The 57,671-nt window shown below is 27.7% G+C and carries 59 protein-coding genes, 1 tRNA gene and 1 pseudogene (2 of these 61 cut by a window edge); 45 read left to right on the top strand and 16 right to left on the bottom strand.

Annotation, left to right across the window (positions count from 1 at the left end; all coding sequences use genetic code 11):
- The 14 genes from cls to I2E98_RS07670 form a co-directional block, all read left to right on the top strand.
- Window positions 1–2: a 2-nt sliver of a cardiolipin synthase gene (cls, locus tag I2E98_RS07735; RefSeq protein ID WP_195468374.1), read on the top strand. Its footprint begins 1,426 nt before the window's first position; a 2-nt sliver of its 1,428-nt coding sequence is all that appears in the window; its start codon lies beyond the left edge, outside the window; its stop codon straddles the left edge of the window (only 2 of its three bases are visible, at window positions 1–2).
- Window positions 3–396: 394 nt separating this feature from the next.
- A complete protein-coding gene (gene aroF / locus I2E98_RS07730; RefSeq protein WP_195468373.1) occupies window positions 397–1,410 on the top strand; it encodes a 3-deoxy-7-phosphoheptulonate synthase in 1,014 nt (337 codons plus the stop codon).
- A 13-nt stretch (window positions 1,411–1,423) separates the two neighbouring features.
- Complete coding sequence (aroB, locus tag I2E98_RS07725; protein ID WP_195468372.1) at window positions 1,424–2,473, top strand: 3-dehydroquinate synthase; 1,050 nt, start codon at window positions 1,424–1,426, stop codon at window positions 2,471–2,473.
- A 13-nt stretch (window positions 2,474–2,486) separates the two neighbouring features.
- Window positions 2,487–3,782 (top strand): 3-phosphoshikimate 1-carboxyvinyltransferase, encoded by a 1,296-nt coding sequence (aroA, locus tag I2E98_RS07720; protein ID WP_195468371.1) that lies wholly within the window; start codon window positions 2,487–2,489, stop codon window positions 3,780–3,782.
- The gene (gene aroC / locus I2E98_RS07715) at window positions 3,760–4,833 is read left to right on the top strand and encodes a chorismate synthase (protein ID WP_195468370.1); all 1,074 of its coding nucleotides are present in this window, start codon (window positions 3,760–3,762) and stop codon (window positions 4,831–4,833) included. Before aroA ends, aroC begins: the two co-directional genes overlap by 23 nt.
- A 75-nt stretch (window positions 4,834–4,908) precedes the next feature.
- Complete coding sequence (pheA, locus tag I2E98_RS07710) at window positions 4,909–6,081, top strand: prephenate dehydratase (protein WP_195468369.1); 1,173 nt, start codon at window positions 4,909–4,911, stop codon at window positions 6,079–6,081.
- A gap of 118 nt (window positions 6,082–6,199) precedes the next feature.
- Window positions 6,200–7,015 (top strand): shikimate dehydrogenase, encoded by an 816-nt coding sequence (aroE, locus tag I2E98_RS07705; protein WP_195468368.1) that lies wholly within the window; start codon window positions 6,200–6,202, stop codon window positions 7,013–7,015.
- Between the two features lie 10 nt (window positions 7,016–7,025).
- Complete coding sequence (locus tag I2E98_RS07700; protein WP_347708021.1) at window positions 7,026–7,526, top strand: shikimate kinase; 501 nt, start codon at window positions 7,026–7,028, stop codon at window positions 7,524–7,526.
- Window positions 7,527–7,683: 157 nt separating this feature from the next.
- Entirely contained in the window at window positions 7,684–8,697 is a 1,014-nt protein-coding gene (aroF, locus tag I2E98_RS07695) for a 3-deoxy-7-phosphoheptulonate synthase (protein ID WP_195468396.1), read from the top strand.
- A 144-nt stretch (window positions 8,698–8,841) separates the two neighbouring features.
- Window positions 8,842–9,675 (top strand): prephenate dehydrogenase, encoded by an 834-nt coding sequence (locus tag I2E98_RS07690; protein WP_195468367.1) that lies wholly within the window; start codon window positions 8,842–8,844, stop codon window positions 9,673–9,675.
- A gap of 231 nt (window positions 9,676–9,906) precedes the next feature.
- Window positions 9,907–11,826: an FUSC family protein gene (locus tag I2E98_RS07685; protein ID WP_195468366.1), complete on the top strand. Its 1,920-nt coding sequence runs from the start codon at window positions 9,907–9,909 to the stop codon at window positions 11,824–11,826.
- A 198-nt stretch (window positions 11,827–12,024) separates the two neighbouring features.
- Window positions 12,025–12,522: a TM2 domain-containing protein gene (locus I2E98_RS07680; RefSeq protein WP_195468365.1), complete on the top strand. Its 498-nt coding sequence runs from the start codon at window positions 12,025–12,027 to the stop codon at window positions 12,520–12,522.
- Between the two features lie 280 nt (window positions 12,523–12,802).
- Window positions 12,803–13,801, top strand: a complete 999-nt coding sequence (locus tag I2E98_RS07675; RefSeq protein ID WP_195468364.1) for a polysaccharide deacetylase family protein — start codon at window positions 12,803–12,805, stop codon at window positions 13,799–13,801.
- 204 nt (window positions 13,802–14,005) lie between these two features.
- Complete coding sequence (locus tag I2E98_RS07670; protein WP_195468363.1) at window positions 14,006–15,010, top strand: polysaccharide deacetylase family protein; 1,005 nt, start codon at window positions 14,006–14,008, stop codon at window positions 15,008–15,010.
- A gap of 31 nt (window positions 15,011–15,041) precedes the next feature.
- On the opposite strand, the gene I2E98_RS07665 is transcribed toward I2E98_RS07670, so the two are convergent.
- Window positions 15,042–15,599, bottom strand: a complete 558-nt coding sequence (locus tag I2E98_RS07665) for a CYTH domain-containing protein (RefSeq protein ID WP_195468362.1) — start codon at window positions 15,597–15,599, stop codon at window positions 15,042–15,044.
- A 216-nt stretch (window positions 15,600–15,815) separates the two neighbouring features.
- Here I2E98_RS07665 and I2E98_RS07660 point away from each other — a divergent pair, with 216 nt between their 5' ends.
- From I2E98_RS07660 to I2E98_RS07610, 11 genes are all read left to right on the top strand, one after another.
- Window positions 15,816–16,178, top strand: coding sequence for a GntR family transcriptional regulator (locus I2E98_RS07660; protein ID WP_195468361.1), 363 nt, complete (start codon window positions 15,816–15,818; stop codon window positions 16,176–16,178).
- A gap of 4 nt (window positions 16,179–16,182) precedes the next feature.
- The gene (locus I2E98_RS07655; RefSeq protein WP_195468360.1) at window positions 16,183–17,055 is read left to right on the top strand and encodes an ABC transporter ATP-binding protein; all 873 of its coding nucleotides are present in this window, start codon (window positions 16,183–16,185) and stop codon (window positions 17,053–17,055) included.
- Between the two features lies 1 nt (window position 17,056).
- Window positions 17,057–17,803, top strand: coding sequence for a hypothetical protein (locus I2E98_RS07650; protein ID WP_195468359.1), 747 nt, complete (start codon window positions 17,057–17,059; stop codon window positions 17,801–17,803).
- Between the two features lie 53 nt (window positions 17,804–17,856).
- The gene (aroQ, locus tag I2E98_RS07645; protein ID WP_195468358.1) at window positions 17,857–18,303 is read left to right on the top strand and encodes a type II 3-dehydroquinate dehydratase; all 447 of its coding nucleotides are present in this window, start codon (window positions 17,857–17,859) and stop codon (window positions 18,301–18,303) included.
- A 148-nt stretch (window positions 18,304–18,451) separates the two neighbouring features.
- Complete coding sequence (locus I2E98_RS07640) at window positions 18,452–18,820, top strand: sulfite exporter TauE/SafE family protein (RefSeq protein WP_195468357.1); 369 nt, start codon at window positions 18,452–18,454, stop codon at window positions 18,818–18,820.
- Window positions 18,820–19,197, top strand: coding sequence for a sulfite exporter TauE/SafE family protein (locus I2E98_RS07635; RefSeq protein WP_195468356.1), 378 nt, complete (start codon window positions 18,820–18,822; stop codon window positions 19,195–19,197). The genes I2E98_RS07640 and I2E98_RS07635 overlap by 1 nt, the downstream gene beginning before the upstream one ends.
- Window positions 19,198–19,357: 160 nt before the next feature.
- Window positions 19,358–19,897, top strand: a complete 540-nt coding sequence (locus tag I2E98_RS07630) for a DUF4342 domain-containing protein (RefSeq protein WP_195468355.1) — start codon at window positions 19,358–19,360, stop codon at window positions 19,895–19,897.
- Window positions 19,898–20,043: 146 nt separating this feature from the next.
- Window positions 20,044–20,592, top strand: coding sequence for a ubiquitin (locus I2E98_RS07625; protein ID WP_195468354.1), 549 nt, complete (start codon window positions 20,044–20,046; stop codon window positions 20,590–20,592).
- Window positions 20,592–21,272, top strand: a complete 681-nt coding sequence (locus tag I2E98_RS07620; RefSeq protein WP_195468353.1) for a response regulator transcription factor — start codon at window positions 20,592–20,594, stop codon at window positions 21,270–21,272. Before I2E98_RS07625 ends, I2E98_RS07620 begins: the two co-directional genes overlap by 1 nt.
- On the top strand, window positions 21,265–22,521 hold the full coding sequence (locus I2E98_RS07615; protein ID WP_195468352.1) for a HAMP domain-containing sensor histidine kinase: 1,257 nt from the start codon (window positions 21,265–21,267) through the stop codon (window positions 22,519–22,521). The genes I2E98_RS07620 and I2E98_RS07615 overlap by 8 nt, the downstream gene beginning before the upstream one ends.
- 29 nt (window positions 22,522–22,550) lie before the next feature.
- On the top strand, window positions 22,551–23,318 hold the full coding sequence (locus I2E98_RS07610) for a TIM barrel protein (RefSeq protein WP_195468351.1): 768 nt from the start codon (window positions 22,551–22,553) through the stop codon (window positions 23,316–23,318).
- A gap of 50 nt (window positions 23,319–23,368) precedes the next feature.
- On the opposite strand, the gene I2E98_RS07605 is transcribed toward I2E98_RS07610, so the two are convergent.
- The gene (locus I2E98_RS07605; protein ID WP_195468350.1) at window positions 23,369–24,373 is read right to left on the bottom strand and encodes an AraC family transcriptional regulator; all 1,005 of its coding nucleotides are present in this window, start codon (window positions 24,371–24,373) and stop codon (window positions 23,369–23,371) included.
- Window positions 24,374–24,638: 265 nt separating this feature from the next.
- Here I2E98_RS07605 and I2E98_RS16010 point away from each other — a divergent pair, with 265 nt between their 5' ends.
- The 12 genes from I2E98_RS16010 (at window position 24,639) to I2E98_RS07545 (ending at window position 34,817) form a co-directional block, all read left to right on the top strand.
- Window positions 24,639–24,776: a hypothetical protein gene (locus I2E98_RS16010; protein ID WP_243251020.1), complete on the top strand. Its 138-nt coding sequence runs from the start codon at window positions 24,639–24,641 to the stop codon at window positions 24,774–24,776.
- A 92-nt stretch (window positions 24,777–24,868) separates the two neighbouring features.
- Entirely contained in the window at window positions 24,869–25,489 is a 621-nt protein-coding gene (locus I2E98_RS07595; protein ID WP_195468399.1) for a hypothetical protein, read from the top strand.
- Between the two features lie 15 nt (window positions 25,490–25,504).
- A complete protein-coding gene (locus tag I2E98_RS07590) occupies window positions 25,505–26,434 on the top strand; it encodes a hypothetical protein (RefSeq protein WP_195468349.1) in 930 nt (309 codons plus the stop codon).
- 614 nt (window positions 26,435–27,048) lie between these two features.
- Window positions 27,049–27,402, top strand: a complete 354-nt coding sequence (locus I2E98_RS07585) for an SMI1/KNR4 family protein (protein ID WP_195468348.1) — start codon at window positions 27,049–27,051, stop codon at window positions 27,400–27,402.
- A gap of 736 nt (window positions 27,403–28,138) precedes the next feature.
- Window positions 28,139–28,303 carry a hypothetical protein gene (locus tag I2E98_RS07580; protein WP_195468347.1) on the top strand — a complete coding sequence of 55 codons (165 nt, stop codon included), beginning with the start codon at window positions 28,139–28,141 and terminating at the stop codon, window positions 28,301–28,303.
- Window position 28,304: 1 nt separating this feature from the next.
- Window positions 28,305–28,868 carry a zeta toxin family protein gene (locus I2E98_RS07575; RefSeq protein WP_195468346.1) on the top strand — a complete coding sequence of 188 codons (564 nt, stop codon included), beginning with the start codon at window positions 28,305–28,307 and terminating at the stop codon, window positions 28,866–28,868.
- A 186-nt stretch (window positions 28,869–29,054) separates the two neighbouring features.
- Window positions 29,055–29,264 carry a hypothetical protein gene (locus tag I2E98_RS07570; RefSeq protein WP_195468345.1) on the top strand — a complete coding sequence of 70 codons (210 nt, stop codon included), beginning with the start codon at window positions 29,055–29,057 and terminating at the stop codon, window positions 29,262–29,264.
- 578 nt (window positions 29,265–29,842) lie between these two features.
- On the top strand, window positions 29,843–30,793 hold the full coding sequence (locus I2E98_RS07565; protein ID WP_195468344.1) for an iron-hydroxamate ABC transporter substrate-binding protein: 951 nt from the start codon (window positions 29,843–29,845) through the stop codon (window positions 30,791–30,793).
- A complete protein-coding gene (locus tag I2E98_RS07560; protein WP_195468343.1) occupies window positions 30,780–31,772 on the top strand; it encodes an iron ABC transporter permease in 993 nt (330 codons plus the stop codon). The genes I2E98_RS07565 and I2E98_RS07560 overlap by 14 nt, the downstream gene beginning before the upstream one ends.
- Window positions 31,772–32,779 carry an iron ABC transporter permease gene (locus I2E98_RS07555; protein WP_195468342.1) on the top strand — a complete coding sequence of 336 codons (1,008 nt, stop codon included), beginning with the start codon at window positions 31,772–31,774 and terminating at the stop codon, window positions 32,777–32,779. Before I2E98_RS07560 ends, I2E98_RS07555 begins: the two co-directional genes overlap by 1 nt.
- Before the next feature lie 3 nt (window positions 32,780–32,782).
- Complete coding sequence (locus I2E98_RS07550; protein WP_195468341.1) at window positions 32,783–33,583, top strand: ABC transporter ATP-binding protein; 801 nt, start codon at window positions 32,783–32,785, stop codon at window positions 33,581–33,583.
- Window positions 33,573–34,817 carry an MFS transporter gene (locus tag I2E98_RS07545; protein WP_195468340.1) on the top strand — a complete coding sequence of 415 codons (1,245 nt, stop codon included), beginning with the start codon at window positions 33,573–33,575 and terminating at the stop codon, window positions 34,815–34,817. Before I2E98_RS07550 ends, I2E98_RS07545 begins: the two co-directional genes overlap by 11 nt.
- Before the next feature lie 98 nt (window positions 34,818–34,915).
- Here the strand turns inward: I2E98_RS07545 and I2E98_RS07540 are convergent, their stop codons facing one another.
- A complete protein-coding gene (locus I2E98_RS07540; protein WP_195468339.1) occupies window positions 34,916–35,944 on the bottom strand; it encodes an FUSC family protein in 1,029 nt (342 codons plus the stop codon).
- Window positions 35,945–36,074: 130 nt separating this feature from the next.
- Between I2E98_RS07540 and I2E98_RS07535 the strand changes: the two genes are divergently transcribed.
- The gene (locus I2E98_RS07535; protein ID WP_195468338.1) at window positions 36,075–37,115 is read left to right on the top strand and encodes a nucleoid-associated protein; all 1,041 of its coding nucleotides are present in this window, start codon (window positions 36,075–36,077) and stop codon (window positions 37,113–37,115) included.
- Window positions 37,116–37,165: 50 nt separating this feature from the next.
- On the opposite strand, the gene I2E98_RS07530 is transcribed toward I2E98_RS07535, so the two are convergent.
- Complete coding sequence (locus I2E98_RS07530) at window positions 37,166–37,510, bottom strand: cupin domain-containing protein (protein WP_243251018.1); 345 nt, start codon at window positions 37,508–37,510, stop codon at window positions 37,166–37,168.
- Window positions 37,511–37,683: 173 nt separating this feature from the next.
- Here I2E98_RS07530 and I2E98_RS07525 point away from each other — a divergent pair, with 173 nt between their 5' ends.
- Window positions 37,684–38,190, top strand: a complete 507-nt coding sequence (locus I2E98_RS07525) for a ferritin (protein WP_195468336.1) — start codon at window positions 37,684–37,686, stop codon at window positions 38,188–38,190.
- 122 nt (window positions 38,191–38,312) lie between these two features.
- Here the strand turns inward: I2E98_RS07525 and argF are convergent, their stop codons facing one another.
- The 10 genes and pseudogenes from argF to I2E98_RS07480 form a co-directional block, all read right to left on the bottom strand.
- Complete coding sequence (gene argF / locus I2E98_RS07520; protein ID WP_195468335.1) at window positions 38,313–39,233, bottom strand: ornithine carbamoyltransferase; 921 nt, start codon at window positions 39,231–39,233, stop codon at window positions 38,313–38,315.
- 40 nt (window positions 39,234–39,273) lie between these two features.
- A complete protein-coding gene (locus I2E98_RS07515; protein ID WP_195468334.1) occupies window positions 39,274–40,449 on the bottom strand; it encodes an aspartate aminotransferase family protein in 1,176 nt (391 codons plus the stop codon).
- 22 nt (window positions 40,450–40,471) lie between these two features.
- Window positions 40,472–41,326 (bottom strand): acetylglutamate kinase, encoded by an 855-nt coding sequence (gene argB, locus I2E98_RS07510; protein ID WP_195468333.1) that lies wholly within the window; start codon window positions 41,324–41,326, stop codon window positions 40,472–40,474.
- An 82-nt stretch (window positions 41,327–41,408) separates the two neighbouring features.
- Window positions 41,409–42,638: a bifunctional ornithine acetyltransferase/N-acetylglutamate synthase gene (argJ, locus tag I2E98_RS07505; protein WP_195468332.1), complete on the bottom strand. Its 1,230-nt coding sequence runs from the start codon at window positions 42,636–42,638 to the stop codon at window positions 41,409–41,411.
- A gap of 18 nt (window positions 42,639–42,656) precedes the next feature.
- Window positions 42,657–43,691: an N-acetyl-gamma-glutamyl-phosphate reductase gene (gene argC, locus I2E98_RS07500; protein WP_195468331.1), complete on the bottom strand. Its 1,035-nt coding sequence runs from the start codon at window positions 43,689–43,691 to the stop codon at window positions 42,657–42,659.
- Complete coding sequence (argH, locus tag I2E98_RS07495; protein ID WP_195468330.1) at window positions 43,679–45,079, bottom strand: argininosuccinate lyase; 1,401 nt, start codon at window positions 45,077–45,079, stop codon at window positions 43,679–43,681. Before argH ends, argC begins: the two co-directional genes overlap by 13 nt.
- A gap of 1 nt (window position 45,080) precedes the next feature.
- Window positions 45,081–46,304 (bottom strand): argininosuccinate synthase, encoded by a 1,224-nt coding sequence (locus tag I2E98_RS07490; protein ID WP_195468329.1) that lies wholly within the window; start codon window positions 46,302–46,304, stop codon window positions 45,081–45,083.
- 373 nt (window positions 46,305–46,677) lie between these two features.
- Window positions 46,678–47,058: a DUF4363 family protein gene (locus I2E98_RS07485; RefSeq protein ID WP_195468328.1), complete on the bottom strand. Its 381-nt coding sequence runs from the start codon at window positions 47,056–47,058 to the stop codon at window positions 46,678–46,680.
- Window positions 47,055–47,252: a YetF domain-containing protein gene (locus I2E98_RS16315; protein ID WP_347708023.1), complete on the bottom strand. Its 198-nt coding sequence runs from the start codon at window positions 47,250–47,252 to the stop codon at window positions 47,055–47,057. Before I2E98_RS16315 ends, I2E98_RS07485 begins: the two co-directional genes overlap by 4 nt.
- Before the next feature lie 246 nt (window positions 47,253–47,498).
- Window positions 47,499–47,930, bottom strand: a pseudogene (locus tag I2E98_RS07480) (YetF domain-containing protein); the annotation flags it as partial.
- A 523-nt stretch (window positions 47,931–48,453) separates the two neighbouring features.
- On the opposite strand from I2E98_RS07480, the gene I2E98_RS07475 reads away from it, so the two are divergent.
- The 4 genes from I2E98_RS07475 to I2E98_RS07460 all read left to right on the top strand — a co-directional run bounded on the left by I2E98_RS07475 (window position 48,454) and on the right by I2E98_RS07460 (window position 53,295).
- Window positions 48,454–49,950, top strand: a complete 1,497-nt coding sequence (locus I2E98_RS07475) for a nucleoside kinase (protein WP_195468327.1) — start codon at window positions 48,454–48,456, stop codon at window positions 49,948–49,950.
- 306 nt (window positions 49,951–50,256) lie between these two features.
- A complete protein-coding gene (sdaAB, locus tag I2E98_RS07470) occupies window positions 50,257–50,934 on the top strand; it encodes an L-serine ammonia-lyase, iron-sulfur-dependent subunit beta (protein ID WP_195468326.1) in 678 nt (225 codons plus the stop codon).
- A gap of 1 nt (window position 50,935) precedes the next feature.
- Window positions 50,936–51,814 carry an L-serine ammonia-lyase, iron-sulfur-dependent, subunit alpha gene (gene sdaAA / locus I2E98_RS07465; RefSeq protein WP_195468325.1) on the top strand — a complete coding sequence of 293 codons (879 nt, stop codon included), beginning with the start codon at window positions 50,936–50,938 and terminating at the stop codon, window positions 51,812–51,814.
- A gap of 647 nt (window positions 51,815–52,461) precedes the next feature.
- Complete coding sequence (locus I2E98_RS07460) at window positions 52,462–53,295, top strand: hydroxyethylthiazole kinase (protein ID WP_195468324.1); 834 nt, start codon at window positions 52,462–52,464, stop codon at window positions 53,293–53,295.
- A 43-nt stretch (window positions 53,296–53,338) separates the two neighbouring features.
- Here I2E98_RS07460 and fba read toward each other — a convergent pair whose 3' ends face one another.
- Window positions 53,339–54,202, bottom strand: a complete 864-nt coding sequence (fba, locus tag I2E98_RS07455) for a class II fructose-1,6-bisphosphate aldolase (protein WP_195468323.1) — start codon at window positions 54,200–54,202, stop codon at window positions 53,339–53,341.
- A 384-nt stretch (window positions 54,203–54,586) separates the two neighbouring features.
- Between fba and I2E98_RS07450 the strand changes: the two genes are divergently transcribed.
- Together I2E98_RS07450 and I2E98_RS07445 are read left to right on the top strand one after the other, a co-directional pair.
- The gene (locus I2E98_RS07450; protein WP_195468322.1) at window positions 54,587–55,423 is read left to right on the top strand and encodes a PHP domain-containing protein; all 837 of its coding nucleotides are present in this window, start codon (window positions 54,587–54,589) and stop codon (window positions 55,421–55,423) included.
- Window positions 55,424–55,564: 141 nt separating this feature from the next.
- Window positions 55,565–57,529 carry a HAMP domain-containing sensor histidine kinase gene (locus tag I2E98_RS07445; RefSeq protein WP_195468321.1) on the top strand — a complete coding sequence of 655 codons (1,965 nt, stop codon included), beginning with the start codon at window positions 55,565–55,567 and terminating at the stop codon, window positions 57,527–57,529.
- A 62-nt stretch (window positions 57,530–57,591) separates the two neighbouring features.
- Here the strand turns inward: I2E98_RS07445 and I2E98_RS07440 are convergent.
- Window positions 57,592–57,671 (bottom strand) — tRNA-Leu (locus I2E98_RS07440) (it continues 7 nt past the right edge of the window).

Here is a 57,671-nt window from a genome sequence, read left to right as displayed (position 1 = left end):
AGGATAATATAAAATGATAAAAAAAATATGTAAAAAGATTGACAAGATGGTTAAATATGGTTAAAATTAATAAAAAGTAAATTAATGATAATTAAGAGAGGGATATATTATGAAAGGATTAGAAAAGAATTTAACAGCAAAATTTTATAGCTTTTTTTATTTTATATTCTGGGGCTTTTATTTTAGCGCTAGCTATTTCTTTTGCAAAAATAAATATAAATTTTTTCTAATGAGTGTTTAGGGAACCTTTTTATATATCTTAATATCTAAAAGTGTATTTAAAGTATGGTTATAAGAGAGAGCTCATTAAGGGTTCTCTTTTTTATATATTGAAAACTAAGAAATAAAAAAATATAAAGTTTTCAATTTTAAAAATTTTTTAAGGGGGCATTTTAAATGGTAGTAATATTAAAACCAAAAACAAGTCAGGAGACAATTAAAAAATTAACAGGAGAATTAGAATCTTTAGGTGTAACAGTAAATCCTGTTATTGGTGCAGAAATGAGTATATTAGGATTAGTTGGGGATACAACAAAAATAGATCCTTCATACATTGAAGCAAATCCTAATGTTGAAAGGGTAATGCATGTTCAAGAACCTTTTAAGAAAGCAAATAGATTATTCCATCCAGAAAATACAATAATTGATGTTAATGGTCATACTATTGGAGGAAATAAAATTGCAGTAATAGCTGGACCTTGTTCAGTTGAAAATAAAGAACAAATTGCATTAGTTGCAGATGAAGTTAAAAAACATGGAGCTAGTTTCTTAAGAGGTGGGGCATTTAAACCAAGAACTTCTCCATATAGTTTCCAAGGATTAAAATATGAAGGTTTAGAATTATTAAATGAAGCGAAAGCTAAAACAGGATTACCAATAGTGACAGAACTTATGTCACCATATGATATAGAAACATTTGTTGAAAAAGCTGATATAATTCAAGTAGGTGCAAGAAATATGCAAAACTTTGATTTATTAAAAGAGTTAGGTAAGATTAATAAACCAATACTTTTAAAGAGAGGCTTATCTGCAACAATAGAAGAGTTATTAATGAGTGCAGAATACATTATGGCTGGTGGTAATGAACAAGTTATTCTTTGTGAAAGAGGAATAAGAACTTTTGAAACATACACTAGAAATACTTTAGACTTAAGTGCTGTACCAGCAATTAAAAAATTAAGTCACTTACCAGTAATAATTGATCCAAGTCACTCAGCAGGAAAATGGTGGATGGTAGAACAACTATCAAAGGCAGCAGTAGCTGTAGGAGCTGATGGTCTTATAATTGAAGTTCATAATGATCCACAAAAAGCATTATGTGATGGACAACAATCATTAAAGCCAGATGTATTTGCAAAATTAATGGAAGATTTAAAACTTATTGCAGCAGCAGTAGGACGTGAAATATAGAAAGGATAGTAATATGGAACTAATAGTTGATTTAAAAGATAGAAGTTATCCAATTATAATTGAAAAGGGACTTATTAATAGGGTTTCAGAAGAAATTAGAAAGGTATACAAGGGAAAGAAGATATTTATTATTACAGATGATAATGTAAATAAATATTATGGGGAAAAAATTAGTGAGAAATTAAAGGATAGTAACTTTGAAGTTAAGTTGTTATCATTAAAACCAGGTGAAGAAACTAAAAACTTTAACACATTACCTATTGTATATAATGAACTTCTAGATTTTAATTTAACTAGAAGTGATTTGATAATTGCATTAGGGGGAGGAGTTATAGGAGACCTAGCAGGGTTTGTAGCTTCTACATATTTAAGAGGAGTTGACTTTGTACAAATACCAACATCACTTTTAGCACAGGTTGATAGTAGTGTTGGTGGGAAAGTAGCAGTAGATTTAGATAGAGGGAAAAACTTAGTAGGGAGTTTTTATCACCCAAAATGCGTATTAATAGATCCAGAAGTATTAAATACATTAGAAGATAGATTTTTTATAGATGGAATGGCGGAAGTTATTAAATATGGATGCATTAAGGATAAAGAATTCTTTGATTATCTTGAAAAAATGGAAAATAATAAACAATTAATCAACAATATGGAAGTGGTTATCCACAAATGTTGCGATATTAAAAGGCAAGTTGTGGAGAATGATGAAAAAGATAAAGGCGAAAGAATGCTTTTAAATTTTGGTCATACTTTAGGTCATGCCATAGAACAATATTATAATTATACTAAATATAGTCATGGTGAAGGTGTTGCCATTGGAATGTATGTAATAAGTAAAATTAGTGAAGAAAAAGGATTAACTAAAAAAGGAACTTCTCAAAAAATTAAAAATATTTTAGTTAAATATAACCTTCCATATGAAATAGATGTTAATATTGAAGAAACTTTAGAAGTAATTAATTTAGATAAGAAGAAATTAGGAAATTATTTAAATGTAATTATTTTAAAGGAAATAGGAAGTTCAGAAATATATAAAACTACAGCAGAATTTTTTAAGAAATAAAAGAGGAGATTGTATGGCAGATTTAAAGATAAATCCATCAAAGCTTAAAGGAGAAGTAAAAATACCACCTTCAAAAAGTATGGCACATAGGGCAATTATTTGTGCAGCTTTAAGTGATGGATTATGCATTATAGAAAATATAGATTATTCAGATGACATTATAGCAACTATTGATGCAATGAATTCTTTAGGAGCTAAAATAGTTAAACACAAAGATCACATTAAAGTAATAGGAGTATATGGAAGTGATGAAAAAGCACAAGAAACTAGAGTTATTGATTGTAATGAATCAGGTTCAACTTTAAGATTTTTAGTTCCTATTTCACTATTATTTAGGGGGAGTAGTAAATTTATAGGTAGAGGTAATTTAGGGAAAAGACCATTAACTACTTATTATAATATATTTGAAAAACAGGGAATTAAGTATTCTTATGAAGAAGATAATCTTAACTTAGTTATAAATGGTGAATTAAAGCCTGGAACTTTTGAAGTTGAAGGGAATGTAAGCTCTCAGTTTATAACTGGATTATTATTTACATTGCCATTATTAAAGGAAGATTCTAAAATTATAATTACAACTGAAATGGAATCAAGGGGATATATTGATTTAACATTAAGAGCAATGAGTGATTTTGGAATAGAAATAATTAATAATAATTATAGAGAGTTTATTATTAAGGGAAATCAAAAATATAATGCAAGAAATTATAGAGTTGAAGGAGATTATTCTCAAGCTGCATTTTTCCTTTGTGCAGATAGCTTAGGTAATGATGTATTATGTAAGGATTTAGATTTAAATTCTCTTCAAGGTGATAAAGAAGTAATAGATATATTAGAAAGAATGAATGTTGTATTTAATGCAAATGATATAGGGGTAAAGGGTACTACTAATGGTGAATTAGCTAGTACAGTAATTGATGGAAGTCAATGTCCAGATATTATACCGGTGCTTACATCAGTAGCTGCATTAACAAAAGGTACAACAGAAATAATAAATGCAGGAAGACTTAGAATTAAGGAATGTGATAGACTTGCAGCAGTAACATCTGAGCTAAACAAATTAGGAGCTAAGATAATAGAAAAAGAAGATGGATTAGTAGTTACAGGAGTAGAAAAGCTACAAGGTGGAGTAGATGTATGGAGTCATAAAGATCATAGAATAGCAATGACTTTAGCGATAGCTTCTACAAGATGTGAAGAACCAATAGTGATAAAAGATTATGAATGTATAGCTAAATCTTATCCAAACTTCTTTGAAGACTTTAAAACTTTAGGAGGAGACGTGCATGAGTGGAATGTGGGGAAATAATATAAGAGTATCTATTTTTGGAGAATCTCATGGAAATGCTATAGGAATAAATATTGATGGTTTACCTTCAGGGTTTTCTATTGATATGGATAAGGTAATGGTAGAAATGGCAAGAAGAGCACCAGGAAAAAGCCCATTATCAACTCCTAGAAAAGAGGGAGATGTACCGGAAATATTAAGTGGATATTTTGAAGGAAAAACTACAGGAACACCGCTTTGTGCAATAATAAGAAATTCCAATACTAAATCTAAAGATTATTCAAAGCTTAAAGATGTAATGAGGCCAGGACATGCAGATTATACTGGGGTTGTGAGATATGATGGCTTTAATGATTATAGAGGTGGAGGGCATTTCTCAGGAAGAATAACTGCACCACTTGTATTTGCAGGAGCTATTTGTAAGCAAATATTAGAAAGTAAGGGAATAGTAATTGCAGCTCATGTTAATTCTATAGGAAGTATTAAAGATAAAAGCTTTTTAGATGTAGATATAAATGAAGAATTAATATCATCATTTAATGGAAAAGAATTACCTTTAATTAATTCAGAATTAGAAGAAGCAATGAGAGAAGAAGTTATGAATGCAAGAAAAGATATGGATTCTATAGGTGGAACTATAGAATGTGCTGTTTTAGGTATAAAGCCTGGAATAGGTAATCCATTCTTTGATTCAGTAGAATCAACATTAGCTCATTTAATGTTTTCAGTTCCTGCAGTTAAAGGAATTGAATTTGGAAAAGGATTTGATATTTCTAAAATGAGAGGTTCAGAAGCTAATGATGAATATTACTTAGATGGTAAAATTATAAAAACAAAAACTAATAATAATGGTGGAATTTTAGGTGGAATAACTAATGGAATGCCAATAGTATTCAATGTTGCAATAAAGCCAACAGCATCAATATTTAAAGAGCAAAGTACTGTTAATATAGCTACAATGGAGGAAACTAAGTTAAGCATAGAAGGTAGACATGATCCATGCATTGTACAAAGAGCACTTCCAGTTATAGAAGCAGTAACTGCCATTGGAATTTTAGAGTTGATGCAGTGAAATCCAAATATTGGAACGACCTCCGGGGAGCATACAAATATTGGGATTGATTAAAAGTGAATATGGAGGGAAAACATGGATCTTTTAGAATGCAGAAATGAAATTGATAAAATAGATAAAGAGTTAGTTGAACTATTTGAAAAGAGAATGAATGTAGCGGTAAATGTAGCAAAATATAAGATTGAAAATAATATTCCAATTTTTAATGGAGCTAGAGAAGCTGAAGTTATTCAAAAGAATATTAATAGACTTAATAATAAAGAGTATTCAAAGCTTACAGAAAAGTTTTTTACTAATTTAATGGAGTTAAGTAGAAGTCTTCAAGCTGATATTATTGAGGATAATGAAAAAGAAACTAAGATAATAGATTCTATAGGAGAAAATATATCAACTAACGAAAATAAAAGAGAGTTAAGGAATATTAAAATTGGATATCAAGGTGTAAAAGGCTCTTTTAGTGAAGAGGCTATGATTAAATACTTTGGTGAAAGTCATACAACTATAGATTATGAAGAGTTTGAAGATGTATTTGTAGCTTTAAAAAATAATGAAATAGATTATGGAATATTACCTATAGAAAATTCATGTACAGGAGCAATAACTACTGTTTATGATTTATTAGTTAAGTATGGTCTTTATATAGTTGGAGAAGAATGTATAAAAATAGATCAAAACTTAATAGGAGTAAAAGGGAGTAAACTTGAAGATATAAAAGAAATATATTCACATCCTCAGGGATTTGAACAAAGTAGTGAATTTTTAAGTAAACAAAATAACTTAAAGCTTATACCATTCCATAATACAGCTATAAGTGCTAAATATATTTCAGAGCTTAATGATAAATCAAAAGCTGCTATTGCAAGTTTAAGAGCAGCAAAAATTTATGGATTAGATGTAATTGAAAAAGAAATAAATGATAAAGATAATAATCATACAAAGTTTATTATAGTAGGAAGAAAACTTGAATCATCTAAAGAGTGTAATAAGATTACAGTTGTATTTTCACTAGATGATAAAGCTGGTACGTTATATAACCTTTTAAGACACTTTGCAGAAAATAATATTAATATGATAAAAATAGAGTCTAGACCAAGTAAAGATCAACCTTGGCAATACCTTTTATATGTAGATTTTGAAGGTAATATAGAAAATGAAGATGTGAAAAAAGCAATTAAGTTAATTGAAGAAAAAAGTCAATATTTCAAATTACTTGGATGTTATGAAGAAGTTAAAGAATTAAGGAACTAAGGAATTAAGGAGTTAAGAAATTTCTTAATTTTAGCAAAGCTAAATCTTAATATTTTAAACTAGCGAAGCGTTGTTTATAATCTTAATTTCTTAATTGCTAAAAAAGAGTGGTGATTAAATGGAGTTCTATGGATTATTAGGTGAAAAGTTAAGTCATAGCTTATCCCCAAAAATCAATAAGATAATATTGGAGAAAAACAATACTGAAGGTGCTTATAAATTATTTGAGATTCCTAAAAATAAATTAGATAATTTTGTGGAAGCAGTGAAATTACTTAAGATAAAAGGGTTTAATGTTACAATTCCATATAAGGAAAGTATAATGAAATATTTAGATTGTATTTCAGATGAAGCAACTAGAATTGGTGCTGTTAATACAGTAATGTTAAAGGATAATAAGCTTTATGGATATAATACTGACTATTTTGGGATTGAAGTTATGATTAAAAGTAAAAATATAAATGTAAAAAATAAAACTGCAGTTATCTTAGGTTCTGGTGGGGCATGTAAAGCTGTAATTACTTATTTATTAGATAATGAAGTAGAAAAAATATATATAGTAAGTAGGACACCAGAAAATGTTAATTTAAATAACATAAATAAAAGGATATCAATAATTAATTATGATGAATTATCTAATATAAATGGATATCTAATAATTAATACAACTCCTGTTGGAATGTATCCTAATATTGATAAATCTGCAGTTGGTAATGATATAATGAAAAATTTTGATGTGGCTGTAGATTTAGTATACAATCCTACAAAAACTAAGTTTCTTCAAATAGCAACAGAAGAAGGAAAAGTTGCTATAGGTGGATTGCATATGCTGGTTGGTCAAGCAGTTAAAAGTCAAGCTATCTTTAATGATAGGGAAATAAGTGAAGAACTAATAAATTATATATACACTGAGGTGGCAAAAGATTTTAAGTAGGAGAGAGAGTATGAAGGATATGGAGAAGAGTATTACACTAATAGGGTTACCTGGATGTGGAAAGACTACAGTAGGAAATTTGCTTTCAGATAAATTAAATTATAAATTTATAGATATGGATTACTATATTGAAGAAAAGCAAGGAAAGACTATTATTGAATTATTTAAAATTGGTGAAGATTATTTCAGAAATATAGAAACTGAAACTTGTAGAGAACTTGGAGAAAAAGAAAAAACAATTATTTCTTCAGGTGGAGGTGTTGTTAAAAAAGCAATAAATATAGAGTATTTAAAGAAAAATTCTATAGTAGTTTTTATTGATAGACCAGTAGAAAATATCTTAGGAGATATAGAAGTTGAAAAGAGACCTTTACTAGCAAATGGTAAAGAAGTATTATATAAATTATATGATGAAAGATATGAGCTTTATAAAAACTATTGTGATTATAGAGTTGAAAACATAGGAAGCCTAGAAGAGGTCGTTAATAAAATAGCAAAACTTAGAGAGTGACAAGTGGCAAGTAGCAAGTGACAAGTTAAGGTGGAAATTCAGCTTAGGCTGAATTTTGAAAAACATAATTTAAGAAACTTACTTAGAAGTTTAAACATTAACTTGTCACTTGCCGCTCTTAACTTGAAACTAAATGAAGTATGGAGGTATGGTAGAAATGATTATTGTAATGAATCCTAAATGTAGCGAAAGAGAAGTTGCTGATGTAAAAAATGAATTAACTAAACAGGGGTTAGGAACTCACCTTTCTCAAGGTGAAACTTTCTGTATAATAGGTGTTGTAGGAGATACTAGAAGTATAGATTCAAATAGTATATTAACTTTTAATGGAGTAGATAAAATATTAAAAGTTGAGGAGCCTTTTAAAAAGGCAAATAGATTATTTAAGCCAGAAGATACAGTTATTAATGTAAATGGAACTCTAGTTGGTGGAAATCACTTAGGTATTATGGCTGGACCATGTTCTGTTGAAAGTGAAGAACAAATAATAGAAATAGCTAAGTCTGTTAAAGCATCAGGAGCCAACTTCTTAAGAGGAGGAGCTTTTAAGCCAAGAACTTCACCTTATAGTTTTCAAGGATTAGAGCTTGAGGGATTAAGATTATTAAAGCGTGCTAAGGAAGAAACAGGACTTTCAATAGTAACAGAAATAATGTCTACTAATTATATAGATGAATTTGTAAGAGATGTTGATGTAATTCAAGTTGGGGCAAGAAATATGCAAAACTTTGATTTATTAAAGCAACTTGGTAAAACTAATAAGCCAATTTTATTAAAGAGAGGATTATCTTCAACTATAGAAGAATGGCTTATGAGTGCTGAATATATAATGGCTGGTGGAAATGAAAATGTAATTCTTTGTGAGAGAGGAATAAGAACTTATGAAGGATACACTAGAAATACTTTAGATCTAAGTGCAATACCAGTAATTAAAAAGTTATCTCACTTACCAGTAATAGTCGATCCAAGTCATGCTTCAGGATATTGGTACTTAGTAGAGCCACTAGCAAAAGCAGCAATAGCAGCAGGTGCAGATGGACTTATGATAGAGGTTCATAATGACCCACAACATGCATTAAGTGATGGCCAACAATCAGTAAAACCAGAATTGTTTGATACAATAATGAAAAAGGTAAAAGTTTTAGCTGAAATGGAAGGAAAGGTTTTATAGTGACAAGTGACAAGTGATAAGTGACAAGTTGAGGAAAAAAGTCTGCTAAGTCATACTTTTAGAAAAAATATATTTCAGAAACTCCTTTGGGAGTTTCAACCTTAACTTGTCACTTGAAACTTGCCACTAAATAATGGGGGTATTATGAGAATAGTTATTGTGGGGCTTGGTGTTATTGGTGGTGGATATGCAATGGCACTTAAGGAAGCTGGATATACAGAAGTTTATGGTATAGATAAGAATACAGAAACTTTAAGAAAGGCGAAGTCTTTAGGGATTATTAAAGAGGGCTATGAAGACGAGAAGGAAATAATCCAAGATGCTGATTTAATTGTATTAGCTGTTTACCCTAATTTGGTTAAAGATTTTATAATTAATAATAAAGAGCATTTTAAAGATGGAGCGGTAATTACGGATGTTACAGGAATTAAGCAGTTATTTATTAATGAGATAACAAAAATATTACCAGAAAATATTGATTTTGTTTTTGCTCATCCAATGGCTGGAAGGGAGAAAAAAGGTATAGATTATGCGACAAATCAAGTATTTAAAGGTGCAAACTTTTTAATTACAGTAACAGATAGAAATAAGGATGAAAATTTAGATTTAATAGAAAACTTAGCATATAAAATGGGATTTAAGCATATAAAAAGAATATGTCCTAAATATCATGATGAAATGATAGCATTTACCAGTCAATTACCTCATGCTTTAGCTGTAGCTCTTATAAATAGTGATATTGAAGGCAGAAATACAGGGGAGTTTATAGGAGATAGTTATAGAGACTTAACTAGAATTGCAAATATCAATGAATCTTTATGGAGTCAATTATTTCTAGGTAATAAAGAAAATTTATTACAAGCAATTTATAATTTTGAAGAAGAACTAGATAAAATTAAAAGTTGTTTGGAAAATGAGGATAAAGAAGCTTTACAAGAGTTGTTTATTAAATCTTCTTTAAGAAGAGAAAAATTATAATATATTAATTAGAAAAGATGGTTGTTATAGTTAATAGCAATCATCTTTTTAGCATTTATAAGTAAAAATACTAATAATTTTATAGTTATAAGAGAATAATATAAGTGAAATCGCTTATTAGTAAAAAGTATAGCAACACAAGAAAATACTATAAAAGAATGAAATTAATATAAGATTAAATTTAGAGTAGAATTATTTCTTGCATATTTATTAGGAAAGGGAGAGGTTACATTGGCTGGAAAGACAAAAATAACTAAGCAATTTATTATATCACAGACTATTTTATATGTTTTTATAATGGCATTTGTAATAACATTTAAAATTATTTTTGGAGATAAAAATATACTTGTTGGAGTAATGGGCATAACAGCAATATTAATGCTTACCCAAATTAATCTTACTGTTTCTCCAGGAAAAAATTTAGTGAAGTTGCTTATAATAAACTTAGGAATAGGCATATTTACATATTTAGCAAATCTTAATATATGGGCAGCTATACCAATAAATTTCATAGGTATATTTGTAATAGCTTATACCTTTTATTATAATTTAAAATCACCGGTATATTTACCATTTACATTACAATATATGTTTTTATTAGCTACTCCTATTACTGCAGCTGAATTACCAATGAGACTGCTTTCCCTTTTAGTAGCACCAATTGGAATTATGTTAATACAATTTGTTGTTAATAAAAATAAAACTACTAAAGTTGGAAATAAGTTAATAGGTGGTATTTGCGATAATCTTATAACAAAGATAAATAACAATGGAGATAAAAACGAAATAAACAAAGCAATAAAAAGTAATGCTAATGAGTTTAGAAAAATTATTTATGATAATAGAAAAGATAACTTTTATGTAACAGAAGAAGGTAGAATAAAATTAAATATTGTTATAATTCTAGAAAAGTTATCAAATTTATTAGATGAAAATACTACTAACAAACAAGTATTAAATGACTTAATAATTTGTTTGAAAGAGTTAAAGGGTAGTTTAGGAAAAGAAGATGATTTAAAAAATATTACGGGTACTATAAGTAAAATACTAAATAACTATAGAAAAGATAATATTTATGACGTAATTAGCTTAAGAATATTAAATACTATTAATATGTTAAATATATCTTTAGAAGAATTAAAATCATTAGGTAAAGAAAATTATAATACTATAAAAGCTTGTAAAGATATACCAGAAACTTATAAAATGGTTAATATTCATAAGAAGGAGTTTTATACAAAATCAGTAAAGTTTTCTTATGCTATTAGAGTATCTTTGGGAATAACTATTGCTGTTTTTATTGCAGATTATTTTAAATTACCAGAAGGTAGATGGATATACTTCACAGCATTTGCAATAATAATTCCTATATATGAATTATCAAAGAAAAAGCTAAGAGATAGAATGTTTGCAACTTTAGTTGGTGGAGCTATAATAGTTATATCATTTACAATATTTAAAAATACGTTAATTAGAATGTTAATAATAATGGTTGCAGGTTATTTAAGATCATATACTTCAACATATAGATATGGAACTATTTGTACTACAATATGTGCAATTGGTGCAGCTGCTATGACTGGAGGAGCGGTAGTATTAACTATCGATAGGATAGTATTTGTTATATTAGGTACTATAATAGCTATTATCATTAATAGATTTGTATTACCTGTAAGAATGAAAGATGCAAATAAAGAACTTTTAGGTACCTATAGGGAAGTTCTTTATGGAATGTTAAATGAAGTATATGAGGAAGCAATTAATAAAAATGATAATACTCATGAAATGGATACATTATTACTTGTAACTACTATGATAGAAGAAAGATTAGCGGTTAATAACGGTGACTCTATTACAGAAGAGTATAGTAGTTACTTTGATAAATTGAGAATTTTAATTATTGATATTTATCAATTATATACATTAGTAAGAATAAATGAAATTAAAAATAATAATGTTGAACATATGGTTGAAGATTTAAAGTTGTTATCAAATATACAGAATATAGATATTAATAAAGCAATAAAAAATGTAGAAGAACATATAAATTCAGCAAATGGAATTGATAATAAGATAATTTTTTCAAGTATAAGAGGGGTTTTATCAGAAATAAAAGAAGTTAGTAAAGTATTAGCTAAAGAGACTATATAATAGAAAAGTTAATAATTTAATATAGAAGTAAACAAGAACCTAGGTAATAGTATCTTAGGTTTTTTGTTATTATTATATTAGGAATAATCTTTTTAAGAATAAATATTAATAATAATGGAATATATATATAAAATATATGGATATGCTTTAAATTGATACTGTATAATATTTATATATATATTTAAGGGGGAAGGTAATATGTATTGTAAGAATTGTGGAGAAAAATTAAATGAAGGTGTTAACTTTTGTTTTAATTGTGGTTTTAAATCAGGTGAAGGACAAGGATATTGTGATAGATGTGGAGTAAAGGTAAATGAAGCCACTTGTAGCAATTGTGGAAATGTTATAGAAAATTATAATGAAGATTTAAAGAAAGATACTTATAACAATCAAAATTATTCTGCAAATAACAATCAAGGTTATTCTAATAATTACAATAATCAAAATTATAATTTAAATTATGTAGCAAAAAGACCAAAATCTAGGGTTGCAGCAGGAATATTAGGAATTTTAGTAGGTGGGCTTGGAATTCATAGATTTTATTTAGGATATGTAGGAATAGGGATTCTACAAATTGTAGTTACTATTTTAACTTGTGGTGCAGGTAGTCTTTGGGGATTTATTGAAGGAATACTTATATTATGTGGTACTACAATAACTACAGATGCAGATGGTGTACCTTTATCTGATAATTAGTTAATTTTAAATGAAGAGAAACTAAAAAACTTATGATTAGGAAGAATTAAAAAGAGATGAATATAACATGAGAACATGTGAATAAATAGTTTTGAAAATTAGGTATAAAATATAGGATAGAGATGGTAAGTAAAAGCTTTCCGTCTTTATTTTTTATAAGATTATTAAAGAGAAATAGTATCTAAATTTAATAAAAGAATTTTGGAAGAATATTTTCAGATGTGTTATTATATTAGTAAAAGTAATGATGTAATGTAAAAAAATAGGGGGTAGGGTAATAATGCAAAAAAAAAGATCTAATAGAGGTAGATACAGAAAACAAAAAAAGAAAAAAAACATTATTATATTAATTACATGTGCTTTAATAATTAGTTCAGCAGTTATAGGAACTAAGCTTGTTCTAAAACAGAATAAAGGAAATGTACAAGTTACCACAAAACCTAATGAAGAAACAAACTCTCAGGATAAGGAAGTAGAGGGGAGTTCTGAGGATAAAGAGGTAACAGGTAATTCTGAAGAAGTAGAAGGTAACATAGTAGATAATAGTGGTTACTTATCATTTGAAGAAGATCCTAATGCAGATGATGCAGCTATGGTTGCTGAAAATACTAAAGGGCTTTTAAATGGAACTAAACATTATCCAGTAAGAACAGATGGTAAAAAAGTTGTTTATTTAACTTTTGATGATGGACCGTCAACAACTAATACTCCTGAAATATTAGATGTATTAGATAGATATAATGTGAAAGCAACATTTTTTACTTTAGGAAAATCAATTGAGGGAAATGAAGAAGCAAAAAACATATTAAAAGAAACAGCTAAAAGAGGACATGCTATAGCTAATCATACATATAGTCATGATTATTCATATTTATATCCTAATAGAACTATGAATGTGGATAATATTATATCAGATATTGAGAAAAATAATAGTATAATGAAGGAAGTATTAGGTGAGGATTTTTCAACAAGAGTTATTAGATTCCCAGGTGGATACTGGTCATGGGAAGGTCGTACTGCTATGAAAGAATCTATGGAGCAGAATGGATACTACAATGTAGACTGGAATGCATTAAATAAAGATGCTGAAGGCAAGCAGAAGAATGCAGATGAATTATTACAAAGTACTAAAGAAACTGTTGAGGCATTAGGACCTGATGCAGATAGTATTGTTCTTCTGATGCATGATACATATGGAAAAGAAGAAACAGTAAAAGCACTTCCACAAATAATAGAGTATTTTCAAGAAAAGGGATTTGAATTTAGAACTATTAAGTAATAATAAAATTAAGGTTAAAGGGATGAGTTTCAACTTGTCCCTATTATGTTTTGGGGATGAAATTAATTTGTAACACTTTTGTAACGAATTTGCCTATGTGTATGATGTATATTAGTATTAAAGAAAAAATAAATGTAAGGTAAAGAAATTTATATTTAGATAAGATAATTGAAAAATATAAAATGTGGAGGAAAGTATAGAATCATGGGTCAAAGAAGGAAAAGAGTTAACAGAAAGAAAAAAAGAAAAAGAAATCAAGAAATTTTACTAGCAGGTATTTTAATGGTAGTTGGAATATTTGTAGGTATAAAATTTATTCCTAAACATCAACAAGAAAATGTACAAATTACAAATCCCAATGATAATAAAGATGGGACAAGTGATAATACAGAATCTAATAATAAAAATGAATTAGAAAATAATAAAGATGAAGCAAATGACAAAGATAAAGTGGATAATAATAAGTTAGATAATAGTGGATATCTATCATTTGAGGAAGATCCTAATGCAGATGATGCAGCCATGGTTGCTGAAAATACTAAAGGACTTTTAAATGGAACTAAACATTATCCAGTAAGAACAGATGGTAAAAAAGTTGTATATTTAACTTTTGATGATGGACCATCAACAACAAATACTCCACAAGTATTAGATATATTAGATAAATATAATGTTAAGGCAACATTCTTTGTTTTAGGATCATCAATAGATAAGAATGATCAAGCCAAACAGGTATTAAAAGAAGAAGTTAAGAGAGGACATGCAATAGGTAACCATACATACGGACATGATTATTCATATCTATATCCTAATGGAGTAATGAATGTAAATAATATTGTATCAGACCTTGAAAAAAGTCAAAATTCAATGAAAGCAGTATTAGGTAAAGATTTCTCAACAAGAGTTATTAGATTACCAGGTGGATATTGGTCATGGGAAGGTCGTACAGCTATGAAAGCTGAAATGGAGAAGGATGGGTATTACAATGTTGATTGGAATGCATTAGATAAGGATGCTGAAGGCTCAAAGAAAAATGCAGATCAGTTAGTAGAGTGTACTAAAGAAACAGTTGAAGCTTTAGGACCTAATGCAGATAGTGTAGTTTTATTAATGCATGATACATATGGAAAGGAAGAAACAGTTAAAGCTCTTCCAAGGATAATAGAATATTTACAAAGCAAAGGTTTTGAATTTAGAACAATTAAATAAAAAAATGCCCACGAAAGTGGGTATTTTTTTATTATCTTCCTTTAATTTTACCTTCAATTCCTCTTTCAGCTAAAATTTCATAGATAGTTTTAGATGTAGTATCAGCTAAAGTGTATCCAATTAATTTTAGAGTTTCTTCAAGTTTTTCCTCAGAAGTAGTTTCAATTTCTAAATAAGGAAATGGGCAAAAATTTTTATCATTAATATCAATTTCAATTAAAGAATCATTAATTTTATAACTTTCTCTATATTTAGAAATAGATTCTTGGAGTACAAGCCCTAAAGATTTAAATATTCTTCTAGCCATTTCTCCATCTTCTACTATAGTTTCATTTTCTTCCATGACTTTAAATGTACCTTGACTTAACATTTTTTTAGTAGTCATAAAGACAGTTTCTTTTCCAGTAAGCCTATCGATAGTAGTTCTAACTCTAGCATATCCTTTGGCAGTTAAAAGTCTACCATCTTCAAAATCATATATTTCATTAACTTGATCTTCAGATTTAATCTTAATTGCACCTAAAGATTCCATTTTATTTCTAATATCATCAACGTCGATATCCATTACTCTAGTTTCTAATTCTTTCATTGATAATGCTCCTTTCAATTTTAAAATAGCAATGTTTATATTATACAATAAATAATATAGAAATAAGAAATAAAAAGAAATTTAATATAAAGGTTTTTATAATTTTAGAAAAAAAATACAGTAAAATATTGACAAAACACTTTAATAGTCATATAGTTAATTATATAAGTAATTAACTGATTAACTAACTAAGAGAAGGGAGGGTAAAAATATAATATGATTATAGAGTTTAATAATGATATTCCCATTTACATTCAAATAGCTCAGTCAATAGAGGATAATATTATAAAAGGAATATTCAAAGAGGATGAGATGATACCATCAACTACAGAAATATCAGTAAAGTATAAAATTAATCCTGCTACTGTAGGAAAGGGATTTAACATTTTAGTTGATGAAGGAATTATATATAAAAAAAGAGGTGTTGGGATGTTTGTTTCTAAAGGAAGTAAAGAGATATTAATGAATAAAAGAAAAGAAAGCTTTTTTAATAATTATATAGTTGCACTTTTAGATGAGGCAAAGAAACTAAATATATCAATAGAAGATATTATAAAAATGATTAGTAAAGAGAGGTAAGAATATGGCTATAATAGAGGTTAAAAAGGTCAATAAAATCTATAATAAAAAACAAGTTTTAAAAGATATAAATATAAAATTTGAAGAAAATAAAATTTATGGGCTGCTAGGAAGAAATGGAGCAGGAAAAACAACTTTATTAAATTTAATTACTGATAGAGCAATAGTAGATTCAGGTGAAATTACAATTGATGGCGAAAATGTATATGAAAATGATAATGCTTTAGAAAAGATATATTTTATGACTGAAAGAACTCTTTATCCAGAAGATTTTAAAGTAAAAGATGTATTTAAATGGACTAAAGAATTTTACAGTAATTTTGATAGCAAGTATGCCTTAGAATTATCAAAGAAATTTAGTTTAAATATTAATACTAAAATAAAGAATCTTTCAACGGGATATAATTCAATATGCAAAATAATAACTACACTTGCTTCAAATGCAGAAATTTTAATATTTGATGAGCCAGTACTAGGACTTGATGCAAATCATAGAGAATTATTTTATAAAGAATTAATGGAAAACTATATTGAAAAACCTAAAACTATAATTTTATCTACTCATATTATTGAAGAGGTTTCAAATTTAATAGAAAAGGTAATTATTTTGAATAATAACAAAATTATTAGTAGTGATGAAGCTGAAGAATTATTAGATAAGTCATATACAGTTTCTGGATTAACTGAAAATATAGATAAGTTTATAAGTGCAAAAAATATAGTTAATATTGAGGAGATAACATCATTTAAATCTGCTACTATAATAGGTAATTTAACTAATGAAGATAAAAAGTTAGCAGAAGATTTAGATTTAAAATTTTCAAAGGTTGAATTACAAAAGTTATTTATATATTTAACTGAAAAGGAGGAGGTTTAAGATGAAAAGTTTAAAGATTGCAAAGATGAATATTGAGGGGATTGTGAAAGCGAGCATAATATATTATTGTATATTTGTTTGTGTAATAATAGGACTAATAGCTGTATCAGGTGGTAGAAGTTCAATGTCTGGTGTAGAATTTTCAACTGTAATTTTCTTATTTGTTTGTGGATTAAATTCATTTAAATCAAATTTTTATTTTGCTAAGAGTAATGGTATATCAAGAAAAACATTTATTAAAGGATTATTAATATCAAGCATTCCAATATCCTTAGTTATGTCAATTATAGATGTTATAATTAATAGAATAAGTAATATTTTTATTAAGAACCCAACACTTTATGACATGGCTTATGGAAATTTAGTTGGAATCATAGGAGATATTCATAATGGATCTTGGACACAAAGTAATAGCTTAAGTACTATTTTTAATACAATTTTATTTCAATTTTCTTTATGTTTACTAGTTTATGTAATTGGAATAGTTATTAACATGATTTATTATAGATCTAATAAATATTTAAAAGTATTAGTATCAGTTATTCCAGTAGTATTCATAATATTTAATGCTAATTTTTCTATAACAAATCCTAGATTAATGATGAAAATAAATGAATTTCTTGATTATATTTTTGGATTTAATCCAGTAAATGTTTTTGCTTGTATAACTACATTTTTAGTATTAGTAGTAATATTATCTGGAGTTGCATTTTTGTTAATTAGAAAGGCTATAATTAAAGAAAGATAGAATTAAAATAAAAAAAATAGATGTTGTAAAAGTGCATATAGGAGGAATAAGTTATGAAGTTTATGATAATAAATGGTCCTAATATAAATATGATAGGTGTTAGAGAAAAAGGAATATATGGATCAAAGAGTTTTACTGAAATATGTGAATATATAAAAGAAGAAGGAGAAAAGAGAGGATACGAAGTCACTTTACTTCAAAGTAATTGTGAAGGAACTATGATAGATTTCTTACAAAGAGCATACTTTGAAAAGTTTGATGGTGTTGTTATAAATCCAGGTGCATATACTCACTACAGCATAGCTTTACATGATGCTATAAAAGGAAATACTGGAATTCCAACAGTTGAAGTTCATATTTCAAATGTGCATGCTAGAGAAGAGTTTAGAAAAGAGTCTAAGACGGCCCCAGCTTGTATAGGGCAAATATGTGGATTCGGTGAAAAAGGTTATGTTTTAGCTATGGAAGCTTTAGAAGACTATATAACTAAAAATAAGTAAGACTTTAGTAAAAAAAGGCTGTTGCAATAATATGCACAGCCTTTTTAATAAATATTTATTAAGAATAACTGTATAATATTATTTTAAATAATCTATCACTAATTAAAACAATATGAATTGGTTAAAATACAATTAGGTGGTGAGTAAGATGGAAAATAAAAAAAAGAGTTTTAATATAAAAAATTCTTTAATAGGCTTATTTACAGGGTTCATAAATGGATCTTTTGGTTCAGGTGGAGGCACTCTTTTAGTACCAATTTTAAATGATATTATTAAGTTAGAAGAGCATAAATCACATGCCACAGCACTAGCTATAATAGTATTTTTAACCGGGGCAAGTTCAGCAGTTTATATTTTTAAAGGTACTTATGATTTTCAGTTGACATGGAGAGTTGCAATAGGAAGTATAGTAGGTGGGATTATTGGAGCTAAATTATTATCTAAAGTTACAGGAAAATTTTTAAGAATAATTTTTGGAATAATAATGATAATAGCTGCATTTAGGATGGTGTTTTAATGATATATACAATAATAGGTTTTTTTGCAGGAATAATTGGTGGAATGGGAATGGGAGGAGGAACTATTCTTATACCTGCTTTAATTATGTTTGTAAAAATTGATCCTAAAATCGCTCAAAGTATTAATTTACTGTCATCTATACCAATGGCTATTTTTGCTCTTATAATCCATATTAAAAATAAAAATGTTATACTTAAGTTAGTAATACCAATAGCTTTATTTGGAGTTTTAGGTTCTATTGTAGGTGCCTTTTTAGCAAATTATTTGTCTTCTGAAATATTAAAGAAAGCTTTTGGTATTTTTTTATTTGTAGTTGGATGCTTTGAAATAAAAAAAGGACTTTCTCAAAAACAAGTTAAGAAGCGTCCTAAATAATAATTTCTATAAGATGTGTTAATAAGAAATATAGGTATTTTATATTAATAAATATAATTTTTAATCTAATTTTAATCTTTCTTATATTTTAGATTAATTTACTAAAAGTATTATATAACCATAGTAAATGAGAAAAACAAATTTCGGGAGGGTTATATAAATGGAAAGAAATGAAATGATTAAAAAATTAATGGAGAAAGCTCATGTAACTTATGAAGAAGCACAAGAGGTATTAGAAAAATGTAATTGGGATCTTTTAGATGCAATAATATATCTAGAGAGAAGTGGAAAAGTAGAAAATAATTATACTACAACTATTATTGAAATAAAAGAAGAGGACCAAAAGAAAGAAGATAGTACTAAAAAAAAGCACGAAAGCTATGGTGGAATTGGAGAAGTTATTGGAAGAATATTTAAAGGTTTAGGAAAGATTATATCTAAAGGGAATAAGAATTATTTTGAAGTTAAAAAAGATAATGAAAAACCAATAAGAATATCATTAACAATTTCAATACTTTTATTATTATTCTTTATGCCACCGACTGTAATATTATTAATAATAGGTTTATTCTGTGGATATAAGTATTCAGTGGGAGGACCTAATATGAATTGTGATGGAGTAAATGATGTTTTTGAAAAAGTATCAGAATCAGCAGATACTATAAAAAAAGATTTTAAAAAAGGATATGAAGGAAACTAGAATATTAAAAGAAATAGGCTTTGAATATAATTCAAGGTCTTTTTCTTTTTATGAAATCTTTAGAAATATCTTGCCAAATGGTATAATTTAATAAATAAGGATATAATTAAATTAGTTGTTATTAAATAAAAGATGGAGGAGCATTTGTGGATAAACTTAATCTTGTAGAAAAGTTAAGGGAAAAGACAGGAATAACATATGAAGATGCAAAAAGGGTATTAGAAATAAATAATTGGGATATACTTGATGCTATTTTAGAGTTGGAGAAGGAAGGAAAAGTAAAAGCACCTTCTGTTAGTATATTTTATACTAATGAATATAAGGAAAGTTATGAAGAAGAAAATACAGAATCTAACTTTGAGGAAGTTAAAAAAGATAGTAATTATAAATCTAATAGTACCTTTGAGGGAATTTTTGAGGCTATATGTAAGTTTATAGATAACTGTAATAATATTTTTATAGAAATAAAAGGTAAAAATAATTTCTTTTTAAAATTTCCACTTACAGTAGTTATTGTTCTTTTAATATTTGGATTTTGGCTACTAATACCTTTGATTGTTATTGGATTATTTTTAGATATAGAATTTTCTGTAGAATCTAAGAAGATTAATACAGATAAAGTTAATGATATATTAAGTAAAATATCAAAAGAAGTGCAGAAGATTAAAGCAAAAGGGAAAGGTGGAGAAAGGTAATGATTAAGATTTTAATAGTTGAAGATGAAGAAAAAATAGCAAGATTTATAGAGTTAGAGCTAGTTCATGAAGGGTATAAAGTAGTAAAAGTTAATAATGGTAGAGAAGGTCTTGAAATTGCTGAAAAGGGTGAGGTAGATTTAGTACTTTTAGATGTAATGCTACCAGAACTTAATGGTCTCGAAGTATTAAGAAGGCTTAGAAAAAGTTCTGATATACCAGTAATAATGCTAACTGCAAGGGATGCTGTTATGGACAAAGTATCAGGTCTTGATGCCGGTGCAGATGATTATATAACAAAACCTTTTGCAATTGAAGAATTACTTGCAAGAGTAAGAAATGCTCTAAAAAAGAGAATAGTTACTGTAAAAAAAGATGAAGATGTATTAAAGTGTGGTTTACTATCTTTAGATAAATTAAGGCATAAAGTACTTTATGATAATACAGAAATTGAATTAACTAATAGAGAATTTATGCTTTTAAAAATATTAATGGAAAATAAAAATATAGTTTTAACTAGAGATGTACTTATGGAAAAAGTATGTGGTTATGACTATGTTGGAGAAACGAATGTAATAGATGTATATATACGATATTTAAGAACAAAAATTGATGATAAATTTAATGTTAAAATAATTACTACAGTTCGTGGAGTAGGATACGTAATAAAAGATGAGTAGAATAAGAAAAACAAAAAATGTTACATCTATTGCAATAAAGCTTAATGCTATACAAGTAAGAGATTTGTTTTTTAAATTTCTTATAATTGATACTATTTTAATGGCAATTTTAATAGGGCTATGGTGTATTGATTCTGAGAAAAACTTTTATGGAGAATTAGTAAATAATGCTGAAAGAACAATTAATTTTTATCCCATAGAAACAGCAACTTATACAGTAATATGGGATGATGGAAAAACTATGGTTAAGGCCGCTAGTTATTTTTTATATAATCTAAGAAAAATAATAATAATAATTGGAATATTAGAAGGTATATTTTTATTAGAAGAAATAATATTGGGAACAGCAAGAGTTAGAAAAATATTAAAGCCTCTTAATGAAATAGCAGAAACAGCAGAGAGGCTTAGTAATATGGTATTTGATGAAGAAAAGTTCCATAGTTTAGAAGATGCTATATCAAAAATTAGTCCAGTTGCTTCTGATGAAAGAATTCATATTGGAGATAGTGAGTTTAAGGGGTTAGAGGATGCTATTAACAAATTGTTAGATAGAATGAGGGATTCTTATAGACAGCAAGCTAGGTTTGTATCAGATGCTTCACATGAACTTAGAACTCCTATTTCAGTAATTCAAGGTTATGCCAATATGCTTGATAGATGGGGAAAAAGTGATGAAAGTGTATTAGATGAATCTATTACAGCTATAAAGTCTGAATCAGAAAATATGAAAAATTTAGTTGAGCAATTATTATTCTTAGCAAGGGGTATTAATGGGAAAACACAGCTTACTATTAAAGAATTTTCACTTAGTAATATGATTAAGGAAGTTGTAGAAGAGTCTAAAATGATAGATGATAAACATGTATACAGTTATATTAATTTAGAAGATGTTAATGTTTATGGAGATGTGGGGCTTCTTAAGCAAACTGCTAGAATATTAGTTGAAAATGCGGCTAAATATACAGAATCAGGAGAAAATATAATACTTAAAACAGGAAGAAGTAATAATGGAGAACCTTATTTTTCTGTACAAGATAATGGAATAGGAATGGATATGAAGGATATACCTCATATATTTGAGAGATTCTTTAGAGCTGATACAGCAAGAGTTAGGAAAAATGGAGGTACAGGTCTTGGATTATCTATAGCTAAATGGATCATTGATAATCATAATGGATATTTTAGTGTTTTAAGTAGAAAAGAAATAGGGACAAGAATAACGGTGTATTTACCTGAAAAACAAATATAAAAATTAAACTAAAGAGAGAGTATATAAATATGGGAAAAATATATGTATCACAGCTTTTTTCTGATGATAGAGTTAGTGAGATATTAAATCAGTATGAAATTGGACTTGAAATAATTGAGTTTGGAATAGGATATACTTTAGATAAAGATGATAATGGAGTAGTGGAGTATTGCGAAAGAATGGGGGATTTAATAAAGGGAAGATCTTTATCTATACATGGCCCATTTTTAGATTTAAATACAGCAAGCTTTGATAGCATGATTAAGCAAGCTACATTAACTCGTTATAATCAAGCATATTCTGTAGCTAAAAAATTAGGAGCAGATAGACTAGTTTTTCATTCATGTTATTATGAAGATATATATTTCAAGGAAACATATATAAATAATTCCTTAGAATTTTGGAATGAGTTTTTAAGTGATAAAGATGCAAGTGTAAAGATATATATTGAAAATATGTATGAAAAAGATCTATCTGTTTTAAAAGAACTTGTTGATAAAGTGAATAATAATATTTTTTCTATATGTTTAGATATAGGTCATGCTAATTGTTATTCTAATCAATCATTAGAAGAGATAATTAAGTTATTAGGCAATAGAATAGGACATTTACATTTAAGCAATAATGATGGCAAAAAAGATAGTCATTGTGGATTTAATAATGGAAATATTGATGTTATAAATACTTTGAATTTAATAGATAAATATTGTGATAATCCTTCAATGACAATTGAAGTAACTAGCTTTATTGAAGCAATTGAATCAATTGGAATTATAATGGAGAGAAATAAAAAGTGAAAAGAGTTCCTTCTTAGATAGTATATTTAAGAAGGAACTTTATTATAGGATTAAATTTTAAGTTTTCTAAAGGCCAAGGGAGTTTTGCCGTGTGTCTTTTTAAACATTTTAACAAAATTGCCGCTATAATTATATCCAAGCTGTTTAGCTATCTCATCAATACTTAAGTCAGTTGTAGATAATAAATTTTCGGCTAGTGTCATTCTAATAGAATTAGTATATTGACTAATTGACATATGATATTTTGCTGAAAATCCAGCCTTTAATTTTTGCTCATTTAAAAATACCATTTTACTTAAAGCTTTAATAGTTGGTGGATTACAGGCTTCTTCCGTTAATATATCATGGGCTTTTTGTATTGCATGTGCATCTGATGCAGTTAATGTAATATATCTATCTTTTCCTATTTTTATCTCTCCATAATTTAATTGATTAGTAAAAACATTTTCTGGAGAAGAGTATATTTCGTTATAAAGTAAGGCAATACACTCTAATATCTTGCTTTCTAAATATATAGGAGTTATTTTATCAACTTCGGACATACTTCTTAATCCTTGAATAATAGAAGATATTTCAAGTGGCAAATATCTATAAGTATAGTTACTAATAAAATTATCAAAATCTATAGTTTTAGGAAAATTAGGTCTTATTATTTCATCAAAGTATTTTTTATAAATTGTTATTTCAGCACCATGAAAGTGTTGTCCTTTTCTCCAAGTTTGCTTTCCTTTTATTCCCTTCTCAGATACAAAAAAAGAAGAGGGACTAAAAGAAGAGATAGGATTATCCTCAATTTCAAATTGTGTTTCTCCAGTATAGACAGTTCCAAATCTCATTAAGTGCTCATTGTGTTCAAAAGAGATAGAAAAATCATTACATATAGTATAATCACCTATTTCAAATTCATAATAATCTTCTCGGCTATATTTAATAAAATATCCTAGTTCAGGCCTATTTTCATTTTTATAAATTGTATAGTTTTCTAATTTAAAAGGAGTAAATGTCATTTTATTTAAAACTTCATTTTGAAATTCCTTTGTTGTTTTGGAAATCATGATTCACCTCAATATTAGTAAATTGTATTACTAAATAATATAACATAAAAAATAATTTAATTTTATTATTTTATTATTATTTCTTAGATTTAAAGTTATATATTTAATGCTAATATATAAATCAAGGTTTATAGTATGAGTCAGCTAAGGTGACATAATTGGATTAATAGACAATTATGGAAATAGAGTGGTAAAATATAGTAAAAAGAAACTCGCTACTCATATGAATTCGTAGGAGTAAGTTTGAAGAGCAAAATCAAAGATTTTGATTCTCACTTATAGATGGGGAAAACTAGAGAGCATAACAGGAGAGTTAAGCGAAAGTGTAGGAAAGAAAAATCCATATAGGTATAGAGGATATAGGTATGATACTGAAACAGGATTATATTATTTAAATAGATAAAGAAACTCACTATTCACATTCGTTCATAGGAGCAACTTCTATTAACTAAATCAAAGATTTAGAATATCAGTTATAATCCAGAGTGGTGTCGTATGTTAAATGCAGACGCTATAGGTGTAGTGACTAGCTCTCTTGATGATTTAACGGATAAAAATTTATTTGCATATTGTGATAATAATCCAATTGTAAGAAGAGATTCTAGTGGGTATATTTGGGAGACGGTTTTAGATATAGCATCTTTAGCTGCGAGTCTAGGAGAAGTTGTGAAGAGTCCAACTGATTCATGGGCTTGGGCTGGTTTAGCTGGAGATACAATAGATTTACTTCCTTTTGTAACTGGTGTAGGAGAAGCAACAAGAGCAGTTAAAACTTTAAGTAAAGCAGATGAAGTTATTGATACTGCTAAGACAGCAATTAAATTTCTTAATAAAAATAGCGATATTAAAAAAGCAACAGGAGCTTATATAATAACTTTTAAAAGTGGAAAGGCTTATGTTGGAAAAGGTGGAATTAATAGAATGTTAACTTCAGCTATAAGTAAAAGTGAAAAATATGCAGATGAAGTAACCAAAATGAAGTGGATTAAAGCTAAGACAAATAGAGAAGCTTTTATTTTAGAATATAGAATTCAAAAAAAGTTAGGTTATGGTAAAAAAACAATATTGTATAATAAGATTTGGAGTCCAGGAAAAAAATATTTTAGTAAATGGTAAAAGAAGGGGAAGTATATGAGAGCTAGAAGTTATAGAGATGGATTTGCTTTTATGTCAATAGATAACTCAGATAAAGAAAACAGAGCAATTATTATTTTGAATAATAAAAAACAACAAGAATATATACATTATATTAATAAAAATAAAATTGAAAAAGCGAGAATTTTATTAGATAATTTAGAAATTCTTAATCAATGTAAAGAGTTGAAATATTTATTAATAGAACCAATAGATAGTGCAGGCGATAATTTTGACTTTTCACCACTATACAATTTAGAAAATGTAAAATTATTAAGGTTTAAAAATATTTACGGTAATAAAGATAGATATAGTACTACAATAGATTTATCGAGAGTAAAAGGATTAGAGGATTTAGTATTAGATATTAATAAAAAAACTTTAAATTACAATAATATAGATACATTAAAATCTTTGTATGTAAAAGGACTTAAAAGTAATAACTTGAATGAATTGTTTACATCTAAAATACTAGATACATTAACTATTCTACAATGTGGAATAAAATCATTAGATGGAATAGAAATAACTCAAAATTTAACCTGTTTATATCTATATTATAATAGAAATTTAAAAGATATATCATCTTTAATAAAAAACAAGAAAACTTTAAAGGCATTAAGAATTGAGAATTGTCCTAAAATCGAAGATTTTTCAGTATTGGCTGAATTAGAAAATCTAGAATTATTAGAGTTAAGTGGTAAGAATCACTTACCAAATTTAAATTTTTTAAAAAAGATGAAGAATCTAAAAACATTCGTATTTAATATGTATGTAGATGATGGTGATTTAGAACAATGTAAAAACTTAAGTTATGTTTATTCTGAAATAGATAGAAAACATTATAACGTAAAGGATAAAGATTTACCAAAAGGAAAATATTACAGGGGAAATGAAGATATAGACTTATGGAGAAGATTAGAGTAGTGTTTTAAGATATTAAATATAAATTTAATTTCAAAAGATAGTGCTTTAGATGAATGGTATAAAAAATTATGTAAATGGATAAGAAAAAATGTTCCTAGAACAGAGCTAGTTGATACTTGGGGAGTACGTAAAGAATATATTTCTAAACCACTTATTGATTTGTTTGAACAAGGATATAAGTTAATGTAAACATATTAATAAATGTCTTTGAAGTTTAGATATTAAATAAAAGAATAAAGAAAGAACTTATTGAAAATAAAAACTTTTCAATGAGTTCTTTTTTAACTTCTAATAGATAAATCAAAGATTTAGAGTGTTAGTCACTAGATGTAGTACAATTATATTAATAGACTATTATAGTAATTTTATGGTAAAATGTGTTAAAGGTAATAATAATTCTTTAAAGACAATAAAACCAGATCAATGTTATGCATTCGTAAATAATTAAAAGTACTATTAACTACTATAAAACTTGATATGCAGATTTACTACCCAAAGAGGAGTGCTACTGATATGGGGAGATGCTGTTAATTTAAGAATAGGCAAACAAAATATCACATATAGAAATTTATATCCAATAGATTAAATATTATAGGATGGGATGGTAAATAGTTATGCAAATTGAATTATTAGATAAATTAATGTTGCCAGAAGGGTTTGAATACCCAGAAGCAATCAAAAAAGTAATAAATTTAAATTTAATAGACTTTGACTTATGGTATATTATGGATAAGAAGCAGATGATATATAGGTATGAAGGAATGAAAAAAAGATATCCTAATAGAGTATTAATACCTTTTGCTAGACGAGACGACAATGACGATATTGCTTGCTTTGAATTAAATAAAGGTGATGAAGTACAAATAATACATGATTTTGCATCTTCAGGATATGAACAAAGAAAAGTATATAGTACATTTTGGGATTGGTTTAGAGAGGCAATTGAGGAAATGATTAATTTTGATTAAAATCCAAGTAAATATATTAATAAGATTAATTCCAATATGTTACAATACAGCTAAAAATTTTACTTAAACTAATTTAAAAACAATATATTAGAAATATAATGATTATACATTAAATAAAAAAATTATTATTGTATAGTAAATATAAAGCAATAATAATCATAGATTGGAGTCAATGTTTCTAAATAAAGAAGCATAGGCTCTTTTTCTATAGTTTAAATCTTAATGGAAATGAGTATTGCTTTAAAATGAAACTCACTATTCACATTTGTTCATAGGAGTAACTTCTATTAACTAAATAAAATATTTATAATACCAGTTATAGTCTAGAATGGTATTGTATGTTAAACGCAGTTAAATATTTGCAAGAAACTTACACCACAAACATAAGTATTGATAAAATTGAATTTTTATGTACTAAAAAATAATAATAAAATTATTTATTTATCTGATTATAATGATGAAATAACAACTAATTCATTTAATGTGCTAAATGAGTTTAATGATTTATTAAAATAACTAAGGATGTGATTAATATGAATTGGAGTTGTTACTGTTTAAAAGAAACTAAGGCTTGTATAAAAAACTTAAACAAATAATTTTTTAAATATACATGCTTAAAATTATTCGTGTTTGCATGGAAGAATTTTCAGTTGTATTTTGTAATAAAAGATATGTATAAAATACATATATAAATAAGGTATAATAAAGTAACTAATTCTTTAGGAGGTATTTGAAAGTGGAAAATAAAGAAGTAAATTTATATGATATATTTCAAAAATATTCATATAGCCAACTAAAACAATTATTTAAAGATGCAAAAACTAAAGAGGAACAAGATTTTTATATGGCATTGTCAAATATACTACTTCAAAAGCAACAATCAAAGGTAATAGGTAAATAGTATGCCAACATATACAATATTTGCAGGAGTCAATGGGTGTGGAAAAACATCAATATATAAATCTGTATATTATGAAGAAAATAAGGGTGAAAAAAGAATAAATACAGATGAAATGGTAGCTCGTATAGGATCGTGGAAAGATAATACGCTACAGTTAAAATGTGCAAGAGAAGCTGTGAAACTTATAAAAGAATATATTGAAAAAGGCATCTCTTTTAATCAAGAAACTACGTTATGTGGTAAAAGTATAATTAAGAATATAAAAAAAGCGAAGTCTAAAGGATTTTATATAGTAGTGAACTATATTGGAGTAGAAAGTTTTGATATAGCTAAAGAAAGAGTTAGATATAGAGTAAGTAAAGGTGGTCATGGGATACCTGATGAAGACATAGAAAGAAGATATTATGAGTCTTTAGAGAATATTAGCCAAATTATTGAAGTTTGTGATGAAGTAAATATATATGATAATACATATAGGTTTAAAGAAATACTTTATTTCAAAGATGGAAATTTAGTTTGGAATGATAAAGAAATACCTAATTGGGCTGAAAAATTAACAAAATAATATTTTTATATAATATACTTAATAAATAATGTCTATAATAAATTAGATAAACAACCATACCTTGCAATTCAAATCATTGAAAATGCTTAGGTATGGTTATTTTTATACTAATATTATCACAAAGTAGGATAACATAGTCTAATTTAAAAAGAAAAAGCGATTAATGTTATTATTAATGGCGAAAATTTGGATTATACACCCGTTAAACTTTCTAATATAGGAAAAAATTATGTTGTTGATGGCAGATATAAAATAATAATTAATAACAATAAAACTAGTAAATTAGAAAATATTATAGAGTGTGTATTAGATGCAAAGGAAACATTTAACTTAGATAGTGGAGAAGAAAGCGGAGAAGGATTAGCTTTCATTAGCTTTACATGTGAAAATATTTAGTTAAGTATAGGCGTTGAAGGAGATATATGTGGAGTTAAATATGAATATATGAAAAATGGATTGCGTATTAAAATTAGTAAAGAAGCTTTAATAAATCAACTTAATATATTTGTTGCATGGATAATAATGAACAACAAGAAAATTATACGTGGTTTGCTGCAGATCCAACACTAGAATAATGTAATAGCGATTTTTAATTGCAAGACAAGAGATTTAAGATTAGATGATTATAAACATAATTGTGATTATTTATTAATTAATAAAATGACTCAAGAAATAATAAAGATTTATCTTCCAGAACTAGAAAGAATGAATGAAAAAATTATCTATATTAAAAATAATTAAAACACATGTGAAAGTTTAAATTTCACATGTGTTTTTTATTTAAGTGTAATATTATTTGTGAATAATATGGAAATACTAATAAAAAAGAGTTATTAAGTTAAAAATTATTCTATAAGATGATAAAATTATTAAATTAGATGCAAAGATTGAAATGAGAATCACTCTCATATAAAATGAATGAAGTCGAGAGAAAAAATAAGAGTTAAGTATAAAAGTATAAGTGGAGGTACATAATGAAAAAGAGATTATTAAAAACATTAGTAGCAACTTGTATGACAGCTATGATGTTTGTTGGATGTGCAAGCAATAGTGCTACAAATGAAGAAAATGTTAATGGAAATACTGTAACAGTTACAGATGTAAGAGGAGAAGTAGAAATACCAGCAGATCCTCAAAGAATAGTAGACTTAAGTGGAAACAGTGATATTTTATCAATATTAGGATATGACGTAATAGGTACTGCAAATAGTGATGCATATGACTATACTAAGTTACCTTCATATTTAGAAGAAACATTAAGTGGAGCAGAAATTTTAGGATATAGCTACCAAGATACTATGGATGTAGAAGCAATAATGAACTTAAATCCAGATTTAATAGTTATATCAACAATTCAAGAAAAGATGTATGATCAGTTAAGTGAAATAGCACCAACTGTTATGATTCAATTAGAAGCTTTAAATTGGAAAGATGATGTTAGAGCTTTAGGAAAAGTGTTTGGTAAAGAAGAAGTTGCAAATGAATGGATAGCTAATTATGAAGCTAAAGCTAAAGAAGCTGGTGATAAGATCAAGTCTGAATTTGGTGAAGATACAACTTACCTTTCAATTTTAGCAAATCCTAACGGTTTCAATGTATTTGATGGAGCAGGTTTTGGAGATGTATTATATAGCGATATGGGACTTGCTAAGCCAGTTGGAATGCCAGAACAAACAGATGTTAGTTTACCAGTTGTTAGTTATGAAGGGTTAGCATCAATTCAAGCTGATTATATATTTGTAATGGGATCAGATGAAGAATTAGCTCAAATAAAATCAAATCCAATTTGGAACAGCTTACCTGCAGTTAAAGAAGGTCATGTAATAGAATTACCATCATCACCATACTTTAACCAAGGATATAGCTCAATAGGTAGAGAATTATTAGTAAATGAAATAGGTGACATGTTAAATGGAACAAAGTAATAAACGTACAATAATTTTTATAATTTGTAGTTTGTTACTCTTAGTAGGAGGATTGACTTTAGCCATAAGGTTAGGGTCAGTCCATATTACTTTTTCAGATATTTGGAATAGTATATTTAATTATAACGAAGATTTAAATCTTATTCTTGTCAGGGATGTACGTATTCCAAGAGCACTTTGTGTATTGTTTACTGGAGGAGTATTAGGAGTAACAGGTGCAATGATTCAAGGGGTTACTAGAAATCCAATAGCTGAGCCTTCTATATTAGGTATAAGCCAAGGAGCAACTTTAGTAATAGCTATTTTTTATGCAGCAGGAATAGGGATAACTACAAATAGTGTAATGATAGCTTCTTTTATAGGAGCATTATTAACTGGAATAATAGTTTTAGGATTTATATCAAAAAAAGCAAATAACAATTCAATTGCAAAGATACTTTTAGCAGGAACTGCCATGAGTACATTTTTTATTTCTTTAACTACTATAATTGGACTTTTATCAAATCAATCTCAAATGATAGGATTTTGGGTATCAGGAGGATTTAGAAATGTAACATGGCAAGACTTTAGGTTAATATTTATAGTAGGTGTTATAGGACTTATTATAGCAATGATTCTATCACCTAAAATAAATATATTAAACTTAGGTGATGATGTTGCTATTGGGCTTGGAGAAAACCCAGAAAAAATAAGATTTATTACTCTTATGGTTATGATACCAATGTGCGCAGCAGCTGTAGCAGTAGGTAAAAATATAGCTTTTGTAGGATTGATAATTCCACAAATAGTAAGAAAATTATTAGGTGAAGATTATAGAAGAAATATTCCATGTTCATTTTTACTTGGAGCAGTTCTTTTAATATTTTCAGATATTGCAGCAAGAATGTTATTTGACCCATATGAAACACCAATTGGGGTATTTACAGCATTAATAGGTGTACCATTCTTTATATCAATAGCTAGAAAGGAGAGAGGATAATGAATAAAAAACGATTTAAAATAGTATTAGCAGTTTTAATAGCATTATTACTAATCTCCTTTATGGTAACATTATGTTGGGGTACATATAAGATATCACCTTCTCAAGTTTTAAATACTCTTTTAGGAAACGGAAGTAAACTTCAAAATACAGCAATAATAAATATTAGACTTCCAAGAATGTTAGTAGGTATATTTGTAGCAATAGCCTTATCAACGGCTGGATGTATTCTTCAAACTATAACTAAAAATGATTTAGCAGATACAGGAATAATAGGGATAAATGCAGGAGCATCAGTTGCAGCAGTATTATTCATTACATATTCTACTGGAGCTTATTATAGTGAATTAGGTGAACTTTCTATATTTGTTTTACCTTTTATGGCTATAATTGGAGCAGGTGTTTCTGCACTTATAATTTATATGATGTCTAGTAGAAAAGGAATAAAACCTAAGAGACTTTTATTAATAGGTATTGGATTAAATGCTGGGCTTAATGCATTTATAACTTTCTTTACATTTAGAGGTGGAATTGGAGATTATAATAGAGTATTAGTTTGGACATCAGGAAGTCTTTGGGGGTCAGGATGGAGTTATGCAAAGGTGATAATTCCAATAGTAGCCTTAATGTTTATAGTAGTTTTATTAAATCATAAAAAGTTAGATGTTTTAAATCTTTCAGATGAACTTGCTATATCATTAGGGTTAAATTTAGAAAAGGAAAGAAAGAAATTTTTAACTTTTGCAGTTATATTAGCAGGAACAGCAACAGCATTTGCAGGTAATATTGGATTCTTAGGGCTTATATCTCCTCATATTGCAAGAAAGTTAGTTGGATCTTATCATAAAAACTTCATTACAATTTCAGCAATGATAAGTATTATTATAGTTATTCTTGCAGATGCAGTTTCAAGAAATTTATTCTCTCCAATTGAAATTCCAGTAGGAATAACAGTATCAATATTTGGAGTACCATATTTTATTTATTTAATGATGAAGGAGAAATAATTGATGGAAGCTATTAGTGTAAAGAATTTAACAGTTGCATATGAAAATAATACTATAATTGAAGATATGAGTTTATCTATACCTAAGGGAAAGATAAGTATAATAATTGGAGCAAATGGTTGTGGTAAATCAACTTTACTTAAGACTATAGCAAGAATTAATAAGCCTAAGACTGGTGATATCTTCATTAATAATAAAAATATAAAAAAGGTAAAAGAAAAGAATATAGCAAAAGAAGTTGCATTTTTACCACAAGGGCCGGTTTGTCCAGATGGACTTACTGTAAGAGAACTTGTTGCATTTGGTAGATTTCCACATCAAAAAATGATAGGTGGTCTTAACAGTCATGATAAGGAGCGTATTGATTGGGCAATAAAAGAGACTGGTCTTAGTGAATTTGCAGATAGAGAAGTAGCAAATTTATCTGGAGGACAAAGACAGAGGGCTTGGATTGCTATGACTTTAGCTCAAGAAACAGAAATAATAATGCTTGATGAGCCTACTACATATTTAGATATGTCTTATCAATTAGAAGTTTTAGAAGTTCTCGAAAAGCTTAATAAAGAGAAGAATATTACAGTAGTTATAGTTCTTCATGAGCTTAATAATGCTTGTAGATTTGCAGATAATATTATTGGTCTAAAAAAGGGAAAGATTATATGTGAAGGAAAGCCATTAGAGGTAATTAATAAGGAAAATCTGAAAACAATATATGGAATAGATGCCAACCTTACAATAAGTGAAGATGGTAAGTATCCAATATGTATGGAATATGATTTATTCAGGGGGACGAATGAAAAATAAAAACTTTATAATAATAGTTATAGGGCAAATTATTTCTCTTTTTGGAAATGCAATTCAAAGATTTAGTATGTCATTATACTTATTAGAATTTACAGGCAGTACAGCTGTCTTTGCTAGAATATTAGCAATATCAACCATACCTTATATTATATTTGCACCAATTGCAGGAAGACTTTCTGATAATATAAATAGAAAAAAGATAATGGTTTATTTAGATTTAATTTGTTCAGTAGTAATTGGGATTTATGCATTTATATTATTAAAGGGGTATGACCATGAGCTTATAGTTGGAACTGTAATGTTTATACTATCTATATGTGCTACATTATACGGACCAGCAGTTACTTCATCTATTCCACAAATAGTAGAAGAAGAAAAACTTACATCTGCAAATGGAGTTATAAATCAAGTAGGATCAATTGTAAATTTTGCAGGACCAATACTTGCAGGATTAGTTTATGGATTATTAGGAATTAAAGCAATAGTGATTGTAAATGCAGTGAGTTTCTTAGTATCAGCTATTATGGAAATGTTCTTAGATATTCCAGATGTAATAAAAGAGAATATAGAAAATGCTGATAATGAAAAAGTAATATCTATGAAATTTGTGAAGCAATCATGTGTAGATATGAAAGAAAGTTTTATTTATTTAAAAAATGAAAAGAAGGTTATTCTGGGAATAATAGCTTCCTATGCATTATGCAATATTTTCTTAGTTCCTATATTATCAATAGTTGCACCATACTTTATAAATGTATTTTTAGGACTTCCATCAGAAGTTTTTGGAATAGTAGAAGCAGTATGTGTTTTAGGAATGATATTAGGAGGTTTTCTTATAAGTGTAAAACCGGATATGTTCTCTATTAAAAAGGTGCATTATACATATCTACCTATGATAGCAGGAGTTATAATTATAGCTACGTTAGGATTTTTAAAACTAAATCCATATGTATTAGCTAGTACATTTGCATTTGGAGGACTTGCAATAATGTTATCTTTATCATTATCAAATGTATTAACTTTAACATTTATACAAAAACAAATTCCAGATAATATGTTAGGTAGAGTATCAGCATTTTCAACAGCAATTGCAACTATAAGTGTTGCACCAGGACAATTATTATTTGGACAAGTTATTGATATGGGAATGCCACTAGGAGTAATTCTTATAATAACAGCTATATTTAATATTGGACTTATGTTATTTATTAAGTGGAATGTAAGAAATGTTTAATATCAATATATTAATATAGTAGAAGTAAAAAGGATGATTTCTATTTATTTGAAATCATCTTTTTTATTTACATTAAAGTCTATGAGGAATAGTAAATATTATTTACTTATATCATCAGGTTGATTTTTTCTTAAAATAAATCTGTTAGCTAATAAAGCTAGAATAGTACCTACCCCAACATAAAATATTCTTTCTAAGACAGTTTTTACAGAACCATTTGTAATTGCAAGAGGTGTAATTGCTGAAATAGTTACTAATACTATAACATCTCTATAATCTACAGCAAATGAATTTAAATATCCAGCTATTAATACTATTAGTACTCTCAAGGTATTATTTTTTATAAATATAAATAAGATTAATACTATTACTGCACCTAGAATAGTTCCTTGAATTCTTTTTTTAGCTCTAATTTTACAGTTCTCTGAATATAATTCTGTTAAAGAGAAGATGGTATATGCCATCCAACGTCCTTCTGCTAACTTAAAATAAAAGGTAATAAAAGATGTTAATGCTGTAAGTATACCTACTCGAATAGCATAAGAAGCTCTTACAGTATGAATTTTTACCTCTTTACCAAATATGTTTACATATCGATATATAGAGTCACTTTCATCGGTCTTAAATCCTATTAATGAATTTTCTTTCTTAAATGTATTAGTTTTCTTTGAATTTACTATAAATTGACTAATCATAATAATTACAGCGCTGAATATTAGTCCTAAAATTCTTTTAACAAAAACTTCGCCATAAACGGGAGCATTTAAAGTAAATAGGTATTGCAATCCATAAGGTAATACTAATCCTTTAGTGAGATTATAACTAAAGTAATATCCAATTAATGACAGAGATAAAAAGTCTAAAATTATTCCCAGCCATACATTACTAGCGGATATAAAAGCAGCAAAACCTAATGCTAAGTTTATTCCAAGAAGTGTTAAAAAGTTTTTTAAAGGATATTGAGTTAAATCTCTACCTAAAAGCATTAGTAGAACTATTATTGTTGTAATTGCAACAGGAGTATTTTCATCTCCAAACAATGCTTTAAAGATACTAATAAATAGCATTATAAATATAAATAATATAGTCTTTGATATTATATTCTTTTTTAAACTATTTTTATCCATAATTAACCTCGTTAATAATTTATTCTATGGATTTAGTATGTGCAATAAATTAAAAAAATAAATTATATATAATATGAGATGATGATATAATATCTAAAGTAATTACAAAAGTAAAAATAGAGGTGATATTTTGGAATATATTAATGATATAAATATTCAAGAAGCGGTAATACATATTTTAGATACGAATACATCTGAGCCAATACTAAATGAATATACATTAGAATTAAATGAAGATATATATAAGTTTTTACATAAACATATAGATAAGTGTTTGAAAGATGATGAATTAAAAACAGCATTATTTAAATTAGAAAGAAACATTGTAAAAGAAATAGTACAAGATTATTTGAATGGAATAGATAATAACTTTTTAGAATTATCTAAAGAATTATCTAGACAGCTTTTTTCTATTATGAAGGGAAATATTAATATTCCACCTTGTGATTTAATAGTAGTTTCGTTAGTTACAGATATAGGACCTATGATAGGAATACTTAAGATGGATTATGTAAAAAACTTTACACATTCAGTTGAGTTTTTAGATAATAAAATAGGAATAGGAATAATTCCTCAAGCAGCAGGATTACCAAGTAGTAGTCAAAGAATTCAGAAGGCTGCATTTATAAAGCCAATAAGAGAAAATCAAGCATTTGATTTATATGTAATTGATAAGCAAAAAAAATCTAGTCAAGATGACGAATATGGAGCAAATTATTTTATGAATAGCTTCTTAGGGTGTAATATTGTTGCTAATAAGAGAGATATGACTAAAACATTTTTAAAAGCAACAGAAAGTTGGACTAGAAGTAATATTACAGAGGATGCTGAAAAGGCAGAGATGATAAGAACTACTGTTAAAAGCAAACTAAAAGAAGAAGAATCAATTAATATTCAAGAAATATCTAATGAATTGTTTAAGGATAGTATAACTCAAAAGCAAGATTTTGAAACCTTTATGAGTGGAAATGGATTAGAAAAAGAAATTTCAGTTGATAAGGCATGGGTTGAGAAAAAGCTTAAGAGAATAAGACTAAAAATAGATAAAGATATAGATTTATATATTAATGAAGAAGCTTACCATGATAATAGTAAATTTGAGATTCAACGTAATGGTGATGGAAGCATTAATATGATAATTAAACATGTAATTAATTATATTGAAAAATAACTAATAAAGATTATACATTTTATTATGTATAATCTTTATTAGTTTAAATACTATACTGGATGATAATCAGAAGGTGTAGGTGCAATTATTCCTATAAATATAAAATCTTCATCTCCAGTATTAAGCATTCCATGATGCTCATTTTTAGCAGATAATATTATATCGCCTTTAGAAATTTCAACTTCTTTGCCTTGTTCAGGATAGAATATTCCTTTTCCTTGCATACATATCCATACATCATCAGAAGTCGTATGCATATGAGTAGGTACTTTTTGACCAGGCTTAACAACCCAAACAACTCCAGAAGTTAGATCAGTTGAATAAAAAGGTGTTTTTGTAGCTTGATCATCATTTCCTATAGCAATTTCATTTAATTTAAATAATCTAGTTTTCATAAATGTAATCTCCATTAAAATAAAAATTATTTATAATATTATGTTATGTAAATTAAATTTTTTAATGTATTTAAAAAAAATATTAATATAGTAGTTATTAGATATTTGATAAAAAATGATATATATGAGAAAATATATATTGCTATAATGAAAAAATTAGGAGGATTAGAGTTATGTTAAATGAAACTTTATTAAAAGCACTTAATGATCAAGTAAACTTTGAGTTTTACTCTTCATATACATATCTAGCTATGGCAGGATACTGCGAGTCAGTAGATTTAGTTGGGTTTGCTAATTTCTTTAGAGTTCAAGCTAAAGAGGAGTTAGATCATGCTATGAAATTCTATGAATATGTTTATCAAAAAAATGGTTCAATAGAATTAGAGAAAATTGATAAACCACAAGTTACTTATAACGGAATAATTGATGTATTTGAAAAGGGATACCAACATGAGCAATTAGTAACTAAGAAAATCTATGAGTTAACTGATATTGCTTATGAAGTTAAAGAACATGCTACAATAAGCTTATTAAAATGGTTTATTGATGAGCAAGTAGAAGAGGAAAATAGCTTTAATGCAATTTTAAAGAAGGTTAGAAGATGTGAGGATAATCCAGCAGCTTTATATCTATTAGATGATGAATTAGCAAAAAGAGTTTATACTCCTTTAAATATGTAATTTTATAAAATTATTAAGACCTATTACAGTAATTATAAGTGTAATAGGTCTTATATATTAAAAATATATTGAAATAACAATTTTTTAAGTTATATTTTATATATAATTATATTAATAAAAAATTAAGATAATAGCTTAACTAGAACTGCCTTTTGAGCATGAAGTCTATTTTCAGCTTCTTCAAATATTTCATCAGCATGAGCCTCTAGTATCTCTTCGGTAATTTCTTCATTTCTATGAGCTGGAAGGCAATGTAATACTATAGCATCATTATTAGCTAATTTCATTATTTCAGAATTAACTTGATATCCTTGGAAAGCTAGTTGGCGTTTCTTACTTTCACACTCTTGTCCCATACTAGCCCATACATCAGTTATAACTACATCAGCATTTTTTATAGCTTCAGAGGGATATTCAGTCATTTCGAAAGAAACTCCATTTTCTTCAGCTAATGAAATACCTTTTTCAATGTAATATTTAGGTGGCTTATAGCCAATAGGATTAGCTATAGATATATTCATTCCTAAAGTTAAGCAACCAACAATTAAAGAGTTACACATATTATTACCGTCACCAATATATGCAACTTTTAAACCTTCAAGAATAAGTTTCTTTTCTCTTATAGTCATTAAGTCTGCTAAAACTTGACATGGATGCTCATCATCAGTTAGTCCATTAATTATAGGAATAGAAGAGCACTCTGCAAGAGTTTCTACCTCTTTTTGAGAAAAAGTTCTTATCATTATTCCATCTAAGTATCTAGATAAAACTCTAGCTGTATCTTGAATAGGTTCTCCACGACCTATTTGTAGATCTTTTGAACTTAAGAATAGAGGATGTCCACCAAGCTGATACATTCCTACTTCAAAGGAAACTCTAGTACGAGTTGATGCTTTTTCAAAAATCATACCTAAAGATTTTCCTTTAAGTAAATGATGCTCTATACCATGTTTTTGTTCATATTTTAATTGGTCGGCAAGATTTAATATATCTAAAATCTCATCCTTCGAAAGATTATCCATACGTAATAAATGTTTATTCATAAAATTCTCCTTAATAAAAATAAATTTTAACTAATATCTATTAATATTCTTTAAGAGTAGAGATAAGTATATTAATACCTTCTTTAATATTATCTATTGAAGTATTTAAAGGAGGTAACAAACGTATAACATTTTTACCAGCAGTTAATACTAAAAGCCCATTTTCTAATGCTTTCTTTTGGATAAAAGAAGAATCTCCTGTAATTTCTATACCTATCATTAAACCAAGACCACGAACATCTTTTACAGAAGTTAAATTACTATTTAAGATAGTATCTTTTATTAACTGCCCTTTAAGAATAATTTGATTATAAGAGTCAGTATTACAAATTTGTTTTAAAACTGAAAGTGAACCAGAACATATAACAGGATTTCCACCAAAAGTTGAACCGTGATCTCCAGGATTAAATGTATCTGAAAGCTTATCATTACATAATACTGCACCTATAGGAAGTCCACCACCTAATCCCTTAGCACAAGTAACTATATCAGGTGTTATATTAAAATGGTTATATCCAAATAGTGTTCCAGTTCTTCCTATTCCACATTGAACTTCATCAAATATAATCAAGATATCTTTTTCTTTAGCTAATTTACAAGTTTCTAAAACGAAGTTTTTATCTAATGGATGAACACCACCTTCACCTTGAATAGCTTCCATCATTATTGCACAAACATCAGAAGTAAGTTTTTCTTTTAGATCATTAATGGAATTAGCAGTTACATAATTAAACCCAGTAGGGAATGGAAAGAAGTAATTATGAAATTTATCTTGTCCTGTTGCAGTTAATGTAGCTAATGTTCTGCCATGGAAAGATTGTTTCAGTGAAAGAATAGTACCTCTACCTTCACCATATTTATTAAAGCTATATTTTCTAGCAAGTTTAATAGCGCATTCATTTGCCTCAGCTCCAGAATTGGCAAAGAAAACTTTACTCATTCCAGATAATTCACAAAGTTTTTTTGCAAGCGATACAGTAGAATTGTTAGTAAAAATATTAGATAAGTGTTGAAAATTGTTTAGTTGAGATATTATTGAGTTTTTCCATTCAGAATTGTTATATCCTAAAGAGTTAACGCCAATTCCACTAGTAAAATCTATATATTTTTTATTATTTTTATCAAATAAGTAAGAGCCTTGGCCATAGGCTATTTCAATAGGCAAGGTAGCATAAGTATTCATTAAATACTTACTTTCTTGTTGAAATAAAGTCATTTTAATCACCTCGTTTAATTATTTAATAAATCTCTGTTCCGATTCCTTTTTTAGATAATAATTCAAGTAAGATAGAGTGTTTAATTCTGCCATCAATTATATGAGCTTTTTTAACGCCCATTCTTACAGATTCAACACAGCAGTTTATTTTAGGAATCATGCCACCTTTAATTACTTTATCGACAGTTAGTTTTGGAATTTGATGTAATCTTAAAGTTGAAATTAAGGTAGAAGAGTCATCTGGATTTGTCATTACACCAGGTACATCAGTTAAAAGAATTAATTTTTCAGCTTTTAAAGCAGAAGCAATTTTTGAAGCACAAGTATCTGCATTTATGTTATAACTATTAGTATCATTTTCACCTATTGCAATAGAAGAAACTACAGGAATATAACCAGAATTCATTGATAAGTTTAGAAGTTCTGTATTTACAGAAGTTATTTCGCCTACAAAACCTAAATCAATATCATTAGTAAGCTTTTTAGCTTTTATTAATGAGCCATCAATTCCAGATAAGCCAATTGCTTTACCACCATTTTTTTCAATAAGTTTAACTAAATCTTTATTTACTTTTCCGGCTAAAACCATTTGAGCAACTGTTATCGTGATTTCATCAGTGTATCTTAAACCATTTATAAATTTACTTTCATGATTCATTTGAGCTAAAGTATTGCTAATATCAGGACCACCGCCATGAACTATTATTGGATTAATTCCAATACATTTCATAAGGATAATATCATTTATTACTGTTTTAGTTAATTCATCATTAATCATGGCATTTCCACCATATTTAATTACGATAGTTTTACCGTAATATTCCTGAATATAAGGTAATGCCTGAATTAATATATTTGCATGTTGAGTATAGTTCAATTATTACACCTCCTAAAAAATGGGTGGACCTCCGAGGTCAATCCAATATATGGATTGACCCCGAAGGTCCACCTATATATTGTTAACTGCGGTAGTCACCATTTATTTTTACGTAATCATAAGTTAAATCGCAGCCCCATGTTGTTGCCTCATATGAAGCTAATTTCATATCTATTAAAATTTTAATTTCATCTTGTAATAAAATTTCTTTTGCTTTAGCTTCATTAAAGCTTACAGAAGCACCATCTTGACAAACAAGAATTTCTCCGGCAGTACTTGCAAAAGAAACATCAACTTTTTCAGGATCAAAGTCAATGCCAGAATAGCCTAATGCACAAAGAATTCTTCCCCAGTTAGCATCACTACCAAAGATTGCAGCTTTAACAAGGCTTGAAGTAATTACACTCTTTGAAAGAGCTTCAGCCTCTTCAATAGAATTAGCATTTTTTACAGTACATTCTATAAGCTTGGTGGCTCCTTCACCATCCTTTGCAATTTTTTTAGATATATAAATATTCAAAGTTGTTAATGCTTCCAAAAATAAGTTATAATCATCATTTTTTTCAGTTATAGTTTCATTTGAAGCAAGTCCATTTGCCATTATTAAAACCATATCATTAGTACTAGAATCACCATCAACACTTATTCTGTTATAAGAAATATTAACACTTTCTTTTAATGCTTCTTTTAATAAAGAAGGAGAGATTGAAATATCAGTAGTTATAAAAGAAAGCATAGTAGCCATATTTGGATGAATCATACCAGATCCTTTAGCCATAGCAGCAAGTGTAACTTTCTTACCACCAATGTTTAATTGGATTCCAGCTTGTTTTTCAACTGTATCAGTAGTCATAATAGCCATAGATGCATTTTTAGCACCTTCAATATCACTAGATAAATTACCTACCAATTGAGGAATGCCATTCTTTATTGCATCTATATTAAGGGGAACACCTATTACTCCAGTGGAAGCAACAAGTACATCATCGTTTTTAATACTTAATGCTTTAGCACAAAGATGAGTCATTTTTTTTGCTTTTGATAAACCATCATCACCATTACAAGTGTTAGCATTTCCACTATTAATAATTATTGCTTGAGCTTTTTTATTAATTAAATGTTGTTTAGTTATTGTAAGTGGAGCACCTTTTACCTTATTTTTTGTATAAACTCCGCAAGAGGTAGCTACAACATCAGAATATATTAAGGCTAAGTCTTTTTTTAATAAACTCTTTTTTAGTCCGCAATGAATTCCAGATGCTTTAAAGCCAACAGGAGAAGTCACCGTCAAATTTTCATCTATTTTAATCATAAATTACACATCCTTTATTTAAAAGCTTGGAGCTATTAATTTAAGTCCAGTATTTTGTGGTAAGCCAAGTAATAGATTCATATTTTGAATGGCTTGTCCTGCAGCTCCTTTAACCATATTATCTATAACACTAACAATTATTAGTTTGTTTTTTCTATAATTTTGATGAATAGAAATATGACAATTATTTGTATATTTAACGTGTTTTATTTCAGCAGTTTGTCCTAATGGTAATACATGGACAAATTCTTCATTTTCATATTGTTTTTTATATATTTTATGAATTTCTTCTAGGGTAAGTTGATCTTTAGGTTGGCAGTAAATTGTAGAAAGTATTCCTCTATTTACAGGTAATAGGTGAGGAGTAAATGTTACTTCTACATTTTCATTTGCCATATATGATAGGGTTTGTTCAATTTCAGGTGTATGTCTGTGACTACCAATACCGTATGCAGCAAAATTTTCATTGGCTTCTGCAAAGTGAGTCTTTAAGGAAAGTCCTCTTCCAGCACCAGTAATTCCTGATTTTGAATCACAAATTATATTTTTAGTATTAATTAAGTTATTTTTTAATAGTGGCATAAGTCCAAGTGAAATACTTGTTGGATAACATCCAGGATTAGCAACTATATTAAATTTTTTAATTCTAGAACCATTAAACTCTGGTAGTCCATATATACTATTCTTATGAATATCTTTGAAGGTAAATTTTTTACCATACCATTCTTCATAAGAATCTTCACATTCTAATCTAAAATCAGCCCCAAGATCTATTACTTTTTTATTTTTGCTTATTGCTTTAACTGCTATTTCTTCACTTAAACCATGAGGAAGAGCAGTAAATATAACATCACATTTATCAATAACATCACTTTTATCTTCGCATACTAGAGTTGTTTTATTGAAAAAACTTTTATATACAGAACTTATCTCCTCATCTTTAAAAGTAGAGGAGGAGATAGCGGTAACTGTAACCTTATCATGATTAAGTAAAAGTCTTAACAATTCAACTCCAACGTATCCTGTCGCCCCAATAATTCCTACTTTAAACATGATAAATTCTCCTTATTTTCTTTTATAAATTTTTTTAAAACTTCAATTTGCATTTTAACTGATAAAGAGCTAGGCCCCCCAATAACACTTCGTTCTTCAACACAAGTTAATAGGTCTATTGCATTATATATATCTTCTTCAAAAATAGGAGAGAAGTTTTTAAACTCTTCCATACTTAAATCATCTATAGCAATATCTTTATCAATACAATAAAGAACTATTTTACCTACAATTTCATGAGCATTTCTAAATGCCATACCTTTTTTAACAAGATAATCAGCAACATCAGTAGCATTTGTAAATCCACCAGATGCAGATTTTTTCATATTAGCTTTTTTAACTTTCATAGTTTTAATCATTCCATTAAAGGTTTGAAGTGAAAGAAGAGCAGTATCTAATCCATCAAATAATGCCTCTTTATCTTCTTGCATATCTTTATTGTAAGCTAGAGGAATACCTTTCATAACTGTAAGTAAAGTCATTAAGTCTCCATAAACTCTTCCTGTTTTTCCTCTAACTAATTCTGCAACATCAGGGTTTTTCTTTTGAGGCATTATACTACTTCCTGTACTGTAACTATCATCAAGTTCTATAAAGTTAAACTCGCCAGTACACCATAGTATAATTTCTTCTGAGAATCTTGATAAGTGCATCATTATTAATGAAAGTGCAGATAAAGTTTCTATAGCATAATCTCTATCTGAAACAGAATCTAAACTATTAAGTGTTATTTTAGAAAAGCCAAGCTCAGATGCTACAAACTCTCTATCGATAGGGTATGTAGATGTTGCTAAAGCACCACTTCCAAGCGGCATTTCATCAAGTCTTTTATAGGAATCGAAAAGTCTTCCTATATCTCTTTTAAACATTTCACAATATGCTAAGATATGATGTGCAAAAGTAATTGGTTGAGCCTTTTGCATATGGGTATACCCTGGCATAATAGTATTAATATTTTCATTGGCCTTTTCAAGTAAGGTTTCATGAAGTTTTAATATTTCATTTATTATAATTTTGATATATTTCTTTAGATAAAGTTTAGTATCTAAAGTAACTTGATCGTTTCTGCTTCTACCGGTATGAAGTTTTTTACCTTCATCGCCAATATAGTAAGTTAATATACTTTCAACAAAGCTGTGAATATCTTCAGCATCTTTATCTATTTCTATAGTTCCACTGTTAATTCTTATTAATATTTCTTTTAAGCCTTCAACTATTTTTTTGCTATCCTCTGATGGGATAATTCCTTGCTTTCCAAGCATTTTAACATGAGCAAGGCTTCCTTCGATATCTTCCTTATACATTCTTGAATCAATTGAAATTGAGGAGTTAAAGGTATTAACTAACTCATTAACTCCTTCAGTAAATCTTCCGCCCCAAAGCTTCATATTACTTACCCGGTTTCTTTAAAGAATTTTTCATCTTTGAATTTACTACTGTTGGTAAACCATAAAGATTAATGAATCCTTCAGAATCCTTTTGATTATATACGCCATCTTCACCAAAAGTAGCATATTCTTCGCTGTATAATGAATAAGGAGATGTCATACCGGCATTAATAATATTACCTTTATATAGTTTAAGCTTAACTTCACCTGTAACAGTTTCTTGAGTTTTATCAACAAAAGCTGAAAGACTTTCTCTAAGTGGAGTGAACCATTCACCGTTATAAACTAAATCAGCAAATTTTAATGCAATTGATTGTTTAAAGTGATGAGTTGCCTTATCTAAACAAAGTTCTTCTAAATCAGCATGAGCTTTGTAAAGAATAGTTCCACCTGGAGTTTCGTAAACACCTCTTGATTTCATACCAACAAGTCTATTTTCTACCATGTCCATAATACCAATGGCATTTTCTCCACCAATTTTATTTAATTCTTCAATTAACTTAACACCATCCATTTTTTGGCCGTTAAGGGCAACTGGTATACCTTTTTCAAAAGTTAAAGTAATATAAGTTGCTTCGTTAGGTGCATTTTCTAAAGTGTTGCAAAGTTCTAATATCTTATCATATTTAGGTTCATTTTCAGGGAATTCTAAATCTAAACCTTCATGACTTAAATGCCATAAATTTTTATCTTTACTATAGTTAGTTTCATAAGTAATTTTTATTGGAATTTCTCTATCTAAAGCATATTGAATTTCTTCTTCACGAGATTTAATATCCCAGATTCTCCATGGTGCTATAATTGGCATTTCAGGTGCAAAGTTTTTAACTGCAAGTTCAAAACGAACTTGGTCATTTCCTTTACCAGTACAACCATGACAAATTGCATCAGCCCCTTCTTTTTTTGCAATTTCTACAAGTCTTTTTCCTATTAAAGGTCTAGCAAAAGAAGTTCCTAATAAATATTTACCTTCATAGACAGCTCCAGCTTGAAGTGTAGGGAAGATATAATCGTAAACAAATTCCTTTGTTAAATCTTCAATATAAATTTTTGATGCTCCAGTTTTTAATGCTTTTTCTTCTAAACCTTCTAGCTCATCAGCTTGTCCAACATTACCAACTACTGCGATAACTTCGCAACCATAAGTTTCTTTAAGCCATGAAATTATAATTGATGTATCTAAACCTCCTGAATAAGCTAAGACTACTTTATTAAATTTTTTCATATATAAAAGCCCCCTTTAAATTAGTTAGGAGTTAGTAGGGTGAAATTATTAGTTTAGTAAAAACTCAGAGACAAGTTTACTTCAAATTTGCCTCTAAACTTATAATGTATAACGTAACGCTACTGACTACCTATTATTTCTATAATTTGGTATAATTACTTTATGTTTATAATTATACAAAACTATGTATAAATATTCAATAGTTAATTTAAAATTTGTATAAAATAACAATGTTTAGTATATAAAGCAAGGCGAATGAGTGTGCTAAGCAAATAGATAAAAATGTTTATGCAAAAATAAAGTGATTTATGCATAAATATAATTGAGAATGTAAAAATGTAAGCAAAAGAAATTATATCTTTTGCTTACTGTTTTAAAAAATGTTTTCCATTTTGGGAACTTGGAGTTCTTTCATGTGTTCAGTACTATATTTTAATAAATGAAGAGAGGCTTCAGCTTCGCTAGAATCATCTTTTTCAATATATACAGTTAATTTTAAAGCTTCATTTAACATTACGTCATAATCTACATGATTTATATAGATGGCAGCAATCTTACCTTTATCTTGAATTAGATTAAAAATTTCCATAGCATTTTCAAAATTTTCTTCTTTAGTAGAATAATTTAAGCTTTCTTCCATTTCATCACACATTTCTATAACGTCAGAGCAAAGATTTTTAAAGCTTATATCGGTATAAGTTAGAAAGCCTAATAATAATACAAATAGAAAAATAGAAAATAATGAGTTTTTCATTTTTTAGCTCCTTTGTCTTTTTCGTTTTTATCATATAATTGATAAAAAAATTCTCCTTGAGTATCAATCATGGCAATTAAAACATCTTTAATTGAATCAATATGATATTTTTTTAATTCATGTTCAATCCAATTTTTATTTTTACCGCTAGTAGTAAGGGCGTTTTTATTAACGTGACCATCTAATACATAAATTATAGGTAGTTTAGGTGGTTTAGTAGAATTATTATTGTCAGAACTATTAGAAGAAGTAGAGCTAGCAGAGTTACTTTTTTTATTATTTTTAGAAGAACTTTCGCTTCCAGAAGCATTACTATTAGTATTTTGACTACAACTAGAGTTACTTTGAGAAGATGGTGAATTTGGGCTTCCTGATGATAAAGGTTGTGTACTAGAGTCACAAGAAGTATTACAAGAACCACCACTACTACTTTGAGAGGTTAAAAATGATAGTTGACCATTATTTTCTAAAATAGCATATTGAATTTCATTTAAATCAAAATAGCCCGAAAGCCTAAGTTCTTCCATAAGTTCATCTAAATTAATTTGTTGTCTTTTTAGAGCTTGGTAGTTTATTTTACCTTTACAAACTAGAATACAAGGTTCACCTTCTAATATTTTTCTAGTAAACTGACTTTTAAGTTGTAATTGAGTTAGTATTGTTTTAATAAACAATAAAGTAATAATTGGAATAATACCAAGAATTAAAGGTAACCTAGTATCTTGCATTGGAAGAGCAGCTAAGTCAGATATCATTATTGTTATAACAAATTCATATGGTTGTAATTCTCCAATTTGCCTCTTCCCCATTAATCTCATTACAAGTATTACTAGAAAATATAAAAATATAGTTCTTATTAGAACAATGAACATAATTAAATCACCTCTAATTAAGTATTTGTATAAAAAATACTTTTATTCTAACTGAGAGTCCAAATTTTATATTTGGTTACTCGAAGTTACTCATTCGACGTTAGGAGAAGGAGTTTCCTTTCAAAGAATAATATTAGTCCAAATTTTATATTTGGTTACTCGAAGTTGCCTGAAACTCCAAATTTAAATTTGGCCAGTTGAAGGTACACTTTAGTGTACTCATTCGACGTTAGGAGAAGGAGTTTCCTTTGAAAGAATAATATTAGTCCAAATTTTATATTTAGTCACTCGAAGTTGCCTAAAACTCCAAATTCAAATTTCACTACGAATTTTAGAATAATAGTGATTTTAATTGATAAATTAATCGATAAAATAATAGAATAATTTTTAAAGCAGTATATAATAAGAGTATAAAGGATTAATTAAAAAAACTTATAATGAAACAAAATTTCGCACTGATTTTTATAATATGATTTTTTAATTAAGCAATGGTATTATAAGGGTTTAGAAGGGTGGAGTAAGGATGAAAGAAAATATTAATTTAGTAAATAATAAGAATGAATCTATTGAGAGTGATTATACTAGAACATTACAGTTTATTTTTATTAAAGCAACCTTGGATTTATTTCCAAATGCAAAAATAACAATTCAACATAGTGTCGGTAAGGGAATATTTGGAGAAGTATTTAAAGAAAGAGATCTTAATGTAAAAGATATAGAAGATATAAAAGTAAAAATGAAAGAATTAATAGATAAGGATTTACCTATTAATAAAATTAAGGTAACAAAAGAAGAAGCAATTAATATTTTTAAATCTTATAATATGAATGATAAAGTGCTTTTATTAGAACAAATGGATTTTAAAACAGTTAATTTATATGAATTAGATGGAAGATATGATTATTTTTATGGCCATATGACTAAAAGAACAAGTGATATAAAAGCTTTTGATTTGATTTATTATGAAAATGGATTTATATTAAGAAGACCAAATGATTATCAAACTTTTACATTATCAGAGTTTGTAGAACAAAGGAAAATGACTAAAATATTTAGAGAAACTGAAAAATGGTTAGATATTTTAGAGGTAGGAAATGTTGGAGCATTGAATGATAAAATTGATAAAGGCGAATTAATTAATTTAGTAATGATTTCTGAAGCTTTACATGAAAAGAAAATTGCAGAAATTGCAGATAAAATTAGTTCAAAAAATGAGGTTAAATTAATATTAATAGCAGGGCCAAGTTCTTCAGGAAAAACAACATTTGCTAATAGATTAGGAATTCAATTAAGAGTTAATGGTATTACACCAGTTCCAATATCTTTAGATGATTATTTTGTAAATAGGGATCAAACACCAATAGATGAAGATGGAGAATATGATTTTGAAACTATTGGTTCAGTAGATACAGAATTATTTAATAAACATTTAAATTTAATATTACAAGGTGAAGAAGTTGAAATACCAGAGTTTAACTTTATAAAAGGAGAGAGAGAATGGTTAGGTAAGAAAGTTAAATTACATGCCAATGGGGTTATCATAGTGGAAGGAATTCATGGATTAAATCCTATATTAACATCTCATATTGATGAAAAATATAAATTTAGAATCTATATTTCAGCATTAACTCAATTAAATTTAGATAATCATAATAGAATAACTACTACTGATGTAAGAAAAATTAGAAGAATTGTAAGAGATCAATTATCAAGAGGACATGGGGCAGAAGATACTTTAAAGATGTGGCATAAGATAAAAAGAGGTGAGCAAAAAAATATTTTCGTTTATCAAGAGGAAGCAGACGTAATGTTCAATTCCACTTTAGTTTATGAGTTATGTGTATTAAAGAAATATGCACTTCAAGAGCTTGATAAAATTAAAGAAGATAGTATAGTTTATGATGAAGCTAAAAGGTTAAAGGGATTATTAAACTTCTTTAGAGAAATTGATAAAGATATAGTTCCGCAAAACTCAATTTTAAGAGAATTTATTGGAGGAAGCATTTTTTATAAATATTAAAACATTTGGCATTACATGGGGAGAAGAAATGAAATATTTATTTTCCGGGAACATTAAAATTCTACGGTTCAATTTTAATGTTCTTTCCAAATTAATATTTCATTTTTTTCTCCATGTATCTGCTTATAACGCTATCCTTATAGTTAATGTTTTGTGCTATAAATTATTATGAGAGGATAGTTAGTTTTTATATTAATATTATTAGGTTATTTAAAAAAATATATATAATCAATTTTTCATCATCATAGTATCTAAGCTATAGAGAGTAATTTAGTTACTTAACATAATAAATTTGGAGGTTACATAATGAAAAGTGTAGGAGTTTTTGACATATTAGGGCCTATAATGGTTGGTCCATCATCATCTCATACAGCAGGTGCTGCAAGACTTGGAAAGGTTGCAAGAGCTGTTGCAGGAGCAGATATAGAAGATGTAACATTTTATTTGCATGGATCATTTGCTAAAACATATAAAGGTCATGGAACTGATAGAGCATTAGTTGCCGGGATATTAGGAATGGAGCCAAGTGATTTAAGACTTAGAGATTCTTTAGAGATAGCTAAAGAAATGGGGCTAAAAATAAGATTTAGAGAAGCAGATTTAGGTGATGTTCATCCTAATACTGTTGAATTTGTTATAAAGGGAAAAGAAGGTACATATGAGCTTATAGGCTCGTCTATTGGAGGGGGAAGTATAGAGGTTACTTCTGTTAATGGAAATTCAGTTAACTTTACTGGAGCGTATCCTACTATTATTATTTCAAACAGAGATGTTCCAGGAGTAGTATCTAAAGTAACATCAATACTTTATGATAATGATATAAATATTGCTTTTATGAAAGTATTTAGAAATCAAAAGGGTAGAGATGCAACAATGGTATTTGAAGTCGATCATGAAGTTACAGCAGAAATAATAGGTAATGTTAAAGCAATTGAAGGTATAAATAAAGTAATAATGATTAATCCAATTAAGGACGGTGAATAGTATGCTAGCAAGATCTGGTGAAGAGTTATTAAGAATATGTGAAGAGGAAAATATATCTTTAAGCGAATATGCCATAAGAGTTGAAATGGAAGATAAGGGATTATCTAGAGAAGAAGTATATGAGAAGATGGCTAAAAATTTAAAGGTAATGAAGGATGGAGCTACTGAAGGTAGAGAAAAAGAGGTATATTCATTAAGTGGTCTTATTGGTGGAGATGGATATAAGATTCAAAAGTATTTAGAAAAAGGAGATACTTTAACTGGAGATGTAACTGTAAAAGCTATGGCCATGGCATTATCATCATCAGAAGTTAATGCAGGTATGGGAAGAATAGTAGCATGTCCAACAGCAGGATCTTGTGGGATATTACCGGCTGTAATTTTATCAGCAGGTGAGAAGTTAGGAAAAACAGATGAAGAACTTATAGATGGATTATTTGCTTCAGCAGCAGTAGGTATGATAATTGGAATGAATGCTACACTTTCAGGAGCAGAAGGTGGATGTCAAGCTGAATGTGGATCAGCAGCAGCTATGGGATCAGCAGCAGTTGTTGAAATGATGGGTGGAACTCCTAGAATGAGTTTAGATGCAGCTGCTATAGTTATGAAGAATATTCTTGGGCTTGTTTGTGACCCAGTAGCAGGTCTTGTTGAAATACCATGTGCAAAAAGAAATGCAGCAGGAGCTATAAGTGCACTTTGTACAGCAGATATGGTTATGGCTGGAGTAAGTAGTAAAATACCTTTTGATGACACTGTTTCAGCAATGTATAAGATAGGAAAGAGTCTTCCTGCATCACTTAGAGAAACAGCAATGGGTGGAGTTGCTGTAACAAAAGCAGGACTTGAGCTTCGTAAAAAAGTCTTTGGTGAAGAATAGAATAAAATTGTTCGTCACGTGGAGCCGAAAAATTAATGATATAACCTCCAGGAATTGTGTAATTTGCGTTAAGAATTTATATTGTTTTTTCCAGAAAAAGAGCTAAAGCTTCGAAAGTCACTTTGTTCCCTCAGCTTATTAACGCTCTTTTTCTTCCAAAAACAATTAAATTCTAAAACTTAATTACAATATTCCTTCCGATAATATCATTAATATTTTCTCTTCCACTTGCTGAACTGCAATGACACCTTAAAAGTTAACGACTTGTCATACAGTATGTAGCAAAAGACATTAACTGTAAAGGTGTGTTATGTTATAGATAGTTACGTGAAAAAAAGAAAAAATGAAATATTAATTGGGAAGGACCATTGAAATTAAGCCGTAGAATTTAATAATTGATGGAGTAAAGTTGCGTAAAGAAGTTTTTACTGTTTGAGCGAATAGCGAGTTTAAAAACTTTAGCAAACTTTACGGAATCAATTATATAAATTCTAGGTGAAAATTTCACCGTTACTGGAAAATAAATATTTCATTTTTTCGCTTCCACGTAACGAACAATTTAGTTATATTGTGCACATTGTAGATTTTGTCGAATATTATATTGGTGGGCAAAGGTTGCACTATAGATAATAAAGTGAGGAAGAGCTATGAGGCTTAATGAGGAGTCTATAAAATATATATTAGACTTGCAAAAGAGTATGCTACCTCTTATTTATTGCTGTGCTAATAATGAAAGATTACGTACTTTAGAAGCTTCGATTAATCATTATAATGGCAGATTAAGTTATAAAAATAGCGAACAATACGAAGAGCTTGATTCAATAAATACATTACTGATTTTTTTAGATGAAATAAATTCACAAGGTGTATTAGATATAGAAAAAGCTTTGATAGCTATGAATAAAAGAGAGATAGTATTATTAGAAGCCAATGGAATAGATTCGTTAATTAACAAAAGAAATTTAGCATTAAGTATTACCAATAGATATGATATTAATGTTATTAAAGGAACAAAGAGTGAAATAGAAACTTTGATAAAATTTCAAGAGAATGTTGAAGAAAATAGTATAAATGATGAAAATGATAAATGTAGATTTAGAAATTTTTCAAAGAGAAATAATAGTGTAATAATTATAAAAGATGATAATTATTATATAACCGATGGATACAGCGAATTTATCATAAAAAATAATAGTAATGATAATGATTTATATGATAAAGATGTATTAGATGATATATATACAGGAATGATAGCTGTTAGCATTGGAGTATGCAAAAATAAAAGTGAAATAGTTCAAGCAATATTAATTGCAACAATAGCTTTTTACATTGGAGAAAAAAGAGCTTTAAAAAACTTTGTAAGTGGTAAGAATACTGATAGTAAAAATATAGAAGTCTATATATTAGATGAGATATATAAAATTGATATAGATAAAATAAAATCATATGGAGATATATATTATTGTTTTAAAAGAGGTTAAATATAAAAAGAGCACATTTGTGCTCTTTTTATATTTAAAGGAATTAAGCTTTATTGATTGATCCGAATAATTCCATTTTTTCTTTAACTGTAGCTTTGATAGCTTCGAATCCAGGATTTAATAATTTTCTTGGGTCAAATCCTTTTCCTTCTTTATCTTTTCCAGCTTCGATGTAAGCTCTTGTAGCTTCTTGGAATGCTAATTGACATTCTGTGTTAACGTTGATTTTAGAAACTCCTAAAGATATAGCTTTCTTGATCATATCTTCTGGGATTCCAGTTCCACCGTGTAATACTAATGGCATGTTTCCGCAAGCTGCGTTGATTTCTTCTAAAGCATCAAAAGCAAGTCCTTGCCAGTTTTCTGGGTATTTTCCGTGAATGTTTCCGATACCAGCAGCTAACATAGTAACTCCTAAGTCAGCGATTGATTTACATTCTTGAGCATCAGCAACTTCACCTTTACCAACAACTCCGTCTTCTTCTCCACCGATTGATCCAACTTCTGCTTCTAAAGATAATCCTTTTTCAGAAGTAACTTTTACTAATTCAGTAGTCTTTTCGATGTTTTCAGCGATTGGGTAGTGAGATCCATCAAACATAACTGATGAGAATCCAGCTTCCATAGCTTTGTAGCATCCTTCGTAGCTACCGTGGTCTAAGTGTAGAGCAACTGGTACAGTGATGTTTAATTCTTCTAACATACCGTTAACCATTCCTACGATAGTTTTGTATCCGCACATATATTTTCCAGCACCTTCAGATACTCCTAAGATTACTGGTGAGTTATTTTCTTGTGCAGTTAATAAAATAGCTTTAGTCCATTCTAAGTTATTGATGTTGAATTGACCAACAGCATATTTTCCTTCTCTTGCTTTGTTTAACATTTCTTTAGCTGAAACTAACATGGCAATACCTCCGTACATTTTAAAATATTATAGAGAATTCGTTAAGTTTTACTTAATGTTATAAAATTAACAATTATGTATATCAATTTATTCTCCATTGGTTATTATACCTTAAAATAATAAGAATGAAAACAAAAAAATAAGTAAATTAACTTTAAGCCTAGAAAAGATAATTTATTTTAATTATGATATTTATTATAAAATGAAAATAAATTAAAAAATATGATATGATAATATTATTAGATAAGTACCTTTTTATAAGAGAAAATATGTGGTTTAAATTGATTAAATTGCTAAGTAGGTATATTAAACTAATTAAAGCTTATATTAAGATTATTAGTTTAAATTTATTTAATAAATATTTTTAAAACTAAGGAGGAAAATATGTTAACAGATTTACATATACATAGTTATTATTCTGATGGAACAATGTCACCACAAGAAATAGTAAGGGATGCTAAAAATAAGAACGTAGGAATTATCTCAGTAACTGATCATGATGTTTTAGATTCATATGAAGAAGTAAAAATCGAAGCTGAAAAAGAAGGTATTACTCTAATAAGAGGAGTTGAAATAGATTCAATATTTGAGGGGCACTTAGTGCATCTATTAGCATATAAGTTTAATGATAATGAGAATTTCTTTAAGTTAGTAAACAAAGCTAAAGAAAATTTATTAGAAACAAGTGTAGAGCTTATAAGAAGAATGGAAAAAGATTATGAAAATATATCTTTAGAAGATTATAATTCTTATGAATATGATAGAAGAAAAGGTGGATGGAAGGGAATACATTATTTATTTGATAAAGGTATTACAGAAGGCCTTTTTGATGGAATGAAGTTTTATGGAAAATATGAGTGTGGACATGAAAAGTTTGATTTTCCGAGTGTAAAAGAGGTTTGTGATATTACTCATGAGGCTGGAGGATATGTAGTATTAGCGCATCCTTGTAATTATTATAAAGATAAAACTAAAGAGGAAATAATAGAAAAACTTGAAATCCTAAAAGAATTAGGTGTTGATGGAGTTGAATGTTATTACCCTGCAAATAGTGATTTAATGACAGAAACATGTTTAGAATTCTGTAAAGAAAATAACATGATAATAACAGCAGGCTCTGATGGACATGGTGATTTTGGTGCTGTAAGTAAGGGCGTAGAGTATTATATAGGTGCAATTAATAAGGATAGCAGTTTATTAAATATTGAAAAATTACTTTAATTAATAAATAAGTTGAAGATAGAATGTTGATTTTGAAATTAATATTCTATCTTTTTTTTGTAAAGAACATTAGTAAAATTTAATATTTTTTTAATAAATACACAATATATAAAGAGATGTTAAAAAGTAGGAGAAAACCATATGAATAAAAAAAGTGTTTTAGTTTTTTTAATTACGATTTTATATGTTTTTATAGGTATGGATTATAGTAAGTGTTATTGCGACGATGTAAGTGGAGGAAAGAAAGTTCTTATAATAGGATCATATTCTCCGGCTAATAAGTGGGAAAGTTCTATATTACAGGGATTTGAGAACAGTAATGATAGGTATATAGCGAAAACTGAATTTTTAGATAGTAAAGTTTTAGAATCTAAAGAATATGATGAGGGCTTTATTAACTTTTTAAATGTTAAATATAAGGATTCAAATATTGAATATATAATTACTTTAGATGATGAAGCTTTTCAATTAGTTAGAAAAAATTTATTTAATGAGAATTTATTTATTTATAAGAAAAAAGTTATTTATGTAGGGATAAATGAAACTATATTTTTAACCAAAGATGAAAATGAATATATTACTGGAATATTAGAGTATCAATATAATTTACCTATAGTAAATACAATTTTAGAGGCTAGTAAAGAGGTTTCAGATATATATTTAATTTTAGATAATAGTATTTATTGTAATACTATTAAGGAAGAGTTTTCAAAAATTATTGATAAATCAGAAAAGCCATTTAATTATCATATTATTCAAGAAACACATTTTAAAGATGTTAAAGAGAAATGTAAGGAAATAGAAGATAAACGTTGTGCGATATATTTATGCGGGACATTTAAAGATTCCAATAAAACAGATCTAGTTCAACCAGAGGATGTTATAAATGGAATTAAAGAAGTAACTAAGGCTCCTATTTATACGAAATTAGAAGAATATGTTTATGCTGGAGCAGTAGGGGGGATAGTTAATGATGGTTATAAGTTAGGAGAAGTAACATATACACTTTTGAATAATATTGTAGAAGAAAGTTTTGCCTATAATGTAGTACCTGTACGTAATACATTTAGTATACCAATTTTTAATTATGATGCTATTTTAGAATATGATATTAATCCTTTAAGATTACCACAAAATAGTAAGTTTATTAATAAAAATATATTTGATCTATTACTTCCTAAATATTTACTTATAATAGTATGGACATTAGTTTTATTAGCCATAGTTGGTATAGTATTTTTAATTTATTTATTTATTAAAAATACAAAAATAGCCAGAGAAAATAAATTGCTATTAATAGAATCGATGGAAAGAGAAAAAATAAAAACTGATTTTATTGTTACAATATCCCATGAACTTAGAACACCTTTAAATATAATAATAAATGCTACTAATTTATTAAAAATAAAATTGGAAAAAGGAGAGTTTAATGCATGTTTTTTTACTGAAAGATTAAATTATATAATGAAAAATGCTAATAGATTGCGTAGATATATTAATAATTTAATTGATGTAAGTAAATTAGAAATGGGATATATGGATGCTAATTTTACAAATGAGAATATAGTAGAAGTAGTTGAAGATATAACATTAACTATTGTAGATTTAGCCCAAATTTATAACTTAAATGTAATTTTCGATACGGAAGAAGAAGAAATAATTACAGCTATAGATAAGGGGGAAATAGAAAGAATTATATTAAATTTATTATCTAATGCTATAAAATTTACGAATGATGGTGGAAATATAATGGTTTTAGTAAAGAGAGAGACTAATAATGTTGTTATAGAAATTAGTGATGATGGTATTGGAATGGAAGAGGAAATGAAAGAACATGTTTTTGAAAAGTTCAAAAGAGCAGATTTTAATGGAGGCCTTAATAGACAAAATGAGGGAAGTGGTTTAGGGCTATTTATTGTAAAAGGGTTAATAGATTTACATAATGGAAATATAGATGTAAAGAGTAAGCTTAATGAGGGAACTACATTTATAATTACATTACCAATAAGAACTGTAGCAGATGAAGAGGAAGAAAATTTAATAGGGGATTCATCTTTAAAATATATGTTTGAAATGGAGTTTTCTGATATTAATAAAAAAGAATAAAAGTATATAAAGAAATTTAGAATTTATAGTAAAAAAAGACTGTATAATTTATACAGTCTTTTTGGTGCTGAAGACCGGAATCGAACCGGTACGGTATCGCTACCGCAGGATTTTAAGTCCTGTGCGTCTGCCTGTTCCGCCA

Source organism: Clostridium sp. D43t1_170807_H7, from assembly GCF_015555905.1.
Lineage (GTDB): Bacteria > Bacillota > Clostridia > Clostridiales > Clostridiaceae > Clostridium.
This window is presented reverse-complemented; position numbering and strand designations above follow the sequence as displayed.

Excerpts from the sequence above, each read along its gene's own strand:
- aroF (WP_195468373.1), top strand. The coding sequence starts at position 397 with ATGGTAGTAATATTAAAACCAAAAACAAGTCAGGAGACAATTAAAAAA.
- argC (WP_195468331.1), bottom strand. The coding sequence starts at position 43,691 with ATGTTTAAAGTAGGAATTATTGGGGCGACAGGATACGTTGGAGTTGAA.
- aroA (WP_195468371.1), top strand. The coding sequence starts at position 2,487 with ATGGCAGATTTAAAGATAAATCCATCAAAGCTTAAAGGAGAAGTAAAA.
- I2E98_RS07615 (WP_195468352.1), top strand. The coding sequence starts at position 21,265 with ATGAGTAGAATAAGAAAAACAAAAAATGTTACATCTATTGCAATAAAG.
- I2E98_RS07635 (WP_195468356.1), top strand. The coding sequence starts at position 18,820 with ATGATATATACAATAATAGGTTTTTTTGCAGGAATAATTGGTGGAATG.
- I2E98_RS07650 (WP_195468359.1), top strand. The coding sequence starts at position 17,057 with ATGAAAAGTTTAAAGATTGCAAAGATGAATATTGAGGGGATTGTGAAA.
- I2E98_RS07590 (WP_195468349.1), top strand. The coding sequence starts at position 25,505 with ATGAGAGCTAGAAGTTATAGAGATGGATTTGCTTTTATGTCAATAGAT.
- I2E98_RS07655 (WP_195468360.1), top strand. The coding sequence starts at position 16,183 with ATGGCTATAATAGAGGTTAAAAAGGTCAATAAAATCTATAATAAAAAA.
- argJ (WP_195468332.1), bottom strand. The coding sequence starts at position 42,638 with ATGATTAAAATAGATGAAAATTTGACGGTGACTTCTCCTGTTGGCTTT.
- I2E98_RS07595 (WP_195468399.1), top strand. The coding sequence starts at position 24,869 with ATGTTAAATGCAGACGCTATAGGTGTAGTGACTAGCTCTCTTGATGAT.
- aroF (WP_195468396.1), top strand. The coding sequence starts at position 7,684 with ATGATTATTGTAATGAATCCTAAATGTAGCGAAAGAGAAGTTGCTGAT.
- aroC (WP_195468370.1), top strand. The coding sequence starts at position 3,760 with ATGAGTGGAATGTGGGGAAATAATATAAGAGTATCTATTTTTGGAGAA.
- I2E98_RS07675 (WP_195468364.1), top strand. The coding sequence starts at position 12,803 with ATGCAAAAAAAAAGATCTAATAGAGGTAGATACAGAAAACAAAAAAAG.
- I2E98_RS07540 (WP_195468339.1), bottom strand. The coding sequence starts at position 35,944 with ATGGATAAAAATAGTTTAAAAAAGAATATAATATCAAAGACTATATTA.
- I2E98_RS07565 (WP_195468344.1), top strand. The coding sequence starts at position 29,843 with ATGAAAAAGAGATTATTAAAAACATTAGTAGCAACTTGTATGACAGCT.
- I2E98_RS07560 (WP_195468343.1), top strand. The coding sequence starts at position 30,780 with ATGGAACAAAGTAATAAACGTACAATAATTTTTATAATTTGTAGTTTG.
- I2E98_RS07610 (WP_195468351.1), top strand. The coding sequence starts at position 22,551 with ATGGGAAAAATATATGTATCACAGCTTTTTTCTGATGATAGAGTTAGT.
- sdaAA (WP_195468325.1), top strand. The coding sequence starts at position 50,936 with ATGCTAGCAAGATCTGGTGAAGAGTTATTAAGAATATGTGAAGAGGAA.
- I2E98_RS07700 (WP_347708021.1), top strand. The coding sequence starts at position 7,026 with ATGAAGGATATGGAGAAGAGTATTACACTAATAGGGTTACCTGGATGT.
- aroE (WP_195468368.1), top strand. The coding sequence starts at position 6,200 with ATGGAGTTCTATGGATTATTAGGTGAAAAGTTAAGTCATAGCTTATCC.
- I2E98_RS07630 (WP_195468355.1), top strand. The coding sequence starts at position 19,358 with ATGGAAAGAAATGAAATGATTAAAAAATTAATGGAGAAAGCTCATGTA.
- I2E98_RS07460 (WP_195468324.1), top strand. The coding sequence starts at position 52,462 with ATGAGGCTTAATGAGGAGTCTATAAAATATATATTAGACTTGCAAAAG.
- I2E98_RS07550 (WP_195468341.1), top strand. The coding sequence starts at position 32,783 with ATGGAAGCTATTAGTGTAAAGAATTTAACAGTTGCATATGAAAATAAT.
- I2E98_RS07620 (WP_195468353.1), top strand. The coding sequence starts at position 20,592 with ATGATTAAGATTTTAATAGTTGAAGATGAAGAAAAAATAGCAAGATTT.
- I2E98_RS07485 (WP_195468328.1), bottom strand. The coding sequence starts at position 47,058 with ATGAAAAACTCATTATTTTCTATTTTTCTATTTGTATTATTATTAGGC.
- argF (WP_195468335.1), bottom strand. The coding sequence starts at position 39,233 with ATGAATAAACATTTATTACGTATGGATAATCTTTCGAAGGATGAGATT.
- I2E98_RS07575 (WP_195468346.1), top strand. The coding sequence starts at position 28,305 with ATGCCAACATATACAATATTTGCAGGAGTCAATGGGTGTGGAAAAACA.
- aroQ (WP_195468358.1), top strand. The coding sequence starts at position 17,857 with ATGAAGTTTATGATAATAAATGGTCCTAATATAAATATGATAGGTGTT.
- pheA (WP_195468369.1), top strand. The coding sequence starts at position 4,909 with ATGGATCTTTTAGAATGCAGAAATGAAATTGATAAAATAGATAAAGAG.
- I2E98_RS07530 (WP_243251018.1), bottom strand. The coding sequence starts at position 37,510 with ATGAAAACTAGATTATTTAAATTAAATGAAATTGCTATAGGAAATGAT.
- I2E98_RS07640 (WP_195468357.1), top strand. The coding sequence starts at position 18,452 with ATGGAAAATAAAAAAAAGAGTTTTAATATAAAAAATTCTTTAATAGGC.
- I2E98_RS07515 (WP_195468334.1), bottom strand. The coding sequence starts at position 40,449 with ATGACTTTATTTCAACAAGAAAGTAAGTATTTAATGAATACTTATGCT.
- argH (WP_195468330.1), bottom strand. The coding sequence starts at position 45,079 with ATGAAGCTTTGGGGCGGAAGATTTACTGAAGGAGTTAATGAGTTAGTT.
- I2E98_RS07475 (WP_195468327.1), top strand. The coding sequence starts at position 48,454 with ATGAAAGAAAATATTAATTTAGTAAATAATAAGAATGAATCTATTGAG.
- I2E98_RS07445 (WP_195468321.1), top strand. The coding sequence starts at position 55,565 with ATGAATAAAAAAAGTGTTTTAGTTTTTTTAATTACGATTTTATATGTT.
- I2E98_RS07585 (WP_195468348.1), top strand. The coding sequence starts at position 27,049 with ATGCAAATTGAATTATTAGATAAATTAATGTTGCCAGAAGGGTTTGAA.
- sdaAB (WP_195468326.1), top strand. The coding sequence starts at position 50,257 with ATGAAAAGTGTAGGAGTTTTTGACATATTAGGGCCTATAATGGTTGGT.
- I2E98_RS07660 (WP_195468361.1), top strand. The coding sequence starts at position 15,816 with ATGATTATAGAGTTTAATAATGATATTCCCATTTACATTCAAATAGCT.
- I2E98_RS07670 (WP_195468363.1), top strand. The coding sequence starts at position 14,006 with ATGGGTCAAAGAAGGAAAAGAGTTAACAGAAAGAAAAAAAGAAAAAGA.
- I2E98_RS07605 (WP_195468350.1), bottom strand. The coding sequence starts at position 24,373 with ATGATTTCCAAAACAACAAAGGAATTTCAAAATGAAGTTTTAAATAAA.
- I2E98_RS07545 (WP_195468340.1), top strand. The coding sequence starts at position 33,573 with ATGAAAAATAAAAACTTTATAATAATAGTTATAGGGCAAATTATTTCT.
- I2E98_RS07680 (WP_195468365.1), top strand. The coding sequence starts at position 12,025 with ATGTATTGTAAGAATTGTGGAGAAAAATTAAATGAAGGTGTTAACTTT.
- aroB (WP_195468372.1), top strand. The coding sequence starts at position 1,424 with ATGGAACTAATAGTTGATTTAAAAGATAGAAGTTATCCAATTATAATT.
- I2E98_RS07555 (WP_195468342.1), top strand. The coding sequence starts at position 31,772 with ATGAATAAAAAACGATTTAAAATAGTATTAGCAGTTTTAATAGCATTA.
- I2E98_RS07665 (WP_195468362.1), bottom strand. The coding sequence starts at position 15,599 with ATGAAAGAATTAGAAACTAGAGTAATGGATATCGACGTTGATGATATT.
- I2E98_RS07690 (WP_195468367.1), top strand. The coding sequence starts at position 8,842 with ATGAGAATAGTTATTGTGGGGCTTGGTGTTATTGGTGGTGGATATGCA.
- I2E98_RS07525 (WP_195468336.1), top strand. The coding sequence starts at position 37,684 with ATGTTAAATGAAACTTTATTAAAAGCACTTAATGATCAAGTAAACTTT.
- fba (WP_195468323.1), bottom strand. The coding sequence starts at position 54,202 with ATGTTAGTTTCAGCTAAAGAAATGTTAAACAAAGCAAGAGAAGGAAAA.
- I2E98_RS07490 (WP_195468329.1), bottom strand. The coding sequence starts at position 46,304 with ATGAAAAAATTTAATAAAGTAGTCTTAGCTTATTCAGGAGGTTTAGAT.
- I2E98_RS07450 (WP_195468322.1), top strand. The coding sequence starts at position 54,587 with ATGTTAACAGATTTACATATACATAGTTATTATTCTGATGGAACAATG.